General features: G+C 44.1%; 49 protein-coding genes and 1 tRNA gene (1 of these 50 running past the window's edge). 25 read left to right on the top strand and 25 right to left on the bottom strand.

Annotated elements, in window-relative coordinates; translation table 11 throughout:
• Positions 1 to 53 precede the first annotated feature (53 nt).
• Both F6K51_RS13820 and rpsU read left to right on the top strand, forming a co-directional pair.
• Positions 54 to 353 carry an RNA-binding protein gene (locus F6K51_RS13820; protein WP_071105565.1) on the top strand — a complete coding sequence of 100 codons (300 nt, stop codon included), beginning with the start codon at positions 54 to 56 and terminating at the stop codon, positions 351 to 353.
• 688 nt (positions 354 to 1,041) lie between these two features.
• Positions 1,042 to 1,242 (top strand): 30S ribosomal protein S21, encoded by a 201-nt coding sequence (rpsU, locus tag F6K51_RS13825; RefSeq protein ID WP_070394310.1) that lies wholly within the window; start codon positions 1,042 to 1,044, stop codon positions 1,240 to 1,242.
• Between the two features lie 1,118 nt (positions 1,243 to 2,360).
• On the opposite strand, the gene F6K51_RS13830 is transcribed toward rpsU, so the two are convergent.
• On the bottom strand, positions 2,361 to 2,741 hold the full coding sequence (locus tag F6K51_RS13830) for an EamA family transporter (protein WP_293021079.1): 381 nt from the start codon (positions 2,739 to 2,741) through the stop codon (positions 2,361 to 2,363).
• Positions 2,742 to 2,877: 136 nt separating this feature from the next.
• On the opposite strand from F6K51_RS13830, the gene F6K51_RS13835 reads away from it, so the two are divergent.
• Complete coding sequence (locus F6K51_RS13835; RefSeq protein WP_293021081.1) at positions 2,878 to 3,579, top strand: Mo-dependent nitrogenase C-terminal domain-containing protein; 702 nt, start codon at positions 2,878 to 2,880, stop codon at positions 3,577 to 3,579.
• A gap of 146 nt (positions 3,580 to 3,725) precedes the next feature.
• Entirely contained in the window at positions 3,726 to 4,760 is a 1,035-nt protein-coding gene (gene obgE, locus F6K51_RS13840; protein WP_293021082.1) for a GTPase ObgE, read from the top strand.
• A gap of 47 nt (positions 4,761 to 4,807) precedes the next feature.
• Here obgE and F6K51_RS13845 read toward each other — a convergent pair whose 3' ends face one another.
• The 3 genes from F6K51_RS13845 to F6K51_RS13855 all read right to left on the bottom strand — a co-directional run bounded on the left by F6K51_RS13845 (position 4,808) and on the right by F6K51_RS13855 (position 8,897).
• Entirely contained in the window at positions 4,808 to 6,277 is a 1,470-nt protein-coding gene (locus tag F6K51_RS13845) for a serine hydrolase (protein WP_293021083.1), read from the bottom strand.
• 232 nt (positions 6,278 to 6,509) lie between these two features.
• A complete protein-coding gene (locus F6K51_RS13850) occupies positions 6,510 to 7,304 on the bottom strand; it encodes an RNA methyltransferase (protein WP_293021167.1) in 795 nt (264 codons plus the stop codon).
• 315 nt (positions 7,305 to 7,619) lie between these two features.
• Entirely contained in the window at positions 7,620 to 8,897 is a 1,278-nt protein-coding gene (locus F6K51_RS13855) for a DUF6745 domain-containing protein (protein WP_293021084.1), read from the bottom strand.
• 457 nt (positions 8,898 to 9,354) lie between these two features.
• Here F6K51_RS13855 and F6K51_RS13860 point away from each other — a divergent pair, with 457 nt between their 5' ends.
• Positions 9,355 to 11,001 (top strand): ABC transporter substrate-binding protein, encoded by a 1,647-nt coding sequence (locus F6K51_RS13860; protein WP_293021086.1) that lies wholly within the window; start codon positions 9,355 to 9,357, stop codon positions 10,999 to 11,001.
• Here the strand turns inward: F6K51_RS13860 and F6K51_RS13865 are convergent.
• From F6K51_RS13865 to F6K51_RS13900, 8 genes are all read right to left on the bottom strand, one after another.
• On the bottom strand, positions 10,998 to 11,216 hold the full coding sequence (locus tag F6K51_RS13865) for a hypothetical protein (protein ID WP_293021088.1): 219 nt from the start codon (positions 11,214 to 11,216) through the stop codon (positions 10,998 to 11,000). The genes F6K51_RS13860 and F6K51_RS13865 overlap by 4 nt on opposite strands.
• A gap of 171 nt (positions 11,217 to 11,387) precedes the next feature.
• The gene (locus F6K51_RS13870; protein ID WP_293021090.1) at positions 11,388 to 12,563 is read right to left on the bottom strand and encodes a murein transglycosylase A; all 1,176 of its coding nucleotides are present in this window, start codon (positions 12,561 to 12,563) and stop codon (positions 11,388 to 11,390) included.
• Between the two features lie 54 nt (positions 12,564 to 12,617).
• The gene (locus F6K51_RS13875) at positions 12,618 to 12,869 is read right to left on the bottom strand and encodes a hypothetical protein (RefSeq protein WP_075902058.1); all 252 of its coding nucleotides are present in this window, start codon (positions 12,867 to 12,869) and stop codon (positions 12,618 to 12,620) included.
• Positions 12,870 to 13,027: 158 nt separating this feature from the next.
• On the bottom strand, positions 13,028 to 13,798 hold the full coding sequence (locus tag F6K51_RS13880) for a hypothetical protein (protein WP_293021092.1): 771 nt from the start codon (positions 13,796 to 13,798) through the stop codon (positions 13,028 to 13,030).
• Between the two features lie 60 nt (positions 13,799 to 13,858).
• Positions 13,859 to 14,236 carry a Mo-dependent nitrogenase C-terminal domain-containing protein gene (locus F6K51_RS13885; RefSeq protein WP_070394323.1) on the bottom strand — a complete coding sequence of 126 codons (378 nt, stop codon included), beginning with the start codon at positions 14,234 to 14,236 and terminating at the stop codon, positions 13,859 to 13,861.
• Between the two features lie 899 nt (positions 14,237 to 15,135).
• Positions 15,136 to 16,896 (bottom strand): ribonuclease J, encoded by a 1,761-nt coding sequence (locus F6K51_RS13890; RefSeq protein ID WP_293021094.1) that lies wholly within the window; start codon positions 16,894 to 16,896, stop codon positions 15,136 to 15,138.
• A 348-nt stretch (positions 16,897 to 17,244) separates the two neighbouring features.
• Positions 17,245 to 18,129 (bottom strand): 4-hydroxy-tetrahydrodipicolinate synthase, encoded by an 885-nt coding sequence (gene dapA, locus F6K51_RS13895; protein WP_293021095.1) that lies wholly within the window; start codon positions 18,127 to 18,129, stop codon positions 17,245 to 17,247.
• Between the two features lie 112 nt (positions 18,130 to 18,241).
• Positions 18,242 to 19,279 carry an aspartate-semialdehyde dehydrogenase gene (locus F6K51_RS13900; protein ID WP_293021097.1) on the bottom strand — a complete coding sequence of 346 codons (1,038 nt, stop codon included), beginning with the start codon at positions 19,277 to 19,279 and terminating at the stop codon, positions 18,242 to 18,244.
• A 1,162-nt stretch (positions 19,280 to 20,441) separates the two neighbouring features.
• Here F6K51_RS13900 and tig point away from each other — a divergent pair.
• From tig to F6K51_RS13945, 9 genes are all read left to right on the top strand, one after another.
• A complete protein-coding gene (gene tig / locus F6K51_RS13905) occupies positions 20,442 to 21,875 on the top strand; it encodes a trigger factor (protein WP_293021099.1) in 1,434 nt (477 codons plus the stop codon).
• A gap of 315 nt (positions 21,876 to 22,190) precedes the next feature.
• Positions 22,191 to 22,883: an ATP-dependent Clp endopeptidase proteolytic subunit ClpP gene (gene clpP / locus F6K51_RS13910; RefSeq protein WP_293021169.1), complete on the top strand. Its 693-nt coding sequence runs from the start codon at positions 22,191 to 22,193 to the stop codon at positions 22,881 to 22,883.
• Between the two features lie 13 nt (positions 22,884 to 22,896).
• On the top strand, positions 22,897 to 24,243 hold the full coding sequence (clpX, locus tag F6K51_RS13915; protein ID WP_293021101.1) for an ATP-dependent protease ATP-binding subunit ClpX: 1,347 nt from the start codon (positions 22,897 to 22,899) through the stop codon (positions 24,241 to 24,243).
• A 109-nt stretch (positions 24,244 to 24,352) separates the two neighbouring features.
• On the top strand, positions 24,353 to 25,192 hold the full coding sequence (locus F6K51_RS13920; protein WP_293021103.1) for an alpha/beta hydrolase: 840 nt from the start codon (positions 24,353 to 24,355) through the stop codon (positions 25,190 to 25,192).
• 456 nt (positions 25,193 to 25,648) lie between these two features.
• Positions 25,649 to 26,827 (top strand): tetratricopeptide repeat protein, encoded by a 1,179-nt coding sequence (locus F6K51_RS13925; protein ID WP_293021104.1) that lies wholly within the window; start codon positions 25,649 to 25,651, stop codon positions 26,825 to 26,827.
• 252 nt (positions 26,828 to 27,079) lie between these two features.
• Positions 27,080 to 27,436, top strand: a complete 357-nt coding sequence (locus F6K51_RS13930; protein WP_070394331.1) for an iron-sulfur cluster assembly accessory protein — start codon at positions 27,080 to 27,082, stop codon at positions 27,434 to 27,436.
• A gap of 212 nt (positions 27,437 to 27,648) precedes the next feature.
• Complete coding sequence (locus tag F6K51_RS13935) at positions 27,649 to 28,518, top strand: M48 family metallopeptidase (RefSeq protein ID WP_293021106.1); 870 nt, start codon at positions 27,649 to 27,651, stop codon at positions 28,516 to 28,518.
• Positions 28,497 to 28,580 (top strand) — tRNA-Leu (locus F6K51_RS13940). The genes F6K51_RS13935 and F6K51_RS13940 overlap by 22 nt, the downstream gene beginning before the upstream one ends.
• A 527-nt stretch (positions 28,581 to 29,107) precedes the next feature.
• Positions 29,108 to 29,755, top strand: a complete 648-nt coding sequence (locus tag F6K51_RS13945; RefSeq protein ID WP_293021108.1) for a class I SAM-dependent methyltransferase — start codon at positions 29,108 to 29,110, stop codon at positions 29,753 to 29,755.
• Positions 29,756 to 29,840: 85 nt separating this feature from the next.
• Here F6K51_RS13945 and F6K51_RS13950 read toward each other — a convergent pair whose 3' ends face one another.
• Positions 29,841 to 30,935 carry a RuBisCO accumulation factor 1 gene (locus tag F6K51_RS13950; RefSeq protein ID WP_293021110.1) on the bottom strand — a complete coding sequence of 365 codons (1,095 nt, stop codon included), beginning with the start codon at positions 30,933 to 30,935 and terminating at the stop codon, positions 29,841 to 29,843.
• 488 nt (positions 30,936 to 31,423) lie between these two features.
• Between F6K51_RS13950 and F6K51_RS13955 the strand changes: the two genes are divergently transcribed.
• On the top strand, positions 31,424 to 32,662 hold the full coding sequence (locus F6K51_RS13955) for a DUF445 family protein (RefSeq protein WP_293021112.1): 1,239 nt from the start codon (positions 31,424 to 31,426) through the stop codon (positions 32,660 to 32,662).
• A 76-nt stretch (positions 32,663 to 32,738) separates the two neighbouring features.
• Here F6K51_RS13955 and F6K51_RS13960 read toward each other — a convergent pair whose 3' ends face one another.
• Positions 32,739 to 33,746, bottom strand: coding sequence for a glycosyltransferase (locus tag F6K51_RS13960; protein ID WP_293021114.1), 1,008 nt, complete (start codon positions 33,744 to 33,746; stop codon positions 32,739 to 32,741).
• A complete protein-coding gene (locus F6K51_RS13965) occupies positions 33,743 to 33,907 on the bottom strand; it encodes a hypothetical protein (RefSeq protein WP_158069714.1) in 165 nt (54 codons plus the stop codon). Before F6K51_RS13965 ends, F6K51_RS13960 begins: the two co-directional genes overlap by 4 nt.
• A gap of 1,015 nt (positions 33,908 to 34,922) precedes the next feature.
• On the opposite strand from F6K51_RS13965, the gene F6K51_RS13970 reads away from it, so the two are divergent.
• Positions 34,923 to 36,731 (top strand): serine/threonine-protein kinase, encoded by a 1,809-nt coding sequence (locus F6K51_RS13970; protein ID WP_075902086.1) that lies wholly within the window; start codon positions 34,923 to 34,925, stop codon positions 36,729 to 36,731.
• Positions 36,732 to 37,122: 391 nt separating this feature from the next.
• A complete protein-coding gene (gene chlP / locus F6K51_RS13975; protein WP_075906354.1) occupies positions 37,123 to 38,346 on the top strand; it encodes a geranylgeranyl reductase in 1,224 nt (407 codons plus the stop codon).
• Positions 38,347 to 38,481: 135 nt separating this feature from the next.
• Here chlP and F6K51_RS13980 read toward each other — a convergent pair whose 3' ends face one another.
• Both F6K51_RS13980 and F6K51_RS13985 read right to left on the bottom strand, forming a co-directional pair.
• Complete coding sequence (locus tag F6K51_RS13980; protein ID WP_070394338.1) at positions 38,482 to 39,219, bottom strand: response regulator transcription factor; 738 nt, start codon at positions 39,217 to 39,219, stop codon at positions 38,482 to 38,484.
• A gap of 328 nt (positions 39,220 to 39,547) precedes the next feature.
• The gene (locus tag F6K51_RS13985; RefSeq protein WP_293021119.1) at positions 39,548 to 40,369 is read right to left on the bottom strand and encodes a fatty acid desaturase; all 822 of its coding nucleotides are present in this window, start codon (positions 40,367 to 40,369) and stop codon (positions 39,548 to 39,550) included.
• Positions 40,370 to 40,445: 76 nt separating this feature from the next.
• Here F6K51_RS13985 and F6K51_RS13990 point away from each other — a divergent pair, with 76 nt between their 5' ends.
• Positions 40,446 to 41,681 (top strand): methionine gamma-lyase family protein, encoded by a 1,236-nt coding sequence (locus F6K51_RS13990; RefSeq protein WP_075902090.1) that lies wholly within the window; start codon positions 40,446 to 40,448, stop codon positions 41,679 to 41,681.
• Positions 41,682 to 41,757: 76 nt separating this feature from the next.
• Here F6K51_RS13990 and F6K51_RS13995 read toward each other — a convergent pair whose 3' ends face one another.
• A complete protein-coding gene (locus F6K51_RS13995) occupies positions 41,758 to 43,050 on the bottom strand; it encodes a tetratricopeptide repeat protein (protein ID WP_293021121.1) in 1,293 nt (430 codons plus the stop codon).
• A 124-nt stretch (positions 43,051 to 43,174) separates the two neighbouring features.
• Entirely contained in the window at positions 43,175 to 44,854 is a 1,680-nt protein-coding gene (locus F6K51_RS14000; RefSeq protein WP_293021122.1) for a S8 family serine peptidase, read from the bottom strand.
• Between the two features lie 318 nt (positions 44,855 to 45,172).
• Between F6K51_RS14000 and F6K51_RS14005 the strand changes: the two genes are divergently transcribed.
• The 3 genes from F6K51_RS14005 (at position 45,173) to F6K51_RS14015 (ending at position 46,911) form a co-directional block, all read left to right on the top strand.
• Complete coding sequence (locus tag F6K51_RS14005) at positions 45,173 to 45,304, top strand: hypothetical protein (protein WP_293021123.1); 132 nt, start codon at positions 45,173 to 45,175, stop codon at positions 45,302 to 45,304.
• Positions 45,305 to 45,323: 19 nt separating this feature from the next.
• A complete protein-coding gene (locus tag F6K51_RS14010; RefSeq protein ID WP_293021125.1) occupies positions 45,324 to 45,929 on the top strand; it encodes a DUF4340 domain-containing protein in 606 nt (201 codons plus the stop codon).
• Between the two features lie 184 nt (positions 45,930 to 46,113).
• Entirely contained in the window at positions 46,114 to 46,911 is a 798-nt protein-coding gene (locus F6K51_RS14015) for a stomatin-like protein (protein ID WP_293021127.1), read from the top strand.
• A gap of 187 nt (positions 46,912 to 47,098) precedes the next feature.
• Here the strand turns inward: F6K51_RS14015 and folP are convergent, their stop codons facing one another.
• The 4 genes from folP to F6K51_RS14035 form a co-directional block, all read right to left on the bottom strand.
• Complete coding sequence (gene folP, locus F6K51_RS14020; protein WP_293021129.1) at positions 47,099 to 47,959, bottom strand: dihydropteroate synthase; 861 nt, start codon at positions 47,957 to 47,959, stop codon at positions 47,099 to 47,101.
• Positions 47,960 to 48,086: 127 nt separating this feature from the next.
• Positions 48,087 to 48,812, bottom strand: a complete 726-nt coding sequence (tpiA, locus tag F6K51_RS14025; RefSeq protein WP_075902094.1) for a triose-phosphate isomerase — start codon at positions 48,810 to 48,812, stop codon at positions 48,087 to 48,089.
• A 285-nt stretch (positions 48,813 to 49,097) separates the two neighbouring features.
• A complete protein-coding gene (locus F6K51_RS14030) occupies positions 49,098 to 51,248 on the bottom strand; it encodes a polyribonucleotide nucleotidyltransferase (RefSeq protein WP_293021131.1) in 2,151 nt (716 codons plus the stop codon).
• The gene (locus tag F6K51_RS14035) at positions 51,217 to 51,459 is read right to left on the bottom strand and encodes a hypothetical protein (RefSeq protein WP_293021133.1); all 243 of its coding nucleotides are present in this window, start codon (positions 51,457 to 51,459) and stop codon (positions 51,217 to 51,219) included. The genes F6K51_RS14030 and F6K51_RS14035 overlap by 32 nt, the downstream gene beginning before the upstream one ends.
• A gap of 247 nt (positions 51,460 to 51,706) precedes the next feature.
• Here F6K51_RS14035 and F6K51_RS14040 point away from each other — a divergent pair, with 247 nt between their 5' ends.
• The 4 genes from F6K51_RS14040 to F6K51_RS14055 all read left to right on the top strand — a co-directional run bounded on the left by F6K51_RS14040 (position 51,707) and on the right by F6K51_RS14055 (position 56,852).
• Positions 51,707 to 52,303: an ISAs1 family transposase gene (locus tag F6K51_RS14040; RefSeq protein ID WP_293021134.1), complete on the top strand. Its 597-nt coding sequence runs from the start codon at positions 51,707 to 51,709 to the stop codon at positions 52,301 to 52,303.
• A 145-nt stretch (positions 52,304 to 52,448) separates the two neighbouring features.
• Positions 52,449 to 52,916 (top strand): ISAs1 family transposase, encoded by a 468-nt coding sequence (locus F6K51_RS14045; RefSeq protein ID WP_293021172.1) that lies wholly within the window; start codon positions 52,449 to 52,451, stop codon positions 52,914 to 52,916.
• Positions 52,917 to 53,366: 450 nt separating this feature from the next.
• Entirely contained in the window at positions 53,367 to 53,501 is a 135-nt protein-coding gene (locus F6K51_RS14050) for a hypothetical protein (RefSeq protein WP_293021136.1), read from the top strand.
• An 81-nt stretch (positions 53,502 to 53,582) separates the two neighbouring features.
• Positions 53,583 to 56,852, top strand: coding sequence for a DEAD/DEAH box helicase (locus F6K51_RS14055; protein WP_293021138.1), 3,270 nt, complete (start codon positions 53,583 to 53,585; stop codon positions 56,850 to 56,852).
• A gap of 341 nt (positions 56,853 to 57,193) precedes the next feature.
• On the opposite strand, the gene F6K51_RS14060 is transcribed toward F6K51_RS14055, so the two are convergent.
• Both F6K51_RS14060 and F6K51_RS14065 read right to left on the bottom strand, forming a co-directional pair.
• Positions 57,194 to 57,514, bottom strand: a complete 321-nt coding sequence (locus F6K51_RS14060) for a HigA family addiction module antitoxin (RefSeq protein WP_293021140.1) — start codon at positions 57,512 to 57,514, stop codon at positions 57,194 to 57,196.
• A 49-nt stretch (positions 57,515 to 57,563) separates the two neighbouring features.
• Positions 57,564 to 57,671: the end of a tetratricopeptide repeat protein gene (locus F6K51_RS14065; protein WP_293021141.1), read on the bottom strand. The gene runs 1,617 nt beyond the window's last position; only the last 108 of its 1,725 coding nucleotides appear in the window; its start codon lies beyond the right edge, outside the window — the gene reads right to left on this strand; its stop codon occupies positions 57,564 to 57,566.

A 57,671-nucleotide genomic window follows, 5' to 3' on the forward strand; every position in this document is an offset into this window, starting at 1 on the left:
AGCATGCCTCCGAAATTTCTATCTCTACATAAATCAAATTTTGGAGATATTGTATGTCTGTCTACGTTGGTAACCTTGCACGTGAGGTGACAGAAGAGGATCTGAAATCTGTGTTTGAAGAATATGGTCAAATCAAGCGAATTCACATGCCCACCGATCGCGAAACAGGTCGCTTCAGGGGCTTTGCTTTTGTGGAAATGAACACAGAGGAGGAAGAAGCGAAGGCCATTGAAGACCTTGATGGAGCTGAATGGATGGGGCGCGATCTCAAAGTCAATAAAGCCAAGCCTCGCGAAAAAAGAAACTCATTTGGGGGCGGTCGCAGAGGTGATAACTTCTCTCGTCGCTACTAAGCTCGCTAAGATCCAAATCAAAACCCAATTCTGAGATCTGAACGCAGGGCAGGGGTTTTCCCCCTGTCAAAATCTACGCTGCGCATCAGAATTTAGGGAGTAATCCTGGTAGGGTAAAGGAAACCCAAACTCTAGTTGGAAGATACTAGTGTGCGTAGGATTGCTGTCTATAAGTGGATTGAAGGCATCTCAAACTCTTTGATTCAGACAAGTATGAACGTTTAAGACCTAGAGTAGGAAAACCCAAATAGGCAGTGTTCAGATCGAGAATCACACTAGTTGTAGTGTGTGAGTTAACCAACAATATCATTAATTCCACGGCTCATAGCTAAAGTTAGTTTTAAGGGAGATATTGTAGCAAACTCTCCAGGCTGAAGCGTGGAGGTAAACCATCACAGTCCACTTGACAAGGAGTAAGGAAAAAATAAGGATTTGAGAGCCTGCTTTTGGCAGGCTTGATTCCGATTTCCTTGCCATAGACGAGTGCAGGCTATCCAGGTGCAAGATTATGATTTTCAACGGACTTGAGATATCAGCCATTCGTTTTAAAAACTGGCCAGATGCCAACACCTTCCGTCAGTTGTAGGAGTTTTGTCAGTCAATCAGAGGTTTGCCCTGTCCTGTACTTATGGGATGAATGATGACTTGTTATTCGACCACGGAAGCGATCAAAACAGGAGGACATTGAATGACCCAAGTGGTGGTTGGTGAAAATGAGCACTTAGAGTCAGCCCTACGTCGATTTAAGCGAAAAGTCTCCCAAGCTGGCATCTTTGCCGATATGAAAAAGAATCGTCATTTTGAGACATTTGCACAAAAACGCAAACGTAAAGAAATTGCGAGACATCGGGAACGTCGAAGACTCCGAAACCGTCGAAGACGGTTCTAGCAGGGTAGGGCTTTAGTCCCCTGCTTAACTTTTCTATAGCAATCGGTGTTGGAGTTGTCAGAGTGCGATTACTCCTGTACCATTACCGATTACCGGTTGCCTATTCCCGTTACCCATTACCCAAAACAACCTTGGATTATGAACACTAGTGCGGCTCTTTCTTACTCATACCCCTCTAGAAACTAGAGGGGTATGAGTAAGGGGATTCGTGAGGAAAATCCTCAAAAATCCTAACTGTTTTGCGGATGTGGGTGAAAACCCCACCCTTGAGGAGACAGTGCGATTCGTTGGCTATAAACCTTACCCACTAGGGTTCGGGGAACTAGCCGCAAGGCTTATATGAACCTTGACAACTTGATAACCATGTTGGTGTAAATCCAACCCTCCCGGAATCGGAGTGACAGCCCTACCCCCATTTATAGAAACTAACAAGTCTATAGATGAACGCAGGGGTCGAATAGTGAAGCCGAACCAATCCAGGTGAAGTTAGTAACAGGCAAGGGACTCATGGATACGAGAGAAAGGTATGTTGAATCATCGTGACAAGGGTGTGGCGAAATGGATTGATACGCCACAGACAAAAGTCAAAGAAAATTCTGGATAGCTGGTTTGTCTCCCAACTATCGATTCCCAACAACACTTCCGGTGAATAGTACCATCTTAAAAGTCCAAATAATGGTTATCAGGAACGAAGTAACCCCCATAGGTACTCTCAGTAAGGTCGATTACTGAGTAGGTAGTTAGCCGCAAGTCTTACGGGGGCAAGATTGAGCTCAGTTGCCAACGCCCAAGGTAACACTTAGGATATGCTGACGGACTCACGTTATAGGAAAAGAAATAGTTGTGAGACTTTAACTAGCATAGTAGTACAAATGAACGGGTAACTTCGGCCTAGATGCTTATTTCGAACCTTTTTTTCTTGCGCTTACCCTGGAACTTCGGCTCTGGAAAGAACCGGGAATAGGGAATTACAGCAGTTTTACAGATCTGATTTTACAGATCTGAGTGGGTAAGTCCTGAGTAGGTAAAAGGCTTGTATGGTGGCATGGTATGCCCCTATTACCCCCCTAAAAAAGCTGGGTAAACAAGAGGCTTACATCCATAGTCTTTACAAATGACTAATTACTAACTGATTTTTTCCAAATTACCAACATTACACCGCAGATAATCAAACCCAACCCCACGGCACGGCTAACGGGGATGGTTTCCTTAAAGAAAAAATAGCCCATCAGTACGGAGAAGACGTAAGTCAAGGATACTGAAGGACCAGCAACGCTGAGATTTACCCGCGTCAGCAACAAAATGTATGCCAGTGCCCCTAAACCATAACAACTTAGCCCTGCTATAATTTCTGGGGTCTTGGGTATACTGAATATCTGATCTAGCCAATTGCTAGCGTTAACTTTATCCAGCTTTTCGGCTCCAGTTTTGAGCAAGAACTGTCCAGTAGCACTGGTTAGGACTGACATTAAGAAAAGACTAAATTCTGCTAGAGTCACGAATATCTCAGAATTATAAGTGGTCGATGCTTCTTAATCCGATTGCTATTTTGATGTTATAGGCTTCAACCTTATGGAGCGATTAGTTATTGTGATTGCTCCTAAAATAGTGTTAGGAGATTGATTTTAAGTATTTATGGCTACTTCCAGCACTGCTACCTACACCGAAGAACAGATTTCAGCTTGGCTGCGGGGTTTATTTGCCGTTGCCTGGGCTGATGGTCACTTTGACCCAGAAGAACAAGAGGTTATGGCTCAAATCACCCAAGAGACATTGGCTCCTGGCACTGATTTGCAGTCTTTTGATAAACCCATTACTCCTGAAGAACTAGCAGCAGCTTTAGGTAAGGATAACACAACGGCAGAGAATTTTCTACGAACTGCCGTAATGGTAGCCTTGGCAGATGGGGTGTACTCTGCGACTGAAGCTGATGTTCTACACCAGTTCTGTGAAGCGCTAGGTCATAAGGTTGAGGCTCTTGAATCACTGCAGGTAACTCTTTATGACGGTAAGGCAACTGAGCAAAGCGATTCTGCTGATGCCTTAGCTCAAGAACCAGGAAGTTCTGACCATCCCCATTCGGATATTCTACAGCCAATGCGGGATTGGTTAGATGGTATGGATGTTAATGACCCACGGGTCGCTCGATTTATGTGTAAACTGATTCCTTCTCAGTGTCCGTTTGAACGGGACGTGAAGCTATTTAATCACAAAATCGTCCACATCCCACCGATGTGTAAGCTTAATCCTCTCTATGATCAGTTAGTCGGCTTGCGCTTCCGGGCTTTATCTTATTTAGCCGATGATTGTGGTGAAGATGTTTCAGCATATTTATAAGTGGTGATTGGTGATTGGTGATTAGTCATTAGTCATTAGTCATTGGTCATTAGTAGTTAGATTAATTAAGGGGAATCGGTTCAACTGACTGATGTCAAGAAAACACTAAGGACTAAGACCTAAGCACTAAGGACTAAAAACTAATTATGCAATTTATCGACCAAGCAGAAATTGAAGTTGTCGCTGGTAACGGGGGCGATGGAATTGTGGCGTTTCGGCGGGAAAAGTATGTTCCTGCTGGAGGACCGGCGGGGGGTAATGGTGGTCGGGGGGGTAGCGTGATTTTCAATGCTATCGAGCACCTGCAAACATTGCTAGATTTCAAATACGCCCATTGCTTTCGAGCTGAGAATGGGAGTCGGGGAGGCCCTAATAATCGGACGGGAAAAAATGGTAGCGATCGCATTATTGAAGTTCCCTGTGGCACGGTTGTCTACAATGCTGACACGGGAGAACTGCTGGGGGATTTGGTGAAACCTCGGCAAATGCTGTGTGTTGCCAAAGGTGGTAAAGGAGGTTTGGGAAATCGGCATTTCCTGAGTAATCACAATCGCGCACCAGAGCATGCTTTACCTGGACTACCAGGAGAGCAACTGAGGTTACGCTTGGAGTTGAAGTTACTGGCGGAGGTGGGCATTATTGGTCTACCTAATGCTGGTAAGTCTACTCTGATTTCAGCACTCTCAGCGGCACGACCCAAGATAGCCAATTACCCCTTTACCACTTTGATTCCGAATTTAGGTGTGGTTCGTAAACCAACTGGGGATGGTACTGTATTTGCTGACATTCCTGGGTTGATTGCTGGAGCTCATCAAGGTATTGGTCTGGGTCACGACTTCCTACGTCATATCGAACGCACTCGGTTGTTACTGCATTTGATTGATATTACTGCTGCTGACCCGATTGCTGATTATCAAACCATTCAACAGGAGTTACAAGCCTATGGGAGAGAATTGCCAGAACGTCCCCAAATTCTTGCCCTTAATAAGGTAGATGCGGTTGATCAAGACATGATCGATGAGGTGTCTACTTACCTAAATCAGCTTACTCAGGTACCAGTTTTTTCAATTTCAGCTGTTGCTAAAATCGGCTTGGATGCTTTGTTATCGAAAATCTGGCAATCTCTAGATCAGTTGTCAGTAGCAGATTGCTCAAAGGCAGCAGTCAACCTTCAACAGTAAACTCTCAAGGTTTAACCGGTAATTAATAAATAACTAATTATAAATGGCTAATTATTCAAGTAGTCATAGGCTTGTCGAGAAATGGTGCGAATCAGTTTTTCGGCACTGGCATCATTAAAGGGGCGTTTGACCATTACGCTGATAATGTAACGCTTGCCGTTGGGCATTTTTACTAAACCTACATCGGCCAGAAGTCGGCCAAGGGTGCCAGTTTTATGGGCAATGGTGGCACCATTACCTAGTCCTTGGGGTAATAGTGTGTTGGTCTTAGTTTGGATCATGATATCGATCAGGTCAGTACGAGATTGGGGAGAAATCCACTTACCTTGCTCAAGGTGAAAAATCAAACTAGCCAGTTCTCTTGGGCTAGTGGTGTTTGTTCCTGGCAAATCTGGTAGGGGGTTGCGCAGTACAGTTTTTTTCAAACCCCAAGAGCGGAATCGTTGATTGAGAACTTCGATGCCACCAAGACGTTCAATCAGCATATTCGTAGCAGTGTTATCACTAATGGTGATCATTTTGGTGGCTACTTCCAGAGCTTTGTACTGTTTGCCTGGTTTTTGATATTGCATGTTTCCAGAACCACCAGCAATCATCTCTGGTTTCATGGTTATATATTCATCTAAGAAAACTTTGCCTGCATCTACATCCTGAAAGAAAGCAATTAGAATTGGTAACTTAATGGTGCTAGCAGCAGGAAAAATGAGACGGCTATTTGATTCTAGGAAAGCACCGGTATCGAGATCATGGATGAAGATTCCGGGTTGCAATTGGGGGTGTTGCTTTACTAGAGTTTGAATTTGTTTTTGTAAGGGAGATTTGTTGAGCAGCAGGGGTGTCAATTGAGAACTAATTGTCTGACTCAAAGTCTGCTGGACTTCAATTGGAGCATTGTCTGTGGTTTTGGTAGATGGTTGGCTAGCAGTACCCAAGCTCGATAATACGGTACCTGCGATCGCTCCGAGACCAATTCCTACAATCAGCAAACGGATAATCAAAATCCATAGCCTGGTAGAGGAGTTTTCGGAACGGCGCTCTCGGCGAGTTCTCCGAATTTGTACAGATTGGTGATTGGGGGTTGGGAGGGGTAGTCTAGCTTTTAGTTGGCTTGTTTTGGAGGATTTAGGGGATAAATCAGCAACTAATTCTGGCTGAGGACGTTGCCGAATTGGATTACGAGAATTGGTTATGGTGGGCAAGGATGAGGACGCTCGTGTAGCAAAGGGATTGAGTCTTCTACGAAGGTTTGGTAACTGGGGTGTTCGGTATGCTACCCTCAGCTGGGATTGACTGGAGCGAATTGTAGAAGAGTTTGGTGAACGGGATAGACGAGCACGGGTACGCGGGGTAGGTGGCGGAGTTGACCGAGATTTATGTGATTTTGCGGATGAGCTTTGGCGGCGCGCTTTCTGTTTTGGTTGGGATTTGGAGGGTTTAATCTCCTTAGTTTGTGGCTGTTTACTAAGGTGGCGACGCGGGCGGCGGCGGGAGGAGGTTGGTTTCTGTTGTTTTTCCACTGCTGAATCTTAGGCTGAGGTTAACCAGATACATAAAACCCGAAACAATCTGCTAGTTCTCGGAATTTTCTGAGTATGGTCTAATGATAAGGGAGAGCACTTTAATGGATGTAGCAGTATCAAGCTTCCCTTTCAGTTTTTCGTGAGTGTTCCGATTACAGAGTTTTGATCTAGTACCAACAGTTGAAGCGCCCATCTATCACACCTCCAATAGAACCTATGCAAGCCTATTTTAGGACTGGTTTGGTTTTGATGGATCATCTACCCCAGACTTTGGTAAAAATTGTAGCGCCCATTCTACCTGGCGGAGCATTCCTCTGAGCATGTTGATCTCTTCTGTGGTAGGGGTTGCTCGGTTTAATAGACGTCGCAGCTTTTCCATCCGTGCTGCTTTGGTATGGGGATAAAGATAACCAATGTTCAATAATAAGGCTTCTAGATGCTTAGAGTAGCGTTCTATCTGGTCCAAAAGAGCAGAATCTTGGTAGGGGGGAGCGGGGGATAAGGGTTGACTTGGGACTGGTGATGGCTGGTGTGTACTTTGATAAAGTTGATATTGATAAAGTTCATAACAGCACACTGTTACCGCTTGGGCTAGGTTTAAGACTGGATAGGTGGAACTAGTGGGAATCCGGACAAACCGCTGAGCATGATTGAGTTCATCATTGCTCAATCCCCTAGATTCAGGGCCAAAAATCAGGGCAGAGGTTACGCCAGCTGACAATAACCAGGGTAAGGCGGTTCTGGGATGTTCGAGAGTAGTGGGAATGGCGCGGCTACGAGCAGTGGTTGCGATCGCTCTTTGACACCCGACTAAGGCATCTGGTATGGTTGCTACCACTTGGGCTTTTTCTAAGATATCTACCCCATGCACTGCCATCTGCTGTGCTTCTTGGCTGAGATGGTCACACTGAGGATTCACTAGCACCAGCTGGCATAACCCCATATTTTTGATCACTCGCGCTACAGAACCCACATTCAATGGACCAGCGGGTTCTACTAAAACAATCCTGACTCCCATATACATTTTCAAGGTTGAAGGTTGTTCTTGCCCAGGCGTCCCGTCCCTTGTCGGGTAGGTTGAAGGTTAACCTTCAACCACAAAACAGTTGCACCCCACAAAACAGTTGCACCATTTGTGCAAGTTCAGGACTTACGCAAAACTGGGCAACAAAGGCGCTGATGGTGTAGGGTGCGTTATTAAGGCACCCTACAGCTAGAGTCACTGCGTAAGTCCTGGTCCCTCTTGTCCCTGCTGATGGGGAAGCGACTGCATCAAGACATGGTGCTATCTTTGAGGGCAACTTTGCTATTAACCACTTGATATTAACGTGAGTTGGACTCAAGTCTGGACTAAAAATTCCTCTGGATCAGTATCCCAATTTACCCAGCGAATTGCCTCACGGGCTGATTCTACATGAGGCGGCACTCGCATAATGTGAACAAAGTTGGTGCTAGGACAAGTCATCTTGAGTAGAAAAATTGGCTCGATATCGATATCGTTATTAATTTTTAATAGGGTGTATTCTTGCCAGGAATCCAATCCCTGTGCTTCTAGGTCTTGGCAAATTCGGGCGTAACCAATTCCTTCAATGAGGACTCGCCTAAGTTCAGCGTTGGGTTCTTCTAAAAGCCACCCTGCTTGCCACTGGTTGGGGTTGACTGTCCCGTATTTTTCTGGTAGCGTCACGCCGTGATAGGAGTATAAGCTGAAACCATCGGCAAACTCCATGGCTGGCTGTCCTTCTCTATGAAGGCGGTGTTGAGTGTCAAATGAGAGCTTGGTTGGGCGATCGCAAACGAAGCAGATTTTTTCAAATGGGAACATCCAACTACAGTGTTTGACTAGGGATTGGAATATTTCCCATGTGGTTTGATGGTGAGGGCAATTTAAGACGGAAATATAAAAGTCAAACCGACTACTGTAAATACTCCAGTATAAGGGTGACATGAATAGTCTCAATTCAGTCCCAAGTTGTTCAAGTACTTGCAAGCCAATTCGAATTCGCTGTTGACTAACTGTTGAGGTATCTAGTTCATATAACAATTGGTTTTGCAATTGCCTGTGTAGTTGGGTTCCCATGGAAGTGTCCAAGGGTTGCCACAGTTTCTCTTCAAGTTGACGGCTAATCCGTTTAATGTTAAGCTTTCGCCCGAGTTGGTAGAGTAGCTCTTGTTGGAGTTCTTTGCCGAGTTGGGTGTTGAGATGTTGCCGTAGTTGACTAATCAATTGACTCTCCACTCTTGGCTGGAGTTGACTCTTTAGTTGGCTGTCAATGTGTTGCTGGAGTTGATTGAGGAGAATTTTAAAAAAACCGTAAGGGCTATCACAAAAAACAATATCTGGTACTGGTTTGCCAATGGCTGTATAGGCAGCGTTTATGGCTAATGTTGCTTCGTGACGATCAACGGCTCCAGTCAATAAAGATAAATTGTACCATTTTTCTTGATAATTTGAAATTAAAGTCTCTTGCTCTGGGGTAAGATGTTTGATGTTGGGTTGCCACATATCGCCATACCTGTGTTTGATATTCCGATTAAATCCCGATTTGAGAATAGTGCTGAGTGCTGAGTGCTGAGTGCTGAGTGCTGAGTTTAGTAAGTGGGGGAGTGTTTTCATCCAACGGTAGTTAGCTAGGAGTTATGGGATCTAATTAGTTATTCAGGTTAAGCTGGGTGTTTTTATGCTAAAGTATGTTTTTTGTCACAATTCTTAACAAATTAGTAAGCTGTCAGGTAATGCGCTACGCGCACGCTACTTGAGGTGCTAATGCGCTACGCGCACGCTACTTGAGGTGCTATTAACTTGTGTTTGACTACTTAGGATTGAGGATTAAATAATATGGCTATTCGGTACCTGTTATGCTAAACTGCTAAATTACATTAAATAAACCTACTACTTTATATAGCTTTGATATTTTGATAGTTGATTTTTTAGGCTAAATTAGCATACTAATTACGGAAGAACCCCCCTCTCGATCAATCATCGCTGTATTCTAAAACGCTATATTTTTGGCAAGGGGTTATAAGATAGCTACGATAATAAATTACTTGTAGCTCATCAAAATTACCTAAGCATGAACTGGTTTCCCCTATCCCGCAAACACTGTTCAACTAGCAAATTCCTAGCTTTATTTCTCTGTAGCTGCTTCCTAATTATTAGTTGTGGTGGTTCTCCTAGCAATCAACAGACAGGTTCCTCTAGCAGCAGTAACAGTAATAGACTCACTATCGGTACTACCCTAAAACCGAGAACCCTCGATCCAGCCGATGCCTACGAACTAGCAGCTAGTAACATCCATTACAGCTTAGGCGATCGCCTTTATACCTACAAGCTGGGTACCTCAGAATTAGTGCCACAACTGGCAACTGCTATGCCTACTATCAGCAAGGATGGCTTAACTTACACCATTCCCCTACGCCAAGGTGTAGTTTTTCATGATAACACCCCATTTAACGCTGAAGCCATGGCATTTTCCTTGCGTCGGTTTATCGAAAATGGTGGCAAGCCCTCTTCTCTACTCGAAGGTTTGGTAGATTCGATTGAACCCTCTGGAGAATACGAACTGACGATTAAACTCAAAAATCCCTTCGCCGCCTTTCCAGCACTATTAGCTTTCTCTGGAACTTGTGCTGTTTCCCCCAATGCCTATGAAATTGGTAGTGGTAAATTTGAACCGACCAAATTTGTAGGCACTGGTCCTTATAAACTAGTCAAGTTTAGTCCTAATGGGATTCGCCTAGATGTGTTTGAAGACTATTGGGGTAAAAAACCTGCCAATCAGGGATTAAACGTTCAAATCCTCACCAATTCCGCTAATTTATTCAATTCCATCAAAACTGGTGCTGTAGACATTGGTTATCAAAGTTTAGATCCCGATCAAATCCTCAGTTTGCAAAAAGGAGCAGCATCTGGGGGTTGGCAAGTCATAGAATCTCCCAGCAATAATATTAACTACATGGTGCTCAATACCCAGATGGCACCGTTGGATAAACCAGAAGTCAGACAAGCGATCGCTGCGATTGTTAATCGTAAACTGATCAACGAACGGGTGCTAAGAAACCAAGCTGCACCAGCCTTTAGTATCATTCCCACTAGCTTTGATGTTTCCAAGCCAACCTTTAAAGACGCCTACGGTGACGGTAATATTGCCAAAGCCAAAGAACTGCTAGCCAAAGCGGGATTTACTAAAGACAATCCGTTGACATTAGAAATTTGGTATTCCTCAGGTTCAGCAACCCGACAACAACTTGCCAGTCTTCTGAAAGAATATGCTGCCCAGGAACTTGGGGGAATTGTGGAAATCCAGCCCCAAACTGTGGAGTCAGCGAATTTCTTTGGCAATCTAGGTAAGGGAGTTTATCAGAGTGCCTTAGTCGATTGGTATCCTGACTTTTCTGACCCCGATAACTTTATTCAGCCCTTAGTCAGTTGTACTAAAGGTTCCCTTGGGAAAGGGTGTGAAGCTGGAGCCAGTCGCTCTCAGGGGTCGTTTTATTATAGCGATCGCATGAATGAACTGATTCAGCAACAGCGTCAGGAATCAGATCCAGCCGCCCGAAAGCAGATTTTTGCTGAGATCCAAGAACTGTTAGCAAAGGATGTACCCTTAATACCGTTATGGCAACCAAAGGAATATGCTTTTGCCCAGTCAGGCTTAAAGAATGTCCAGTTAGACCCGATTCAACAATTGCCACTGTGGGAGATTGATAAGGGAAATTAGGTTAACGGGCTGCCCCCGTGCTTTAAGCCGGGGGAAAGTTCAACCCCCCAAAGTTCTACTTCTGTTGGATTGACAAAATCCTCATTAACTGGTAGGTTTTGGTGAAAAGCAATATTAATAGGAATAAAGCCAAGTACAAAAGAACTGAAAAACATCACAGCAACCACATCAAGCTCACTGAAAGAATTTTGGTTTGACCCTTGAGAACGACTCATATTGACCTACCTCGTTTTTTTAGCCTTTCTTCTCAGTTTCAACGGGTAATGTAGGGGATCAGGTGTGTTTTAGAGGAAATTTTTATGTATAATTTTATGTATAGTTTGATAGTTAAAGTTTTTTTTTATAGTTCAAGTTTATAGTTAAAGCTTGAGCACTATTTTGTGGTCTTAATTTTTCAGCAACAAATAGTACAACTCTCCTGTATCATTAATCAGCCCTGCCCGATTACCTGCCAATTTACCAGTACCCATAAATATATCCACTCGACCCGGCCCTTTAATCGCACTACCAGTATCCTGATCCAACACATAGCGACTGACCAGCCTAGATTCCAACTGACCCACAGCATTGGGATAAGGAATACTAGTTTGGATAAGGGCCAAGGCTCCTGGAGGCATGATAGATTTATCCGTAGCAATCGAGCGCTCAGCCATTACTGGCAAACCAAGACTACCGGTAGCAGGTGCCCCCCTGGTTTCCCGAAAGAACACAAAACTTTTATTGCGGGGTAAATATTGACTCAGTTCCGTCGGTGAAGTGCGGAAATAATCGATCACCGCAGGCAGGGTCAGTCCTTCTAGCTCGATCTTGCCATCGTTAACCAGTTGTCCCCCGATACTAGTGTAGGGATGACTCGTCTTACCGGCATAGCCCACGCTCATCAAGGTGCCATCCGGCATTCTAACTCGCGCTGAACCCTGAACGTGAATCAAAAACGCCTCTAAGCGATCGCGTAACCAAACTAGTTCTTTCCCTCGTAGTGGGCTATTTTTCCCTAAACCATCCCATCCTTCCAATGCCGCACGGGTTGGGTGAGGTTTTTGCCAACGTTGGAAATCAGAAGGTAGTCGGTAAAGGGGATAGCGATACTCAGCACTAGGTGTGCGACTCCCAGCATACACTGGCTCAAAATAACCCGTGAACCCAACAGTTCCCTGATTGTCCTTCCCCACACTCTTGTAAAAGACAAACTCTTGTTGGATAGCAGTTTGCAACGCTTGAGGAGTAGGGGACTTGATCAGCAGTTGCCGAAAACGGACTAGAGAACGACGGACGCGATCGCGAGTTACTCCTGGTACGGAATAGTTTTGGTAAGCTTTAGCCGCACTAGGGGTTTTCAGATAACGCAAGCTATTGTCTATCGCCCTCAACATCACTCGCCAGTCCCCTGACTGAGCACCAGGACGCTTCCACAGCTGTTCATCTAAACCCAATGGATCCTGATTGAACTGAACAGTTTCTAGTTGAACCGCTTGCAGCGGAACACTAGCAACTGCAGCACCACTAATTGGTAGGAGGGCTATTCCTATGGTTAGGGAAATCCGAGTCAGAGTTTTGCTCATACTTGCCAAGAATTCAATCACCAGCTATTGCCCAGTCAAAGCAGTCAAGCTGTATTAAAAACGTTCGACGCTACCAGAGAAAATAGGTTCCACCCGCATAGCAGTGATACGAGCAGGACGTACAACCATGTACTCCCCTTGAACATTTTTAATGGGTACGCTAATGAAGTCTTCAGAGTTAGATTTTGGGATAAGTTCGCCACTATACCACTTTTGAAACTCTTTAATTGTGGCAAACCGTACTTCTTCCCGGTGACCACTTGACAAAAGAATGTGAACAGCGTACTCGTCTGGGGTTCTTGGCATAGAAAATTCTCCTTAATCCATGCCAACTATTATCAGCGACCTTGAAGGGGAAGGCAAAAAGTCATTGATCCAAGTTCACAGGGATTCCCAATACACCAAATCCCCTTACACGTCCTTTGTCCTTTATCCACCAGTTTTGCTTGAGACTTACAGACTACTTAAGTTGATAAATTAAACCGTTGCAGCAAATTTTCCATCACCGTTGGCAACATTTGGCGCAGTTCCTGTGGACTTTGGTAGATCAGCTGCTGGTAGCTAGGCAGATCAAAAGGGAACTGCCCTGGTAAATCTGGTCGTTCCATCTTCACCAGCAAAATCTGTTCTGTCGGCTTAGCCGTTAAAGCATAGCCGATTTCCACACAAACATAGGGACTAGGGATCACTAACGGTTTGTTTTCCGTTGCTAGACCAGCCACCGGGGTTCCATCAGCAATGAATACCAGACTTTTGCGGATTTTGCGCATCTGGGTACTCCCCAGGCGCATTGGTTGACCAATTGGGCGTCGGGATTCTTCTAGGGTTAGGGGTAAACGCGATCGCTGATTAAAAGTGTCTAGGGTATCTGACAGGGTGCTACGCAAAGCCTCACTAGAGGCACTGTATTCAGTCTGGTAACTCACAAAGATTATTGGCGACAATTGTGCCATTACCTCTCGCTTCGTGAAGTAAATCTCGTGAGAAATCAAGTCAATATTGGAAATGGCATAGCCCCCACTACCTTCTATGTAGAAATCCACCCTTTCCCCTGCTAGGTAGCGCTTAAACCATTCAGAGTTTTTCACATCCTGGCTATCATCCAAAAAATCTGCTCTTAAGCCTGACTTAAGCAAACTATTTTTGCTCAAACGCAGGTCATGGTGGCGTTTCTCCAATTCTTTGATGGGTTCGTATTTCTGGAGATACCAGGCTTTTAGGGCAATAATGGCCATGATGTTTTCTAATAGGCACGGTTTCCCGACGCCTGCAGCTAAAATTCTCGTTTCGGAATTTTAGCAGTAACAGGTGATATCTTCACCACATTCATCGGCCAGATAAGACAGTGCTCGGAAGCGCAGGGCTACCACTTCATCATAGACAGGATTGAGTTTACACAATGGTGGAATCCGAAGTAGAGTGCGATTGAACAGTTTAATCTGCCGTTCAAAAGGACACTGGGCTGGAATTAGTCGGCACAGACGGTGGGCTAATTTGGGGTTATCAACCTCAATTTGGTTCAGCCACTGCCGTAATGACTCCAGCAGATCAAAAGTCTTCCTGGTCTTGCCGAGTAAAGCAGGAATTGTAATTTTGGAGGAATCTGTTCCTGGGTTAATCCAAACCCGACTTGTAATGATTAGCTTACTTATTGTATAATCAGATACACTCATGTCTTTTACCTGTGATACTACTAGTAGGCGGTAATCCAGTCGCCTGTAATATAACTACACAAGATATCTTTCTCATACCGGATTGACAGAGGATCATTTTTATGTATATCTTGCCAGAGCAAGATAACACCCCCCCTCTGTCTGAGGAGAGCCGATCTTGATGGTTATTACAGGCATACCGCCTTTTTTTTGTCCTTACCCTATCACTATTGGAATAGGGTCTTTTCGCCGCTGGATATCAGCAGCTGATCTTAAAATCGAATTAAATATATATAGTCAATCGACACAAACATGACTAGGTTAGGAAAAATCCTATAGATAGCAGTTAGTGTAAACCAGGTAAGCTAATACCCATTTACGCTACTCAATTGGAGCCATTGGTGCGCGATAGTTCCGAAGGACATAAACTGAGCTTTTGGTTTAGTACTCCAGCGTCAGCTCCTTCGCTACAGGGGCATCAAAGCTGATAGCTGGCAAAATGCGGAGCTTTGAAAGCAGCACGCTTAAAGCATAGTTGACTGTTAAGGGTTAAGCATCAACTGCCAAAAAGCTGTTACCAATTCCAATAGATCAGTTAAATGTGTACTAGCGTATTTGTTAAATTAGCTGATCTGTGTAATTAACTGCATCTACTGATATGCTGCCAAGATCCGTAATGACCAAGCTTGGTCAGTCTTACGGAAGTTTGGCAATTTGGCAATAGGGATTGAGTAATCACACTGATTAGAATAACTCATCACACTGATTAGAATAACTCATCAGTGCCTCTAATGTCATAAAAAAAAAGACTGACTTCAACATTTAGTTGTTTCCTGAGTGTTGAAGTCAGTCTTGTTGGGAATTAAGGACGAAAAGAAGGCAACAGGGACGCCAAGGGCGAACAACCTTCACCCTTCTGCTTATGATGCCACCTTAGCAGTAGAGCGCCGACGCCGTGTACCTGTGACCTTAACTGGTGGTTCCTCTGGAGTTTGCAGCAAGAAAACCATCAGGGGACGACTCCTGAGTTCCCGGCGAGCTAAACGCTGGAGGTCCGCTTCAATTTGCTTTTGCAAGCCTTCCCAATCAATTTCAGTCGGTTTCTCTGTCAAGGATTTATCAAAATCTGACCAGCGATCGCTTAATGTCCGTTCAATTCTTTTGATCACCAACTGTTGCAGGAGGGATGTTTCTAACGGTGAGACCACACCCCGCAGATGAATTTCTGGCTTGGCAAGGAGTTTGCCATCCCAACTGATTGCTGCAGCTACAGTCACTACTCCATCTCCAGCCAACTGCTGACGTTCTTTCATAACATTGTCATGAACAATACCAGTGCGGTCTACCAGTTCAATACCTGAGGGGACGTTACCTGTAATACTAATGCTGTCCTCAGATAACTCCACCACATCCCCATTGTCGGTAATCACAGTATTTTCCACAGGGATGCCCATACTATGAGCCATCTTGGCATGCTGAACTAGCATCCGATGTTCACCATGAACCGGCATAAAGAATTTTGGTCGTGTTAGAGCCAACATCAGTTTATGGTCTTCCTGAGCACCATGACCAGAAACATGAATGCCATGCTTACGACCATACACAACATTGGCTCCCAGCTTCATTAACCGATCAATGGTATTGACCACCGCAATTGTATTACCAGGAATGGGGTTGGCAGAGAAGACAACTGTGTCCCCTGCTTGGATTTGAATTTCTCGGTGTTCCCCTTTAGAAATGCGAGTCATTGCGGCTAGCGGTTCACCTTGAGAACCCGTTGTCAGAATCAGGATTTTTTCTGGCGCTATATTTTTAACTGCTTTTAACGGCTCAAACAAGTCATCTGGGCATTTAATGTAACCCAAGGTGCGAGCTTGGGCAATCACATTCAGCATGGAACGACCCACAATTGCCACCTTCCGGTTTTGTTTTTGGGCGATATCCAGGACTATACTTATCCGGTGAACTGAGGAGGCAAAGGTAGTCACTAGGACTCGTCCTGGTGCTTGGGCAATGGCCCGTTCTAGATTGGGATAAACCGAACGTTCAGATGGAGTATGTCCGGGAACTTCGGCGTTAGTCGAGTCACTCATCAAGCACAAGACCCCTTTTTCCCCATGTTCCGCTAGTCTTTGGAAATCGAAGAATTCTCCATCCACAGGGGTATGGTCAACTTTGAAATCACCTGTATGGATAATCACACCCAGTGGCGTATGAATGGCAATGGTAAAGCTATCAGCAATCGAGTGAGTGTTGCGAATAAATTCTACAAGGAATGAAGAACCGATACGTACCGTTTCACGGGGCATTACACGTTTCAATTCCGTGTGGTCAGCTACACCAGCTTCTTCTAGCTTGCCTTGAAGTAATGCCATGGCTAAGCGGGGTCCATAAATCACGGGAATATCAAACTGCTTTAAATGATAGGGAATGCCACCAATATGGTCTTCATGACCGTGAGTGACAATCATGCCCTTGATTTTGTGACGATTTTCCCGTAAATATGTCATATCGGGGAGGACGATATTAATTCCATGCATCTCATCATTAGGGAAGCCAATCCCAGCATCTAAGAGCAGGATTTCGTCATTGAATTCAAAAACACAAGTGTTCTTGCCAATTTCATGGAGTCCGCCTAGGGGAATAATTTTTAAAGCTGGTTTAGATGTTTGCTTAGTCATTTGAATCCTCTGAGTTTTTTTGCTAGTAAAAAAATGAAAAAAGTGTTACCAATTACCTTTGATTTGATCTATAGATCAAATCCATCACACAGATAAAGCAATGAATGAATGATGTATAGCTTTTTTAGATCAACTAATTATTAGCAAATAAACGGTAAAATAATAGAAACTAAAATAATAGTAAAAAATTAGGGATAAAGAAAGCCAAAATTCAATAAACAATTAATAGCTCACTAATCTCCCTCCCAATCCCTAACATAGTCTTCGCTAAGGATTCAGTCATCTTTCCTACCTTACAAAGCGAAGATAGATCTGATGAAAGGGAATTGGGACAAAATGAGTAATTATTTAAATTAAATCCAGCTCAATCAGAACCTCCTTTAAACGGGATTTTAATTCAGAGGGTAGCTCGCACAGCGGTGAGCGAAGACTACCCACCTGCCAACCTTGAAGTTCTAGTGCTGTTTTGATCGGGATAGGATTGGTAGTACAAAAGAGTACTTTAAATAAGGGAAAAAGCTTGAGGTGAATTTGAGTAGCCTCACTAGTTTTCCCCTCCTCAAAAGCTTGAATCATCTGTTGGATTTGGGAACCAACCAGATGACTGGCTACACTAACTACACCTGATCCTCCTAGTGCCAGGGTGGCTAGGGTAAAGGAGTCATCGCCAGAATAGATGGCAAAATCCGGTGGGGTTAAACGCCTAATTTGACTAGTCTGTTCGAAGTCGCTAGTAGCCTCTTTGACAGCTACGATATTAGGAATTTGGGCTAAACGAGCAATAGTTTCCGGTTGCAGATTTTGTCCTGTGCGACCCGGTACATTGTAGAGCATCAGGGGAAAGTCAGGACTCGATTTTGCGATCGCTTGGAAATGTTTGTATAGTCCTGACTGTGGCGGTTTATTGTAATACGGTACAACTTGTAATGATCCATCTAACCCTAGTTTAGCAGCTTTTTCAGTAGCAGCGATCGCTTCTTTTGTAGAATTTGAACCCGTTCCAGCAATTACCTTGGCTTTACCTGCAACTGCTTTTTGGACTACTTGGAATAGCTGGTACTCTTCATCCCAAGTAAGGGTAGGAGACTCCCCAGTGGTGCCACATACCACCAAAGTATCTGTCCCATTGTCAACCAAATGAGCTGCTAAGTGCTCTGCCACAGCATAATTGACGCTGCTATCTTCCCTAAACGGCGTAATCATCGCCGTTAGCACACGTCCAAAATTGACCACCCTTTTCTAACTCCTCATTAATTATTGGTCATTGGTCATTAGCCATTATTCATTAGTCATTGCTCTTTGGTCTAGCTTCTGTGCCAGAAGATTTTTTGCTGCCTACAAAGGACTAAGGACTAGGGACTAAGGACTTTAGCAAATTTTTGGCTACCAATAACTCAGCAATTTGCACTGCATTCAAGGCAGCACCCTTACGAATCTGGTCTCCACTCAACCAAATTTCGATACCACAAGGGTGAGAAAGGTCTTGTCGAATCCTACCCACTAGTACTTCGTCATTACCGGACGCATCAATAGGCATAGGGAAGTAGTTCGCCTGCCAATCTTCTACTAGTTTTACTCCAGGGGCAGTGGCTAATACTTCTCTTGCCTTAGCCACTGGCATGGGTTGGTCAAATTCTAGGTTAACTGCTTCTGAGTGAGCACGCAGTACGGGAACCCGTACACAGGTAGCACTAATTTTTAACTGTGGAGCCTTAAATATTTTCCGGGTTTCATTGACCATCTTCATTTCTTCCTGACAGTACCCCTGCTCATTTAAGGGGGAGTTGTGGGGGAACAAGTTAAATGCCAGGGGATAAGGAAAGCTTTCTGTTGGTGGTGTTTCTCCTTTCAAAATTGCCTGAGTCTGTAATTTTAATTCTTCCATTGCTTTCATTCCAGCACCACTAGCGGATTGATAAGTAGCTACCACTATCCGTTTTACTGGCTGTACCTGATGTAATGGCCATACTGCCATACCCATTAAAATCGTAGTGCAATTGGGATTCGCAATAATTCCTTGATGATTTGCTGCTGCCTCTGGATTGATTTCCGGAATCACTAGAGGTACTTGTGGATCCATCCGAAAGGCACTGGAGTTATCAATGACCACTGCACCACTTTCTACAGCAATAGCCGCCCAAGCTTTCGACGTTGCCCCCCCAGCTGATGCTAAGACCAAATCTACCTGATCAAAAGAGTGCTCTCCCACCGCTTCCACTCGTAACTTTTCTCCCTGAAAGGGGATGACACGACCAGCAGAGCGGGGTGAGGCTAACAGCTTAAGGTCAGCCAGTGGGAAATTTCGGCTTTGCAAGAGTAACCGTAGTTCTTCACCTACAGCACCAGTTGCGCCTAAGATGGCAACGCGAACTTGACTAGACAAATGACTTTCCTCCACTCATTCAATTCAACATACTTAATCTTTTGATAATTTAATCAGTAGACTTCGCGACAGTTGTCAGGAGATAGGATACAGGAGACATAAAACAGTAACAATAATTGACGAAAACAGTATCAAAAAAATACTTTTGCCAGAGGTCTAGTGCATTCTTTAAGAGTATCTAAATTTTTTTTACCTTACTAGGTATTTAACCTCTGATAACGGTTAGGTATAGCAGGTAAGCGCTATAAAAATTGATCCAAAATGTGATAATAAGGAAGAATTACGACCATATTAGAGCTGATTCGTCAAGTAAATCTTAATAAGTCTGAAAGCCTTGCTATGATTGTCTTTTGGTTATTAAATAGTTCAAATGTTCTATTTGAGCCCAAGCCTTATCCTACAATGATTACAGCGAGTTTACGAATCAGCTCTTAAGCCTTGATTTTCAGGACTATTGCACTTTTTGATCAATATTGTTGTAAATAATGCCTCCTTATTGATTCTTTCCCTTACCCTGTTCGCTATAGCCCATTGGCGTCTTAATAAAATGCCTGGAATGCCCAAATATTAATAAACTTATCAATTAGCGCGAGTTTAATCCCTCACACTGCCCTATTAAGCTCAGGCCAGAGTCATCGACTGGCGTGTTAGGTACACTTAAAAAGCTCTGATCGACTAAGAGCTTGCTTAAAGGCTGTAGTAACCACCTATAGATAGTATTCTCTACTGCCGTAAAAGAACTGGTAGATGTGCTTAACGCTTAACTGGTTGTTAGAATCAGCATACCATAATTGCTTTGGATTCTCCCGTCTAGTTCCATCCGAGGTAGAAATTGTCCATCTGTATCGATACTCGATAACCATTAATTTTCACCTCTACTCCTTTGGATATCGGCGTTTTGACTCAAACCCCTTGAGAAATTCGTCCCTTGCGACTTTGTTGCCAAACCCTTTGATGAGAACCACCGCCGACTAGGGCAACTAGTGCATGTGGATAAATACCTTGGCTGACACAATGTAAATCTTTTTGGTGAATTTTGTTGGTCGAAGCAGGCAACACCTAAAGTAATATAGGAGTCCCCAGGTCGAATCTTTGATTCAGCCAGGTTGACTATCCATTGTCCCGACTCATTAAACAATTAACTCTTCACACCCAAGCGTCAATGAAAGTAACTCAGGAAAAACTTCCCGCTAGCCAGGTTGGTCTGGAAATTGAAATTCCAGCTGAAACGACCAAACAAGCCTATGAAAAGGTTTTACAGAACCTTTCCCGTACAGTCAAAATTCCTGGGTTTCGCCAAGGGAAGGTACCCCGTCAGGTTTTGCTACAACGTCTTGGTGCCCAACAGGTAAAAGCTGCTGCCATCGAAGATTTGCTCGACAGTAGTCTAAAGCAGGCGATTGAGCAAGCCCAAATTGAGGCACTAGGGAACTATAATTTAACCTCTACCTTAGAAGATTTGCTCAGCCAGTTCAAACCTGGAGAACCCCTAACCTTCAGCGCATCGGTGGATGTGCCACCAGTGGTCAATTTAGGGGAATACAATGGCTTAAGTGTGAAAGCTGAGGAAACTAAGGTTGAACCGGATGCCGTCGGGAATTTTCTCGAACAACGGCGTGTTGAGCAGGCTACCTTAGTACCAGTGGAATCACGCCCAGCTCAGATGGGAGATGTGGTCGTGGTGGATTACGTCGGTCGATTTACTGGTGATAGCGAAGAGGATGAAGGCTCAGTAATCCCTAACGGTGAGGCTAAGGATTTTGAAATTGAACTTGGGGAAGGCAAGTTCCTAGAGGACATTCTTCAAGGCATCGTTGGTATGAATCCTGATCAGATTAAAGAAGTACCAGTGACTTTTCCTGAAGATTACCCCCTAGAAGATTTAGCTGGCAAGTCATCGGTCTTTAGCATCACCCTAAAAGAAATCAAGGAAAAAGAGCTGCCAGAGTTAGATGACGACTTCGCTCAAGAAGTTAGTGATAAAGAAACCTTGGCAGAGTTACGGGAATATTTACAGCAGGAGTTTCAGGAAAAAGCTGATCAAGAAACCCAAGCCAGCAAGGAGGAGGCTTTAATCAACGCTCTGCTGGAAAAGGTTGAAGTTGACTTGCCTGAAACGCTAATTGACCAGGAACTCCAAACAATTTTGACCCAAACAGCCATCCAGATGCAACAGTTGGGCATGGATGTCAAAAGGCTGTTTACCGAAGAGAATCTACCACAGCTGCGAGAAAGATCACGTCCTGATGCCATCCAAAGCCTCCGACAATCCCTAGCCCTTAAGGAAATAGCTACACGTGAATCCCTAACCGTTGAAGAGTCGGAAATAGAAGCGAAAAGTCAAGAATTGATGAAGGAGTTGGCTGGTCAAGAGGTAGATCCGGATCGGCTGCGGGAATTCGTCGAGTCCGATTTGCTCAAACTCAAAGCCATTAAATGGTTAGAAGATCACGCTACTATAGAGCTGGTTCCCAAAGGAACCATCACCGAAGAAGAAACTGAAGCAGAAGACACGGCCGTTACAGTAACCGAGCTAGAAACAACGGATGCGGCTTCCCAGACTATTGAAGTACCAGCTGAACCTGTTTCTGAGTAAATCGTAGCGTTGGCCTTGTTGGTGATCTGCCCAGGGTAGAAGGTAGCGAGTTGCTAAGGTGTTGTGCATTTAACTTTGTATAATTCTGAGACTGAAACCCAAGGCTCAGCTTAGATCCCTTAGAAGAAACACGCCTTAGCTCAACAGCTTAGGCTTATCTATAAGCCTCAACTCTATAACCGTCAACTGTTGCACCAACAAGCAAACAGTTAAGGCATAATAGTTTGTATAGAGACTTTGACTTTATGCCTATTCGTGCCCTTGTTAGATAGCACCTTTATTAGTAAATCCAGAGGTCTTGACGAATTGTATCCTATGCTGCAATCTGTGTCCCCTCATTCCTCAATCACCAGCTTAAGTTCTCTAGACCAATACCAAATCACCTCCAGTAGTACTGTTGTACCAATGGTGGTAGAGCAGTCTGGAATGGGAGAACGAGCATTTGACATTTATTCGCGGCTGCTGCGAGAACGCATTGTGTTTTTGGGAACCCAGGTCGATGATGTGGTAGCTGACTCAATTGTTGCCCAGCTGTTATACCTAGAAGCTGAAGACCAGGAAAAGGATATCCAATTGTATATCAACTCCCCAGGTGGCTCGGTAACTGCAGGGATGGCAATATATGATACGATGCAGCAAGTGCGCCCTGATGTGGTTACCATATGCTATGGCTTAGCTGCTAGTATGGGCGCATTTCTCCTAGCAGGGGGAGCTGCTGGTAAACGGATGGCATTGCCCAATTCTCGGATTATGATTCACCAGCCCCTTGGCGGTGCTCAGGGACAAGCGGTGGATATAGAAATTCAAGCTAAGGAAATTCTATACCACAAGCAAACCCTTAACGAATTACTGGCTAATCACACCCGTAAACCAGTGGCTCAAATTGCCGAAGATACCGAACGCGACTTTTTCATGTCAGCGGCGCAAGCTAAAGACTATGGTTTAATTGACCAGGTGATCTCCCGGCAGAATCTTCCTAACCAGGAAGCAGCTGTCGCTTCTATGTAGAAAGAGGCTTCTTATGTCTAAATACGACTCCCATCTAAAATGTTCCTTCTGCGGTAAGTCTCAAGAGCAAGTACGCAAATTAATTGCTGGCCCCGGAGTCTATATTTGTGATGAGTGTGTTGATTTATGTAATGAAATTTTAGATGAGGAGTTACTCGATTCCGGTGCGCCTGCTCCCCAGCCTGCTCCTCGACCAGAACCTGCTAAGAAACGTCGTCCCCGTGCCAACCGCATTTCCATGAATCAGATTCCCAAACCCAGGGAAATTAAACGGTATCTAGATGACCATGTGATTGGTCAGGAGGAAGCCAAAAAAGTTCTGTCAGTGGCTGTGTACAACCACTACAAGCGCCTAAGCTTGCTCCAATCTAAAGCTCAGGGTCAGGGTCAGGGAATAATGGATGATGGCATAGAGCTACAAAAGTCCAACATTCTTCTAATTGGTCCTACGGGTTGTGGTAAAACATTACTCGCCCAAACCTTAGCCAAAATATTAGATGTGCCTTTTGCTGTGGCAGATGCCACAACCCTGACAGAAGCTGGTTATGTTGGGGAAGATGTAGAAAACATCTTACTGCGACTATTGCAAGTGGCAGATCTGGATGTAGAGGAAGCCCAGCGGGGGATTATCTATATCGATGAAATCGATAAGGTAGCCCGCAAGAGTGAAAATCCCTCTATTACCAGGGATGTTTCTGGGGAAGGAGTCCAGCAAGCATTACTGAAAATGCTAGAAGGAACCATTGCTAATGTGCCCCCTCAAGGTGGACGCAAACATCCTTATCAAGACTGTATTCAGATTGACACCAGCAATATTCTGTTTATTTGCGGTGGCGCGTTTGTTGGTCTGGAGAAGGTGGTCGAGCAACGCCTAGGCAAGCGTTCCATGGGATTTATTCAGCCTGGAGAGCATAACTCGAAGGAAAAGCGAACAGCAGATATTCTGCGACACTTGCAGCCAGATGACTTGGTTAAATTCGGCATGATTCCCGAGTTCATTGGTCGTATACCAATGGTAGCGGTCATTGAACCCCTGGATGAGGAAGCCCTGATGGCAATTTTGACAGAACCCAAGAATGCACTGGTAAAACAGTATATAAAGCTGCTGAAGATGGACAATGTCAACTTGGAGTTTATGCCAGATGCAATTCGAGCGCTGGCCCAGGAAGCTTACCGTCGTAAAACCGGTGCTAGGGCGTTAAGGGGCATTGTGGAAGAATTGATGCTGGAAGTGATGTACGAGTTGCCTTCTCGTAAGGATGTCACTCGCTGTACAATCACTAGGGAAATGGTAGAGAAGCGCTCAACTGCTGAACTATTGGTTCATCCTTCTTCATTGCCAAAGCCAGAATCAGCATAGTAGTAATTTATCATTGGCCAAAACCAAATTTATCGGTTGTTAATTGTTAATTGTTAATTGTTAATTGTTGATTGTTGATTTTCAATTAACAAAGGACAAAGATCACAAAATGCCTTACATTCAAATTCGGGGTGTAGAACACTACTATGAATGGGTAAAGAAGTCAACACCTTGTGGAAATAAACCTGTGATGGTCTTTATCCATGGCTGGTGTGGCTCGTCTCGCTACTGGGAAAGTACCGCTAAAGCTCTATCCAATACTTTTGACTGCCTCCTATATGACCTAAGGGGGTTTGGTCGGTCAAAATTGCCCCAACAGGGGACAAACTTGACCTATGAGATGGAGGACTATGCTGAAGATTTAGTGGTGTTGTTAGATACCCTGGGACTTGATCGTATCTATATCAATGCCCACTCCCTAGGGGCATCTGCTGCTACAATGTTTCTCAATCGTTATCCTGGGCGGGTTGAACAGGCAATTTTGAATAATAGCGGTATTTTTGATTATGACGAGAAATCCTTCACCGCTTTTCACAAAGTTGGTGAGTTAGTAGTTAAGTTCCGCCCCGGTTGGTTGTTAAATATTCCCTTAGCCGGTACCGTGTTCATGATGCGATTTTTGCACCATCCCCTACCTAGGGCAGTGAGCCGGGTTTTTTTGGCAGATTACCTAATGGCTGATTATGAAGCAGCTTTGGGAACAATGCTGACTGCGGTTAGTAAGTATGCGGCTGAGGTAATGCCTAATAAGTTCGCTCAGTTAAAGGTGCCAACCCTGCTAGTTTCTGGTGAATACGACAAAATTATTCCTTCAGCACTAGGGCGTAGAGCATCACAATTAAGTCAAAACGTCAAGTATGTTGAAATTCCTGATACAGCTCACTTTCCGATGTTGGAGGCTCCAGGGGTTTATCTAGAGCAGGTACTGGAGTTTATTTGTGTGAGCTGAGGCTTAAAGAAATTAGTACTCTTCGGGTGAAATAAGTGGTTAGTGCTCAGAATACTCAACACCACAGGAATAGGTTAAAAAATCAGGAAACCCCCAACCTGTAAAAGCTGGGGGCGGTGATCAGGGTGCATCTACTACTTCCTTATTCGATTAGGTGTGACCCTTCTCCGGAAAGATTTTGATAGTGAGTTCGCTTCAAGATAGTATCATCGGCAATGGGCTATCATCGGCAATGGGCTGACGGGGAGATGGGGAAATAAGCTAGTATGTATGACGGCAACTAGGTCTTTCCAGATTAGTGTGCCCAGGCTACTGATGTTAATTTTTATTAATAGCTCAGTAATTTCCTTAACTTACTGAAAAATATATTTAGGAATTTACAGCAAGTTGTGAGTAATATTATCTCTGGTAACCGAGTTAGAACAGAGACATAACTGCTGAAAATGAGCAAGGGAGATGGGCTACTCAAGTTTATTTGGCTCCATCATCCCTCCCCCATCTACATCAGGGAGCAATATTAATATGGCAGATCTGGTTCAGAATCTAGTTGAAACGGAAGTCAAGCAACACCAAAACAAGACTGCAGGAGATGACCCTTTCCAGCCTCAAGCTTGTAAGTATCGCCAAAGTAAGTTAAAAAATATACTAAAAACACTGCAAAACACCTTAGCAATTTGTCAAACTAACGAAGATTTGACTGGTCAAGTGGATACTCTCAAACGCATTGGGTTAGTTCATTGCCGTTTGGGAGAGTATGCCTGGGGCATCAAGTGTCTCCAGCAAAGTTTACAAATGGCCAATGATGTTGGTTCGCCCAAGAGTGTAGGGGTCATTCTTCATCATCTCGGAATGGCTTATTGCAAGACTAACCAGGATGATAAGGCATTTAAGGTTTATCTAAAAGCATTGAGGATTTTCCAAAAAACTCAAGATCACTCAGAAATTGCTAAAATACTTAATCACCTAGGGGAAATTCACAATAGCTGGCATCAACCAGTGCTGGCTCTGAGATGCTTTCGCCAAGCCATGAAGATTTTTCAAAACTTAGGCAATTCAGTTGAGGGCGAAGGCAGAGCACTGGAAAATATAGGGGAAGCTTATACCCAGCTTGGAAGATACCGTCAAGCTCTTGCTGTCTTGGAGCAAGCCCTAACCATTCACGAAAAAAAAACATCCTCTCGTTACTCTAGTCGCAAGTTAACTACTCTTGAGAGGATTGGCACAGTTTACTTCCGACTAGGTGAGGAACTACGGGCATTGGATTTCTATCATCAAGCTTTGGAGATTGGTCAGCAACTGAGTAAATCACTTCATGGTAACACCAGAAGCTTGGATTATATCGGAGCGGTTCACTACCACTTGGGAAATTACCCCCATGCCTTAGCGTATCACTTACAAGCCTTAAGACTTTGGCAAGAAATCGCCCATCCTGGGGAGGGGGAGAGCTTGTTCCATGAAAAGGCTGAATTTTCTCAACTCAGGACAGTTTATAACTGTCTGGGTATATCTGAGCAAGGGGTGCAGTGCAGCCAACAAGTACACAAGATGATCATTAACTGTGGTTACCGAGTTAGTGAAGAAGAGATTAGCCAGTATCTTAGTCACGGTGGAACGATAAACCATAACGTAGAATGATTAATGCCTGGTAGCCTAAAGACTCGTTACAATAAAGATTCAAACCCCCAATAATTTCCATTTAACGACAATTAGATAATTATCGATAAACAGCAAAACTGTGAACTGGCAGAGCCGATTTACCTATAAGCTGTAAAGCATCTAGTTTATGAGACACTCTAAGCTAAATCTTGGGTTACAGCCTGATAATTATCTTTCTTGACGATGCACAACAACTTAACACCAAGCAAAATTAGGAGTCAAACGTAAGCAATGGCACAAGCAACTGAGTCACAGCAAAAAGGTATTCAACTGACAGATAAAGCCCTAAAGCATGTTTTAGCCCTGCAACAAAGCCAAGGAAAAGACCTTTACCTGCGAGTTGGTGTTCGCCAGGGAGGCTGTTCAGGACTGTCTTACATGATGGATTTTGAAGAACCTAGTAACATTCGGGAGAATGATGAAATCTTTGACTACGATGGCTTCAAAATAATCTGTGATCCAAAAAGTCTGCTTTATCTCTACGGTCTGGTACTGGATTACAGCGATGCTATGATTGGTGGTGGCTTCCAATTCACCAACCCCAATGCCAATCAAAGCTGTGGCTGTGGTAAGTCGTTTAGCGTTTAGGGGATTGTTAGTTGAAAGTCTGTCAGTTCAAGACCACCACCAAACACTAGAGGAATTACGCAGTGGCGCTATATAATTAGCTATATAGAGGTAGAGCTATATCTAGTTAGGGCGCAAGGCTTGTAACCCTACAATAGATTAGGCTTGAGCCAGAGATTTTGGGTAAGTCCTAGACTAATAAGTAATGACTAATGACTAACGACTAACAGCTAATGACTAAAACATCACTATTTGGTCTGAAGGCAGATCATTTCCGTCATCCCCTAGATTTGGAAGCAACCACAGCCCTGAAACAGTTGCCAGGGATAGACTTGGTGGTGCGAAATTTACTAGGTCCTGTGGCGGAACAGTTTTTTTACCTGAACAATATCGCTGCTAGTGTCTTGGTGGGAGAAAATCAACTGCCCCATCTTCATAAACTACTCGAAGATGCCTGCACAACTTTAGATTTAGAGCCGCCTCAGCTTTATGTGCAGCAAAATCCTGCTCCCAATGCCTATACCTTCGCTATGCGGGGTAAGCAGCCTTTCATTGTCTTGCACACCTCTTTAATTGATCTGCTGACACCAGAGGAAATTCAGGCGGTTATTGCCCATGAACTGGGTCATCTCAAATGTGAACATGGGGTGTACCTAACACCGCTCAATATCATGGTATTAGCGGCTAGTTTAATTCCGAATTGGGGCATGCTCATTGCTCAAAGCATACAGGAGAAGATGTTAGAGTGGCTACGATGTGCGGAATTTAGTTGCGATCGCGCTGCTTTACTGGCTACTCAAAATCCGAGAGTGGTCATGTCTGTATTGATGAAACTGGCTGGTGGTTCCCCAACTCTGGCACCACAACTGAACCTAGATGCGTTTATCGCTCAAGCTAGGGCTTACGACAGCGTGGGTGATACTGAGGTGGGTCAAGTACTCCAACAATTGCAGATCTCTCAACTGAGCCATCCCTTACCTGTACTACGGGCGCGAGAAATTGACCGGTGGGCAAGTTCTCAATCTTATCAGTCCTTGTTAAATCAGCAGCTAATTAGTTATAATAATGGAGATGCCCAAACGGGCGGGTGGCGAAATTGGTAGACGCACCACACTCAAAATGTGGCGGCCTTATGGTCATGAGAGTTCGAGTCTCTCCCCGCCCACTGTAACTAAGGGGCTAGCAACTGTTGACGATTTTCTACAAATATCTTGCAGTATCTACAAAAATATGTTAGACTTTGATTAGGAATCTAGTGTCAAAGAAAACATTCTGGTTCCTTGAATTGAAGCCGAAAACCAAAGCTTTAATGATAGTGGTTGCGTTTTCTATTAAACACAGATTTATGCGCCTTGAGCGGAACAAAACCGATCTTGGCCTTGGGAGATACCCCCTGGCTGCTTAAGCAGCTTGCATTAGTGGGCTAAAATCTGCAAAGTAGATTTTGGTAGCTAAAAAGTATCGGAAAGTCGGAAAGCACTCCAAAACCAAAATCAAGACAACAAAAATCAATACCAAAATCAACAAGGGGGAAGAGATATCAATGCTCTTCCCTATTTTTTTTTTAGAACCCTGTCTAACCGGCTCAAAATATTCTTTGTCCTAAACCAAACTATGAAATACTTACCATAAGCTTAATAAATCTTTATAATATTCTTAACAAGCTTAACAAGATAGATATTAGCTCATACAATGATTGACCAGCGCCTTCAACGCAGTAAATTGGATGAGAGCGATGATGCTCTATTCTATTCATTTCCAAGGTTTGTGACTCATGTCGATGAGGGCTTTATCGATCAGCTGGTAAACCTATACCGGGAACGACTACAACCCAACACGCGAATCCTGGATCTCATGAGCAGTTGGGTTTCTCACTTCCCAGAAGATATGGAGTTTGCTCATGTAGAGGGGCATGGGATGAATCTGGAAGAATTGGTCAAAAATCCTAGACTTAATCACTACTTTATCCAAGACCTGAATCAAAACCAGCAATTGCCATTGCCTGACCAAGACTTTGATGCTGTCCTGATTGCTGTTTCAGTTCAGTATCTTCAGTACCCCGAAAAAGTTTTTGCTGAGATTCATCGTGTCTTAAAACCAGGGGGAATAGCAATTATTAGCTTTTCTAACCGAATGTTTTTTCAAAAGGCGATTCAGTCCTGGCGAGATGGGACCGAGAAAAGTCGAGTGGAGTTAGTGAAAAGCTATTACGAGTCTATTCCTGGATTTAGTTCGCCTGAGGTTGTTGCTCGACCATCGCCGCTTCCTACTTTTCTGCTACAGCTTGGGATCACTATAGGCGATCCATTCTATGCAGTACTGGCTAATCGAACTACCTGAGCCTTTTGATAAAAAGGGTTTTGTTGATGGTAATTTTTAACAGTCAACAAAACAGAAATTAACTAACTTAATAACTAATGACTAATTACTCATCAATTTGCCAGACATCTTGACTCAAGGCTTCATCCAGAATTTTTTTCGGTCGTAATACTAGGATGAGGCGTCCCAAAAAACTAATATCAGGAGAATCTGGAAACCACTTAATCTCCAACTGTCCTGATTCTTCAACCAAAAAGTAGCTGTCCCCATCCCACTGCTGCTGTGAGCGGTCAATAATAAGCAAAATCTCTTCAGGTTTGTTATTCTGTTGAATAGGGAGCTGATTACTGTTACACAAAATCACTACTGGATCTTGTGCCTTCAAAACTACCTGCCAGCCGGGTATTGCGACGAAGGTCTGCTCTCGAAGCCCTTTAACTATACTGAAAGCACCGGTATAGTCAGTTTTAGGAACCTGGTTGAGATCAGCTATTGTCAGGGGTAAGGATCCTACTACGGGAAGCAAGCGGGGTAAATCTTCTTCAGCTTCGAGGCGGTATATGGGTAATCTGGGAGCTGGACGCTGAGTGCTACCAAAGATTCCTGTGAGTAATTCTTCGATTTGTTGCCGGGCTTGTTGAGTATGAGCAAACATCAAGCCTCGAGCAATCAAACGAGAACGTTCTTGCAAATCATTGTGTTGTTTGGCAAGTTTCCAATACTGATAGGCAACAGCATCACCAGGATGATTGGTGAATCCCTCCGGTGGACGGCTTCTGCGGGAAAAGGTCTTGATTGCTTTGGCAACTTCATGGGCTCCTTCGGAGTTCAAGTTTCTAGCAACGAGAAATTCAGCAGCAGCAGCTCGTTCTTCTTGGGTGAGAATCCGCAACTCGTACAGGGAATCGCTACCGCTAGTCTCAAAACGCGATCGCACTTCATCGGACACCCCCACTGTAATCAAACTTGTGTAAACCTGAGATGCCACCATCACTTGATTCTGTTGAATTGGCTCAAACCCAGTTTCTTCAAAAATTACCTGAGAACTGTAGCCAGCTTTTTGTAGCTGCTGACAGGCTTTACCCCACTCCACCCAGTTGCGTTCTTTGCGCCGCAGTAAGTTTAATAAATCTTCAGCATTTATCTGTTCTGAATTGGTTTGAGGGTGACTTTCAGGAGAGCCTGGTGGTACTTCAGTCATGGTTTAAACAAAAAGAAAACGAACCGTGCCATCAACGGCAATGTGTATTATATCCCGTTAGGGTTTAGTGTGGGAGGATGTCACTTTTGGAAAAAGCCTACAATAGATATTGGGCATGAAATCAATTCTTGAAGTATAAAAGATGAAGATAGTAAGTGTAAAGGCAGCAAGGATAAAGGTGAGGGATGGTGCATCTTTAAATTAATCCTCAAACCTACTAATTGTTAAGGAACCGCAGCCATATATAGCGGTTTTTATAGTAATGAGGTAGACAGGATTTTTTCCATATTCGCTGTTCCCTATTCCCTATTCCATATTCGCTGTTCCCTATTCCCTATTCCCTATTCCCTATTCCCTACTCCCCCAAGGGCGGGGTACCTCACCTATTTAAGAAATGCTATAACTATTGTACACTTCTGACTTTATCCATCATACTTTAAACTTGCAGATTACCTGCTTTTTAAGTTCTACACAACTCGATTTTTGTTTTGGATCTGTTTAACTTGTTCTTGTTGTTTGTTCCTCCTATAGCTGGGGGAATTATTGGCTATTTCACCAATGATTTAGCCATCAAAATGTTGTTCCGTCCCTACAGACCAATTTACATCGGTAAGCGTCAGCTACCTTTTACACCAGGTTTAATTCCCCGCAACCAGGAACGGCTGGCTAAGCGAGTGGCTGACACTATTATGGGGTCTCTGCTGACGCCAACAGAGTTACAGCGTCTGGCAAAGCGTCTGCTGCATACTGAACGTGTGGAAGCAGCGATCTTGTGGCTATTAAACTTAGCGCTAGATCAAGTCCGGTCGGATAAGCAACAGAAAACAGCTCATATTCTTGCTGGGATTCTCCGAGACTTGATCGGGGAATCGTTGCCACGTATGCTCAAAGTCTTAGCTCGTCGTAAGGATTTCCTAGAAGCCCAACTTAACCATGTTTTTGACCAGATTTTATTGGAGTTTAAACTGGATCAAGAACAAGCTCGGAAGCTTTCTGAGTGGATCTTAAAAGTAGTACTCCCTCCAGATATTTTGCGACAGGCAGTTATTGATTTCCTAACTGACCGCAACATTCAAATCATTGATGAAGACTTTCGGGAAAAGTCTAGTGGGACATACTGGGTGGTGGCAAATTTATTTGGTCTGCGCAATGCTTTGATCCGCCTGCGAAGCTTTTGCCTTGACGAGAAAGAAGCGACTAATGCTCGCATCGAAGAGTTAATTGTGGCTCTAGGAACTCGCGATCGCTTGCGGGAATGGTTGCAAAATGTCTCATTGCAAAATCTGCCTTTGTCAACAGTGAGACAGTTACGGAAAACTCTGCGGGATTCGGTGCGTGCTTATATTCAAGAGGGGGGTGCTGGATTTATACAAGGATTAAATCAATCTATTGACTGGGAAAAGGTGTCTGTGTTAATTGTTAATCGGCTCCGAGAGTCAGCAATTATGACTACATCCTTGGCAATGATTAGCAAGGAACTCGCCTTGGTTATAGAGCGCTACCTGGAGGAGGATTTGGAAAAAATTATGACTGAAGTGATTCCGATTTTATCTATTGATGAGGTGATTGTTGAACGGGTAAACGCTACTTCTCCAAAAGATATGGAAATCACGATTCAGACTTTAGTGAAAAGTGAATTACAAGCTATTGTGAATTTAGGGGGTATTTTAGGAGTGATGGTGGGGCTATTTCAAACAGTCTTGCTGCTGTTGACAGGAGGAATTTAATCAGGAATTTAATCAGGATGCTCTCTAGGATTTATCCTGAGCCTGATTCTAGGCAACGGGAGGTTTATCCCATATGCTAAGACCGACGGCTAATGATGGATAAAAGTTTACGAGAACGGGGACCTCGGTATCTTTCGTATAGTAAAAAGTTTGGTATCATCGTTCTGAGCCAATAAAGTAAATTTAATAACCAACGATGATTAACTTTAATTTTGCCATTGAGCAGATACACTGGTAATTCCACTAATTTAGCTAATCTGGTAAAACTTTCCTGGTCTTTTTCCTCAAAACTTTTTTCTATCAAATACTTAATACTTTTCTGGCATAAGCTAAATAATTTTTGGTGATTTGTCAAGACAATTTCAAAATACTTAATGTAAGACTCCCGCATCAGTGAGCTATTATCGGTGAGATTGAAGCGGTGTTTTCTATAATAGGCTCCGATGATTGGAGTATGGATAAATCTGACGTTCCGTTGCAGAAGTTCTAATACCCATTCTCGATCCTCACAGGCTTTCAAGCGAGTATCAAAATTCCTCTGGTCTAAGAGTTTTTTCTTGAACAGCATCGATTGCTGTAACAATGGAAAAGGAGAGTCTGCCAGAAAATCTGGACAGATTAGTAGTCGTTGGATTAGCTGTTCTTTGGTGAGAGCACCAACAGGATTAGGCTTGGTTTCAATAATGTTTTCGTTTTGATCAACATACACCCGTTCATAGTCTGAGTAAAATACTATATTATCACCATTATCACCAGTTCCCTCTAAACAGCTCAATTGGAATCTGATCTTATCTTCATGAATCCAATCATCAGCATCTAAGAATTGAATCCATTCTCCAGTGGCTTTATCAGCGCCAAAATTACGAGCAGATGATATACCTCCATTGTCTTTATAAAAGTACTGTATCTGTGGGTGGGAGTGGACTAACTGATCAGCAACTTTGCGGGTATTATCGGTAGAGCCATCATCTACAATAATGCATTCAATCTGGTAAAATGTTTGCGCTAGTACACTCTTTACTGATTGTTCGAGGTACTGGGCTTTATTAAAGGTGGTGATAACTACTGAGACAGATGTATTCATGAAATAAATTCTTTATACCATAGATGGAAATCTAGTAATGACCAAAGTTTGCTGGCATTATCCGGTTGGTAGTCTTGGATTAAGTTATAAACGTTTGCTTCTATAAACGTCTGGTCGGGAAATACTGGTTTCAGGTAATGATTTGATCGACTGACATACATCCTCCCAGAGGTAATCTCTGAGCTAAGAGCTAAAAGGCGATCGCCAGCCGTACTTTTTACGCTTTGTCTTGATGCAGTCGCTCATTGGGGAAACCCTCAAGACCGCGCTGCATCGCTTGCACGACTTTTAGAAGAAGATCTCAGAAAGTAGACCTCAGCAACCGCTTGTCTTGCGACCAAGCTACTTTCCTGGCAAAAGGCTATAGCCATAGCATACTCGACGAACTGGTAATTTTAAAAGGGGGTAGAGGGTTTTAAGGCTGGTTTAATACTGGTCTTATGGGGTATTATGCACTCTGATGGGATTTTGTTCAGCTATGGTCAATTTCAAATCCATGTAGAGCAGCGCATCTTGGTTGGTGATGGGTGCATCTGATGTTTGTCAAAACATCATCGATAAAGAATCCCAGGAAGTATGAACAGATAATTAGCAGTATTTTTTGGTTAGTGAGATTAAGATTTGGGGCACTAATACACCCAATATAATGGCGTTATAATAATTGATTGCGTTTTTTGTAGAACTAAAAAATGAGTATAACCCTCTTAAAAAAAAAGGCTGATTTATTAACATCAATTAGCTCAAGTACCTATTTTTAGCTAGAAACTGACTGGTAATTGAAATTGGCGATCGCGTTTTTAGAGCTAGTTGCACAGAGGTATTGAGTATTTTCCGCAGAGCTCTATTGAAATTTCCCATGGAGCCACTTGTGCAAAAGCCGGTCTACCCTCTGACCATCTCCCCATCTGACCATCCCCCCATCAGCCCCCATTCACAATTTAAATGGGTGACAGCTTACTCCCTCATTTGAGTCACTTATCCTTACTTTAGCTTATTAACGGACAAGTCTATTAATGTCCGATAGTCAAGGAAAAAGTTAACGTTGAGGAAGTTGAGGGCGAATTCAACAATCGGTAATGTTAACTTTCTTTGTGATCTAACTAGCTCTAGGATCCAAATCAATGGTATATTAGCTAAATTTGGAATCATAATTAGGTAGTCATCACTAACCCCTCGATGAGCCCCTTATCTGGAGAGACAAAACCCGCAAAAGCCCTAGTAGGCGGACGCTACAAAATTATCAACCAACTGGGAGCTGGTGGGTTTGGTCGAACTTTCCTGGCACAAGATATACATTTGCCAAATCAACCCCAATGTGTGGTTAAACATCTTTTGCCCCAAACCGAACAGACGGCAACGCTGCAAATGGCAAGACGCCTTTTCGATAGAGAAGCTCGATTTCTCTACCAGCTAGGTAATCATGACCAGATCCCCCGCCTACTGGCGCATTTTGAGGAAGATCAGCAGTTTTATCTGGTTCAGGAATTGATTGAAGGACAACCTTTGAATCGAGAACTTGTCAAGGGTCATCCGTGTTCACAAGAGCGAGTGATTGCTTTATTAATAGATATTCTACAGGTATTGGCCTTTGTCCATCAACAACAGATTATCCACCGGGATATTAAGCCCTCTAACCTGATCCGCCGCCAAGGGGACGACAAAATCGTGCTGATTGACTTTGGTGCTGTTAAGCAAGTCAGTAGCCAAAACATTAATCCTGAAACTGGGGAAACTCATTTAACGGTTTCTATAGGCACCCAGGGCTATATGCCCCATGAGCAATTGGCAGGAAGGCCCCGCTTTAGCAGTGATATCTATGCTGTCGGGATGGTTGGTATCCAGGCATTAACTGGGGTTCATCCCAAAAACTTGAAGGAAAATCCCACAACTAGTGAAATTGATTGGCAACACTACGCAAAGCAGGTTAGCCCAGAGTTGGCCCATATTCTTGACATTATGGTGCGCTATGATTTCCGTGACCGCTATCAGACAGCAGCTGAGGCTCTAGAGGTACTGGCTAGTTTACCAAGACAGCAACTGTTGTCATTAGCTGAGGAAGAAATCCCTACTCAGGAAATTACCGGTGAAAGCCAGTCTGGGATGGAACTCCCAATTCCCGACATTAGGAAGCTAGCAAACACTACAGTCCCCTCGTCAATGATCACCAGGAGTCAAAGTAGAACTACGCCTCAACTTGACATCACCGAACATTCGAGAGGTTCAGCAACTAACCGGACAACACTATCTATTCCGCAACGATTGGTGAAGTTGGGCTTAATTACTGTATCGATAACTATCTTGGGGGTGGGCTTGGTGCTGTTGAAAACTTTTCTATCTGCCCAAGCAACTGGTGAAAATACTGACTATAAGGCTGACTATATCACTGAATATAAGACTGACTATAGTACTGAGGCTAAGGTCACAGCGGAGCAACTTTTAGACGAAGCTGACCAATTGCGGAAATCTCGACAGTACCAGGAAGCTCTAAAACTATACGACCAAGCGATCGCTAAAAAAGCAGATTTTGCGGAAGCCTATTGGGGCAGATGCTACAGTCTGAATAAACTCCAACAGCCGGAGATGGCAGTTGTTGCTTGTAATGATGCCTTATATTTCAAACCTAACTACCCAGAAGCTGTGTGGAGCCTTGGTCAAGCCCTTGACCAACAGCAACGGTCTGTAGAAGCCCTCAGACTCTATAACCAAGCCCTTACCCTTAAGCCAGATTTAACGGAAGCTTGGCTTTCACAGGGAATAACCCTCCAAAAGTTGGGTCGTTCTGTTGAGGCGATTACGGCTTTGGAGAAAGCGATCGCACTTCAACGAGATTTGGCAGAGGCTTGGATGATTAAGGGGGAAGCTCAGATAACACTAGGACGCTTTAATCAGGCAATCACTTCTTTAAATAAGGCACTCCAGATTGAACCTAACCACCGGAATGCCCTGAAGCTACGTCAGCAGGCACGGAAGAAACTGAAACGCTAAATTCAGTAGTTCCAAAACTCGACTCTCGGACCATCTGCATCTGTAGTCCTACTTTTACGAATTGGTATTACTTTACCGAGTTGCCTACACTATCGATATTTTCTCTTAAGATTTGTTTTTCCAACAAGTTTAATAAAGGTCTAATAATTAAGAATTAACCATTAACAATAACAATTCCTAACAATTGCACAATAATTAACAATTAATAATTAACCTTAACAATTAACCAGTAACGATGAAAATGACCAATCACAGCAGGACTTGTTAAGTAATGTTACGGACTTTTGTTAAGGTGTATTGCAACTTGACCCCAAATATTAGGGAAGGTTCAGATGACAGGAAAGTCCGTGATAGGATTCATTCCGTAGCTTAAAAAACCATGGGAGAAAACATGCCAGCACTAAGGGTTGCAGTAGTTGGTTCGGGACCAGCAGGCTCTTCTGCTGCCGAGACGTTAGCTAAAGCAGGAATCGAAACCTATTTGTTTGAGCGTAAGCTGGACAATGCTAAGCCCTGTGGTGGTGCGATTCCACTATGTATGGTGAGTGAGTTTGACCTGCCACCAGAAATTATTGACCGGCAAGTGAGAAACATGAAGATGATCTCACCGTCTGATATTGAAGTTGATATCCATATAGAAAAGCAAAACGAATATATTGGAATGTGCCGTCGCGAGGTGCTTGATGGGTTCATGCGCAATCGTGCGGCTGAGTTGGGGGCTAACTTAATTAATGGCACCGTTTATAAACTCGATATTCCCACCAGTAACTCTCAACCCTATACCATCTATTATTCTGACCATTCTGATGGCAGTGTCAAGGGAACCCACAAAACCTTGAAAGTAGATGTGGTAATTGGAGCTGATGGGGCAAATTCCCGGGTTGCCAAAGCAATTGATGCTGGGGATTACAATTATGCGATCGCGTTCCAAGAGCGAATCAGTCTGCCAGATAACATGATGAATTACTACCAAGACCTGGCAGAAATGTATGTGGGTAATGATGTCTCTCCTGATTTCTACGCCTGGGTCTTCCCTAAATACGACCACGTTGCTGTTGGTACCGGCACTATGAGGGTCAACCAAGCCCTGATCAAAAAGCTACAAGCAGGGATTCGTGCCCGTGCGGCTAAGAAACTTGTGGGTGGGAAAATTATCAAAGTGGAAGCCCATCCGATTCCTGAGCATCCTAGACCTAGACGTGTAGTTGGTCGGGTAGCTTTGGTAGGTGATGCTGCTGGAACAGTCACTAAATCCTCTGGGGAAGGCATTTACTTTGCGGCTAAATCAGCTCGCATGTGTGCTGAAACCATTGTGGAAACCTCTAACAGCGGTAGCCGTATCCCCACAGAGAATGACCTCAAGCTTTACCTGAAGCGCTGGGATAAGAAATACGGCATGACCTACAAAGTCCTAGATATTCTACAACGAGTTTTCTATAACTCCGATGCTAGCCGGGAAGCCTTTGTAGAGATGTGCGCTGACAAGGATGTGCAGCGGCTGACCTTCGATAGCTATCTCTACAAAACCGTTGTACCTGCTAATCCTCTTATCCAAATGAAGATTACAGCGAAGACAATTGGTAGCTTGTTGCGGGGCAATGCCTTGGCTCCCTAGAAGTTGATTAATTTTTGATGAGATGTAGCCAACTGACTAACGGCGATAAAGCTTACCCCCGCCTTAAGGGCGGGGGCTTTCCCCTCTAGCTTCAGAAAATAGATTTGTAGTAGCTCTGACATCACCAAGTTCATCCTAGGCAGTCGCCGAATTCACTTCTAGGGTCTTTTCTGTATTAGGTAACTCTAAGCAATAACCTGCTCCATAAACCGTTTTGATGTACTTAGGATGGCGGGGATCAGGTTCTAGCTTGGTTCTCAGGTGACGAATATGCACTCGAATTGTTTCGATATCATCGTCAGGGTCATACCCCCAAACCTCTTTAAGGATTTCGCTGGGAGAAACAGTTTGACCATGCCGCTGCAGTAAACAGTGCAGTAGTTCAAACTCCAGATGGGTCAGTTTCACGGTTTTATCAAACCAAATCGCCTCAAACCTTTCTGGAACCAGGGTCAAAGGACCATAGTTCAGGATTTCTGTATGCTTAGCAGCTTGGGGAATTCGGTCTGTGCGCCGTAGTAATGCTCGCACTCGCGCCAGCATTTCTTCGAGTTCAAAGGGTTTGGTGAGATAATCATCGGCACCAGCATTAAAGCCTTCTACCTTATCTTGGGTTTGACCTAGGGCAGTCAACATCAATACTGGAATATCGGAAGTGCGTTCATCCCGACGTAATCGTTGGCAGACGGTGAAACCATCTACCTTGGGTAGCATCAAGTCTAGCATAATCAGGTCTGGCTGCAGTTGCAGAGCTAGAGCCTGACCCTTGATGCCATCCATTGCTTGACTAACATCGTAGCCAGCCATCTCCAAATTGATGGTGACTAATTCTGAAATTGCGGGGTCGTCATCGATGACCAGTATCCGGGGCATCACTAAGGAGTTGTTGCTAAGGTGTATCCGTTAACGTTCGATAAGAACTATTTTAGAATAGTAACAATACTTATACGATTATAAAGGCAGACTTTACGTTTGTTGTAAACAAAAGCTAATAAATTTTAAGATTTACTAATTTTCCGAGAAACTACCTGGATCTGAGTGCTAGAGTCATGAGTCCTGACTAGAAAGGATAAATTCCTGGTGCTTGCACTGTTGAAACTTGGCTATACTCTGCTAGTCAGGAGGGTTGAGCACTCAGCCCTCATAACTGTTTAGCTTGGGAACTAGTAGGGTAGCACTCAAGGTACCACCCTAGGGAAACTTAGGTCTGTTCAGGACTAATCAGTTTCACGTTTTTGGCTAAACCCAGCTGTTGTAGGAACTGAATCGTCATCCAAGTCAGGTCAATTTCCCACCATTTCATCCCATGCCTTGCAGAATACTGATAGGCATGGTGATTGTTGTGCCAGCCTTCGCCATAGGTTAGTAGGGCTACCCACCAGCAGTTTTTTGAGCAATCATTAGACTCATAGGTGCGATAACCAAATTTGTGAGTAGCACTGTTGACAAACCAGGTACAGTGAAACACCAGTACTAGCCGCACAAAAATCCCCCACACTACAAATGGCCAACCACCGATGGCATAGAGCAACAGTCCTAGAACCACTTGAACAAGCACAAAATACTTGTCCAAAAACTGATAAACCCGATCTCCAGAAATATCTTTAGTGAATTTAGAAATTTGCTCATCAGCAGGAATTTTATGCAACATCCAAGCCATGTGACTCCACCAAAAGCCTTGATGGGAGTCATGAGGATCCGGTTGGGTGTCAGAGTGCAAATGATGGATGCGATGTAGTCCTACCCAATGGATCACTCCTCCTTGACAGGAAATGGTACCACAGAAAACTAGGAAGTATTCTAACCACTTGGGTGTCTGAAAACTGCGGTGGGTCACTAAGCGATGCCATCCCAGAGTTACCCCCAAGCCCCCTGTCACCCAGTGGAAAAAGATCATTAAGCCTACTGCTGTCCAGTTAAAGTTGCTCGGAAGTAAGGCAAACAGCGCTGTTAGGTGAATAAAGGCCATATAGGTAATAACGACCCAATCTAAACGATGATTATCTGAAGTAGCAATTGTCATGCAGTAAGTCTAATAGGATACAAATTGTAATAACCCGCTCTCTTTGATCTAAAATTTCGAGGCGCGAATTTTGGGAATGAACAGCTCTCAAAGGCTGCAAGCAGCAGAAAAAGCACTATTTCCGATCTTTTATGGTATTGACACCGCCGTCAAGCAAAATCTCAAAAAGGTACTGAATTCTTTTCGAGCACATCGTGTAGGAGTGCATCACTTTGCTAGTGTTTCAGGCTATGGACATGATGATTTAGGACGGAAAACTCTCGATCAGGTATTTGCTGATGTCATGGGAGCTGAATCTGCGGCTGTTCGCGTACAATTTGTATCCGGAACCCATGCGATCGCATCTTGCCTGTTTGGGGTATTGCGTCCTTCGGATGAAATGCTAGCGATTGCCGGTGCCCCTTACGATACCTTGGAAGAGGTGATTGGTTTACGAGGTGATGGTCAAGGTTCCCTACTAGAATTTGGGATTCGTTACCGCCAGTTGTCCCTAACTAGTGAGGGAAGTTTAGATTGGTCAGCCTTGGCAACAGCGGTAGGAGAGAATACCCGCCTGGTTTTCATTCAGCGTTCCTGTGGGTATTCTTGGCGAAAGAGTCTTTCTATATCAGAAATCGAAAAAATTGTCAAGCTTGTCAAACAACAAAATCCTGATACTATCTGTTTTGTCGATAACTGTTACGGGGAATTTGTAGAAGAGCGAGAACCAACAGCAGTAGGAGCAGATTTGATGGCGGGTTCCTTGATTAAAAATCCTGGGGGAACGATTGCTACTGCTGGAGGCTATGTCGCTGGAAAAGCTGACTTAGTTGAAGCGGCGACCTGTCGTCTGACTGCTCCAGGGATTGGTAGTTCAGGTGGGGCGACTTTCGATCAGAATCGATTGCTGTTTCAAGGATTATTCCTAGCTCCCCAAATGGTTGGTGAAGCCCTCAAAGGGAGTCATTTAATCGCTCATACTCTTTCAGAACTGGGTTATCCTGTCAATCCCCCACCGATGGTACCCCGTCGGGATGTGATTCAAGCAGTTGAGTTGGGTTCACCGGAAAAATTAATCGCTTTCTGTCGAGGGATACAACGGCATTCCCCGATAGGTTCCTACCTCGACCCTGTGCCAGCAGCAATGCCGGGTTATGAGAGTCAGTTAGTGATGGCTGGGGGGACTTTTATTGATGGCAGTACGTCGGAATTTTCTGCAGATGGTCCTTTAAAGGAGCCTTATATTGTGTTTTGTCAGGGCGGAACCCATTGGACTCATATTGCGATCGCATTAGAAGCTGCCATTGAAGCAATCGGAATAGCTGATAGCTGATAGCTGTTGGCGTAGCCTGCACGTAGCGCATATGATTCTTGTCGCTAGTCTTATCCATAGTTAAATTACTATAGCACTATCGTTCTAAATCCTTGATCACTTTCTCCCAATACCACTTTTCTGGCATTCCTGGGTATTTTCCTTTAGCCAAGTCAAGTAGGCGTGTTGCGATATCCGATTGTCCTCCTACCAGTCTCAGTAATCTTTGTTGCAACTCCCTACTAGGTTTAGTATTTGATGGTACTTGTGATTCTCGATTCCTCGACCCCTCGGTCAGTTGTAATGGCTGTAGCTGTTTGAGTTTATCGAGCAGTTTCCGATAATTAGTCCAGTCTTGTTGATCGAAATACAGGTTTGCCGCTTGTTGATAATCTTCAAATGCTCCCCGTAGATCCTCAAACTTTTCACGAGCGGTTGCCCGATAACGATATGATTGAGCATCATTGGGTTTAAGAGTAATAACTCGGGAATAATCTTCGATGGCTTGCCGATAGTCTCCCATCTGGATATAGGCATTACCCCGATGAATCAAGACATCCCGATTTTCCGGATTGCTTTGTAGTAACTTGGTCAAGTCATCAATAGCTCCCCGGTAATCTCCCAGTTCAATGCGGACTAATCCTCGATGGTAACGGACCTGAGCATCTTGGGGATTTAGTTCCATAGCTTGACCAAGGTCTTGAATGGCTCTCCTGTAATCACGGAGTTTGCAGTGAACAATACCTCGATAGCAATAAGCTTGAGCATTTTTTGGGTCAACCTCAAGCAGCCAGTTGAAATCCTCCAAGGCTTCTCGGTATTTGCCTGTGTTAACTTTATTTATTGCTTGATGACAGAAATCTTTAGTCTGCGCTCCACCCAAAGCTAGTATTTGCTGTTGTTGAATTTGATTGATACTATCAAGACAACGACGACAATTTAATTTATCCTTTTGATCTAGGTAGAGCTGAGCTGCTTGTTTAAATGATGCGATCGCAGCCTGATTATCTCCTAACTTACGGTAGGCACTACCTTGAAGCTTACAAGCAGCAGGCTGGTTAGGATTAATTTTAAGTATTTGATTGGCATCTTCTATTGCTCCAGTGGCATCTCCCAGTGCCAATCGAGCCAAACCCCGCCCGAAATAAACTTCAATACTTTCAGAATTGATTTGTAAAGCCTTAGTATAATCAGCGATCGCCCCTTGTTTATCCCCTAAGTCAAAGCGAGCCATAGCTCGTTTATAGTAGGCTTCGGCGAAGTTCGGATTAATCTCTAAGGCTTTGTCAAATTCCTCAATTGCTTCGTTCAAGTCTCCTTGACGAATTTTATCTATTCCTCGGTAGTAAAACTCTGCTTCCATTGCTTCTGACTCTGAATCAACTACCATTCCTACTTTAGTTGGTTTATTATTGTTTTTTTTGTAATGTTGATGAGTAAAATTTGAGAAAATTCATGAGTTTCCCGGATGTGAGTAAAGTTTCCAACTTTCCCTATCTTCTCCATCTTGCTTCTCATTGGGGATCTGGAACTGTCCACCAAGCCAAAGCATAAGCTTGAGACGGCTGATTAACCTGTTGTTGATACTGAACCCGAATTTTGTAGCGACCCTGAGCAGGGACTTGGCAGAAAATATGTTCCACAGCATCCGCTTCACTGATAGAAGCACAGACACTTTTGGTAATGTCCTCTTCTCCCACTGGCATTAAATAGAGGTCAAGATTATTCAAACCGCGATCGCTAAAACTCTCCCCAACATCATAAGCATCATTATTATTGTCATCCTCTAACTCTACCAAACGGTCCCAAGCGAGAGTTAAAGAGAGAAAACTTCCTTCTGCTAGGGGTTTTGTTAACACATAGTCCCGATAAGATGATTTTTCCACAGTACGGTAATCCCAACCTACTGGTGGCACTCCAATGCCACTGGGACTCCATTGGCCTAGTTTAAATTGCTGGTAAGCTCGAAACCCATTGAGATGTCCTGTCCCCATCTGCATATCCAGAGGAATTTTAGGGTCTTGGTAAGCATCAGACTCTAACCAGTGGTGATTATCCTTTGCCCGAATCGTGCGGCTCATGCCTAGTAGCATCCCATCACCGAGATCTTGGATTTTGTCAGCAGAATTAAGCAACACTGCCTTCATTACTTCATGGCGTCGGGAATCTGTACTCCAATTCATCCACAAGCGATGCAGCCCGGTATTGGGGTTTTCCGCCCTGAGGGACTGCATCAAGAATAGTTTTTCTTGTCTTGAGCGCAGCTTGCGCAAAGCGGAATCACCAAATTCCTGTAGCAATGCTACAGCACCAGTGATATGGGGAGCAGCAAAACTGGTACCACTGACCTTAGTCACTTTACCTTTGAGGTCATACAACGATATCTTGTTGCCAGGAGCTACCAAATTAATGGAGCGGCGGGAACCAACATTAATTTCTTGCCGAATCATACGACGACCAATACCAACTGGTAAAGCACTCAAGTTAGCAAAGTCTACTTTATTAAAAACTCCCTGACGCTTGGCTGTGTATGCTGCATTGATACCATTAAAATTATCTGTGGGGATCGGAATGCCCCCTTTCCCTTGGTTGCCAGCAATCACATACAAGACATCATGCACCCTAGCTGACCAATCGATACATAGAGTTAACAGCGCATTGCCATCCAGCACCGCTTCCTCCCTGGGGTCCCGCTGTAGGGATTCACCAAAACTAAAATTAATTGCCCGCACATCTGAGCCATTTTGCTGAGCAATATGCTGAGCCGACAGGCACTCTTCTGGTTGTCCACTCCTAGACAGGGAGCCAACTGCTGAAGCGTAGAGTTTTGCCCCAGGTGCTACTCCCCGCAACCCTTTGTCTCGACTAACCATCACAGCTGCTACCATAGCCGCATGTTCATCAACATGGGTATTTGGTTGTGCTGGGGTGTTGCGATAAAATACTCCCGCAGGAGTTACTGTCCGATTCTTGACAGCGGCCTTATCCTTACCAAATAATCCAGGTCTACCAATTTCCACTTGCCCAATGGCAATTTTGCGACCGGTTAAATTATAGGGAGGTTGGTGTAACCGATAGACATTAATACCAGCTTCTGAGATTGATGTATCTAATCCCAAGGCTGGGGCGATTACCCCTGAGATGCTTAAACCACCCAATAGCCATACCAGTGTTTTTTGGATCGGAATTTTCATAATTGTTTACACAGAGTGCTTTTATTGATCTCTTCCCTCTTTTCCCCTCCTGGGAGGGGTTAGGGGCTCACAGGGGTATTTTTTACATTTGGGTCGGGAGTCGGGAGTCGGGAATCGGGAATCGGGAGTCGGGAAAAGCGGGAAATGGGGAGAATTATCCCGGAAATCATGGTGTATTTTGATACATATGGGGATAAATTTACAGAAATTGATGGTGTATTTTGATACATATGGATAGAAGTTGATACCTAATAAAAGTACCTACTCGCCTCTTTATAAAAAACCTACCCTTGTAAGGGGGTTAGGGGTGGGTTCCTGTTGCCTGTTGCCTGTTGCCTGTTGCCTGTTGCCTACTCCCTACTCCCTACTCCCTACTCCCTACTCCCTACTCCCAAGGGCGGCGTACCTCACCCAATTGATAATCGCTATAAAGTATTAAGCTGTGTTTAGCTCCATGCAGTTTAATCCCATGAAACTACAACGGACAACTCTGATTTTAGTCATTTCTGCCATCCTCCTGGGGGGAGGTGTATATATTTATGAAATTCAGGGTTCTGAAAAGCGAGAAGCTGCTAAAATTCCTAAAAAACCTATATTTAATTTCACTGAAGACGAGATTCAATCGTTTACTGTTAATAGTGATGACAAGAGCTTAGTATTTGAGCGAGCCAGTGAGCCAGAATCGGGTTGGCGGATGAAAAAGCCCAAAGAGGCGACAGCCAGTGATGCGGTTGTTTCCTTTTTGTTGAACTTGCTGGCTCAGGGCAAAAGCGATCGCATTCTGACGGTTAGCCCTGACCAACTTCCAGAGTATGGATTGAACAAGCCCTCAGCAACTATAACAGTGAAACTGAAAAATCAGGACAGTCCGAGGCTGATCTTAGGCAACTTGGACTTTACTCGCAGTTTCCTATATGCTCAAGTCCTACCACTGGATTCCAAATCTGAGCAGTTAGATGTACTGTTAGTGCCAGTGGACTTTCAGTATGCGGTCTCACGCCCCCTCTCAGAATGGCTGGTTAATCAGGAAAAGGCTGAAGAAGACAAGCCATCTGCTGCTGAAAAAACTGAGTAGTAACAAATCCGCAGAAGTCACCTTCCCTGTAGTTTTGATAACAGTTTTGACAGTCAACCCAGGGGTCGCTAGAGTGAAAGTTATCTATACACACATTTTTTGCTGTTCTATTGATAGAGTTATTTCTAGCAAATGCTAGCCGCAACATCAAATTGATTATTCTCCTAAAAGGATTTTAAACACTATGGATATTCTTCTTAGCATACTCGCCCCAGTTATTTTAGTAGCCTTTGGCTATGGCGTTGGTACGACCAAAGTTGTCCAAGAAGGAAATGAAGCTCTAGTAGAACGCTTTGGTAAGTATCGTAAAACACTAGAGCCTGGCCTTAACTTCAATATAATTCCGTTTATAGACAAAATTGCCGTAGAAGAGAGTAGCCGTGAGCAGATTTTAGACATTGAACCCCAGCAGGCAATCACCAAAGATAACGTGCAGGTAGAAGTTGATGCCATCGTGTACTGGCAAGTTTTGGATATGTACAAAGCGTTTTATGCTGTAGACAATGTTCATGAGGCGATTGAAAATTTAGTCATGACCACTCTGCGTTCTACCATTGGTCAGATGGAATTAGACGAGACTTATGCCTCCCGAGACAGAATAAATCAGAACTTATTGCAACAACTCGATGATGCCTCTGCTGATTGGGGAGTCAAGGTGATGCGGGTTGAGGTGCAAGAGATTAAACCACCCCAGACTATTATCGATGCCCTAGAGAAGGAGCGAGCTGCTAAGAGTGAGAAACAAGCCAAAATTTTACAGGCTCAAGGTACAGTGGAGTCGATCCAAATGATCTCCAAAGCTCTTGAAGAGGAATCTAATACTCAGAAAGTCCTACAGTTCCTGATCGCTCAACGCTATGTAGAAGCGAATGAAAAATTAGGTGAAAGCAGCAATTCTAAAGTCGTCTTTATGGATCCAAAAGCACTGAGCGAAGCCATGACCGATTTGCTTCAAACTGAATCTGTGGGCCAGAGTAATTAGAGCAATAATAATGTAAGCATATGCGCTACGCGCACGCTACTTGAGGTGCCGTCAGCTGTCAGCTGTCAGCAAATGTAACAGAGATTAAACCAATGCTTACCTCTTTTATTCAAAAGCTAATAGCTTAATGCTGATAGCTGAATACTGATAGCTTAATGCTGATAGCTTAATGCTGATAACTGAATGCTTAAACACGCCAAATCGCATCAGCAACACGGCAGACATCATGGAGCTGGCGAACATCATGTACCCGCAGGATGTCTGCTGAACCGGCAATGGCACTGCAACAAGCCGCAGCAGTTCCCCAAATTCGACCCTTGGGGTCTGGTTGATTGATAATGCGTCCAATAAAGCTTTTCCGAGATACTCCGACTAACATCGGTACACCAAGGGCATCAAACCTAGGCAGTTGCCGCAGAATCTCTACACTTTGCTCAGCGGTTTTGGCAAAACCAATGCCTGGGTCAATAATAATATGCGATCGCTTAATTCCTGCTGCGATCGCGGCATTGACCTGATTCTCAAGAAAGCTATAGATTTCCCCAATTAAGTCTTGATAATCAGTTAGTTTTTGCATGGAAACGGGGGTGCCTCGGATATGCATTAAGACAATGGGTACCCCCAACTGGGCTACGACTGGAAACATGTCTGGGTCAAATGTGCCACCGGAAATATCATTGACCATATCCGCACCAGCTTCTACCGCAGCCTTAGCCACAGATGCTCTAGTGGTATCGACAGAAATGGGTATCTTCAGCACTAAACCCATTGCCTCTACCACAGGCAGAACTCGTTTCAGTTCCTCGGCTAGGGAAATTTGCTCAGCACCAGGTCGAGTCGATTGACCACCAATATCGATAATATCAGCACCAGCATTTACCAGATCGTAAGCTTGCCTTAAGGCAGCTTCTAGGGTATAGTGTTCACCGCCATCACTAAAACTATCGGGGGTAACGTTCAAGATACCCATGATATAGGTTCGTTTACCCCAGTCGAAAGAATAGTTCTGGATGGTTAATTTTCCTTTATCCATCACTATATAGATCATGGCTAATTGCGAATTAAAAATTGCCCATTGCAATTAACCAATTAACTAACTAATAATAAGCTAACTAACAATTAACAATTAACAATTAACAATTAACAATTAACAATTAGCCAATGACTAATCACAACTACTGATAATTGACAATCCTGGCAAAGCTCGCAGGTTCCAAGCTTCCTCCGCCCACCAGTACTCCATCAATTTCTGATTGAGCCATAATTTCATCAATATTCTTGGGTTTGACGGAGCCACCATATTGAATTGGGACATTAGCTTCCTTTAGCTTAGAGCGAATCAATCCAATGATTCGATTCGCTTCTGATGCATCACAAGTGTCGCCAGTACCAATTGCCCAAATCGGTTCGTAAGCAATCACTAAATTTTGCTGGTCAACGTTGACTAGGTCTTTTTCCAACTGCTTGGTAATAATGTCTTCTGTTTCACCAGCATCCCGTTGTGCTTTCGTTTCCCCAACACACAGAATCGGAATCAAACCATGACGCTGAGCAGCGTGAAGGCGTTTATTAACGGTTTCATCAGTTTCGCCGAAGTATTGACGCCGTTCACTATGACCAACAATGACATAGCGCACACCAATTTCCTTGAGCATCCCACCAGCAATTTCACCAGTGTAGGCTCCAGCATTTTCCCAGTGGATATTCTGAGCCCCGATCTGTACAGGAGTATTTTGTACATGCTCAGACATCACACCCAAGTCGGTGAAGGGAGCACACAGAACAACCTCCCGTTCTATGGGAGTTTGCTCCAGCTCAGGCAAAAATCCCTTTAAAAACTCAGCGGTTTCCGCTTGAGTTTTGTACATTTTCCAGTTACCAGCTATAACAATTTTCCGCACAGCTTAACTAAATCATCTCTAAACCATAATGCATTATTTAGTTTAAAGCTTTTACTTACGCCAATATCAGAAATGTTAGACTTTTGCTGGTCATTGACCTGATCAGACGATACTCCTAGGGTAAATTCAGGGAAGCATCATCAGAGTAAGGTCAATTTATTCCCCCAACTCCCCAGACGCTTCTTACATCTGTTCTGTGACATCTCCCGACATTGATACAAGCAGCAAAAGCTGTCGGTGTTAACTTTTGCCTCTTGCCTCTTGCCAATGCCATTGCCCGTAGCGCTATAACGCTGCTGCTTCCCTTGCTGCGGCAGCTTCGTCGGGATGAATGTTCAAACGGGTTAAATTAAGACGACCCTTGTTGTCAATTTCCCGTATTTTGACAACTACCTCATCTCCTACCGCTAACTCATCTTCCACTTTGCCAACTCGGTAGTCAGCTAGTTGGGAAATGTGAATCATGCCTTCTTTGCCAGGAAGTATTTCCACAAAGGCACCAATGGGAATAATCCGGGTGACACGACCAACATAGACATCCCCTTCATTCAGCTTGCGGGTTAAGCCTTGGATGATATTGATAGCTTTGGTGGCTCTGTCCCCATCCATAGCAGATACGGTAACTGTACCGTCATCTTCAATATCGATTTTTGCCCCAGTTTGCTCGGTAATTCCTTTAATTGTCTTACCCCCTGGACCAATCACGGTACCAATGAACTCTGGATCAATCCTCATGGTTAAGAGGCGAGGAGCAAAGGGTGACATGTCTGTGGAGGGTGTGTCAATCACCGCCAGCATCTTTTCTAGGATATGCAGTCTGGCAGGTTTGGCTTGCTCAATGGCCTGGGCTACGGTATCCATGGACAGACCAGTTATTTTCATGTCCATTTGCAAAGCCGTGATGCCAGTATCGGTACCAGCGACTTTGAAGTCCATGTCACCCAAAAAGTCTTCAATACCTTGAATATCGGTGAGAATGCGGACTTCCTCTCCTTCTTTGATCAAACCCATGGCTGCACCACTAACGGGTTTGGTAATGGGTACACCTGAATCCATCAAGGCCAGAGTTGAACCACAAACTGAGCCCATGGAGGTGGAACCATTGGAAGAGAGCACTTCCGATACCACTCGGATCACATAGGGAAAGTCGTGTTGAGGGGGCAACACGGGGACTAATGCTCGTTCTGCTAAGGCTCCGTGACCAATTTCACGCCGTCCGGGCGATCGCAATGGCTTGACTTCCCCTACAGAAAAGGGTGGGAAATTGTAGTGGTGCAGATAGCGCTTCTCATCTTCTGGGTTAAGGTCATCTAGAGTTTGGGCATCTCCAGGTGTTCCCAAGGTAACTGTGGATAGGACTTGGGTTAGTCCTCGGTTGAACAAAGCGCTACCATGAACTCGCTGAGGTAATAGACTGATTTGACAAGAGACAGGACGCACTTGGTCTAGCTTGCGACCATCTACGCGCACTCCCTCTTCCACAATCTGAGTACGCATCAGTTTTTTGGTGAGGCTTTTGAACAGCTTATCGACTAATGCGCTATTTTCCGTAACCGCTACACGGATTGGGTCATCTTCTGTGAGTTGGGCAATTTCTGCTTTGACAGCACTGTCCTTAACCTCATCTAAGGCAACATCCCGACCGTTTTTGTCCAGGTCAAATTGGGAGAGGACAGCTTTAATTTTGTCAGTGGCGCGATCGCTTATAAATTCTTCTAGATTCGAGTCTACGGCTGGGGGTTCGGCAATCACTATGTCAATTCCCAACTCCTCAAGCAGGTCTTGCTGGGCTTTGATCAAGTCTTGTACTGCTTCGTAGCCGAAGTCAATGGCCTCGATTATATCTTGTTCCGGTAATTGATTGGCACCGGCTTCTACCATAATTACCCCTTGTGGGGAACCAGCCACGACTAAATCCAAGTCACCGCTTTCGATTTCTTTGTAGGTGGGATTAATCATAAAATCATCCCCGAGTAACCCTACCCGTACCGCTGCCATTGGTCCATAGAAGGGAATGCTGCCCTGCAAGACAGCAATTGATGCACCAGTAACTGCCAAAACATCTGGCGGTACTTGTTCATCCATAGACAGGGTAGTTGCTACAATCTGTATATCATCTCGTAGCCAACTGGGAAATAACGGACGCAAGGGACGGTCAATTAGACGGCTAGTTAGGATTACTTTTTCTGGAGGACGGCCTTCCCGCCTGAGGAAACCACCTGGAATCCGACCTGCTGCGTAGAGTCTTTCTTCGTAGTCAACTACTAAGGGCAGAAAATCGACCCCTTCTCGACCAGGGGCACGAGTTGCTGTCACTAAAACTGCTGTATCCCCCGACTGTATCATTACTGAACCACCAGATTGAGGGGCAAGTAGACCTACTTTGAGTCTAATATCCCGTCCATCAAAGGATATTGACTTGTCTATCTCTACCATTTCGGTACTTTTTCCTTCTTTGTTTGATCACTGTTCTCGTTCTGTCGCAATCGTAGCATTTATCACTCGGGGGGGTGGTAAGTAGGGAGTAGGGAGTAGGGAGTAGGGAGTAGGGAGTGGGGAGTAGGGAGTGGGGAGTAGGGAGTAGGGAGTAGGGAGTAGGGAGTAGGGAGTAGGGAACAGGGAACAGGGAACAGGGAACAGGGAGCAATGAAAAAATTTATATGATGCACCTGATTAGACTAGGAAACGCTATACTTTTTGATGGTGTTTGGCTAATGGATCAACTCCTTTACGCCTAGGGCGTGTCTTCAAACTCGGAGATCCCCCTAAATCCCCCTTAAAAAAGGGGGACTTTGAGAATGGCTCCCCCCTTCCGCGCGGCAGGGCTGTTTCATTATAGAGCAAAAAGCTGTATAGTGAAGCAATAGCCCTAAAAATGGGCTAATTTCCCTTATATGCCATGGCTCATGGAGAAAAGCTTAATCGACTATCTCAAAGAAATACCTGATCATCGCAGTCCTCATGGTCTTCGTCATCCTCTGTGGCTGGTGCTTCTAATCATAATTATGGGGATGATGAGTGGTTATTGGGGTTATCGACAATTGGGTAGATTTGTAGAACGCCACCGCAGAGAATTGATTAATATACTTCAAATTCCCAATGCTCGTGTTCCTTCTTATTCAGCGATCAGAAGAGTCATGGTTAATTTAGATTACGAAAAACTCCAAATAGTGTTTAATGAATGGAGTAAACAGTATAGTGTGATTCCCTCTAATGAATGGATATCCCTTGATGGTAAGAGCCTCAAAAATACTGTTAGTAACTACGATCAGGCCCAACAAAACTTTATCAACTGTGTTTCGGCTTTTTCCCATCAAAGAAGATTAGTATTAGGGGTAAAAATGATGGAAAATAAGCAGGAGAGCGAAATTCCCGTCGTTCGAGACTTAATTGAATTATTAGATTTAACTGGTGTAGTCTTTACTTTTGATGCTCTTCATTGTCAAAAAAAAATCTGGCAGAGATCATCGATTCAGGGAATGACTATCTAGTTAAAGTAAAAAAAAATCAACCCGGAGACGAAACCTTAAAATAAGGCAGCCTTAATCATAAAGTTTTAACCCTTTTACCCATAGCCGACCAACCATAAAGGCTGCCTTATTTTTGCGGTAACTTCTGACCAAATTATATCAACAAATAGAAACGGAATCAAAGCAGCAAACACCACGACAAAAAGTGATCCATCATGAAAAAACTAGAAACCGTAATACTGTACGTCAAATAGAAGTGTTTGAGCCACCAGAAAACCTTGATCCATTATGGATGGGTGTCGGTTGTGTCATTAAAGTCTCTCGGAGTGGAACTCGTGGTAATGAACCATTCAAAAGCATTAGTTATTATATGAGTTCAAAATCTCCTCAATCTCGTCGTTTGGTCGATGGAATTAGAGAACATTGGCTGATTGAAAATTCTCTTCATTGGGTCAAAGACGTCATTTACGAGGAAGATATTAGTCCCCAAATATCAGGATTTGCTCCAAAAAACTTATCTTTGCTCAAAACCTGGGTTTTAACCCTTCTTCGAGCACATGGCTTTGATTCGATTAAGGCAGCAATCAGCGAAATGAGCCATAATCTGAAATATATTCTCAGTTTTTGTACTTAAGAGTAATTATCTCCGATTATATTCTATTTTCTAGAGAATGAAACAGCCCTGCCTTCCGCGCGGGGGGCTGGGGGGGATCTAAATCTTGCGGAAAACTTTGAAAACACGCCCTAGGGTTGCTTGGTTTTTCACAGCGGCCAATTTTATTCTGGAGTCACCTCAGCGGTTTTTAAGACTTTCAATCCTACTGAATACTATCACTAATAGACATATATTTTACTTAAATTTTAACAATTTTTTTCAGTACTATCTCAAAGTATTTAACCGTTTTATGTTATCATAAATATTGCTTAATTATACTAGTCTATATCTAATTTTTTAATAATCGAATATATCTTAATATAACGGTAAATTATCTGGGGCTAATATCGCCGGATCAGCTAAACTAATTTAATTTTGCTTACCTCAATTCCAATCACATCAATTCCCTATAGGAATCCTAAATTAATTGTGATAATTTCTGTTCCCTACTCCCTACTCCCTGTTCCCTACTCCCTACTCCCTACTCCCTACTCCCTACTCCCTACTCCCTACTCCCTACTCCCTGCTCCCTTTGTTATAAAATCTATTAATCAGATACTATAGCTGTTAATCCGAAGGGAGAAATTCAGCCAATTTGATCGACAAAACCTGGACTAGATAACAGAAAAAGACACAATACTTATTATGGCAACGTTACATGGCAGTTGGATACCTAGGGAAACTAGTGGTCATCTATTTATTTGGGGAGAAACCTGGCGCACGAAGGCGCAGATATCAACAACTGCCAATGAGATGTCATCTCACCCCTTTGGGATGACTGAGGAAGAATTGACGTCTTTTTTAGATTCTCATCGTCTGTCCATCGGTCAATTTTTAGATGTGTCTGAGAAGGCTCGTTCAGGTAGTCGTAAGCGTGCAGCTCAACCGAATCACCATCCCTGGGAGTCTCAAATTGTTCTCTTACCTACTCAACCATCATCCAAGGGTGAGCCAGCTTATCCAGTGCTGTCTAGCAAAGTGTTTTTAGATACTGCAGACGATAGTGCAGAGGCTGGCCAGTGGGAATTGCAACCATGGCAAGTGCAAGGGGTAAGTCTGGAACCGATGGCAGCGGTAAGATTCCTGCAAGCTTTACCCCTGGGCTCTTTTGAAGGCTCAGACGCTTACCTGGGAGGGGAGTTACGTTTTTGGTCTCAGGTGATGCGGTGGAGCTTGGATCTGCTGAATCGGGGTAAGTTTTTACCAGGACTGTACCGATTGCCTGATGGTAAGGTAAGGGCTTGCTGGCAACCTCTGCTTGATAGTACTACGGATCAAGTCCGTCTAGAAACGTATATCAAGCTCATGCCCTTGGCTTGCTGTGCTTATTCACAAGAGGTTAGTTCTCCACAGTTAACCCTTAAAGCTAGAACCGATTTGGTTAAGGCTCAGGAATTGCTACTGGGATTCTTGAGTAGTGTGGTTAATACACAGGTGCGGAATTTTGTCAAGGGTGAGTCGGTGCCAGTAGTAGATTCACCGATGGTGGAATGGTTGCGATCGCTTTCTTCTAATTTGTCTTCTAATTCAGATAATTTAGAAACCCTAGGGCTAGAGTCAACAACCCTAGGTCGATTAGCCGCAGCCCTCTCGACTTGGAACACTCCGGTGCAACAGAATTTAGTGACACCGACGTCCAAGAGGTTGAGGCAAAATCTGTTTCGCACTTGTTTTATCCTGAAACCTCCTACCTCTGACCAAGAGAGTTGGAGCTTGGCCTATGGCTTACAAGCGGTTGATGACCCAGACCTGGTGGTGGATGCTGAGACGATCTGGAATTACTCCGGAGAGCGATTGGAGATTAAGCAACGAACCATTGAACAACCTCAGGAAACGTTCCTGAAAGGGTTAGGATTAGCGACTCGACTCTATCCTCCCATTGAACCTAGCCTACACCAATCCCGTCCTGAGTTTTGTGAGCTAACCATAGTAGATGTGTATGAGTTCATTAGGGCTAGTGCATGGCGGTTGCAAAACAATGGCTTGGGTATTGTGCTACCCCCAGGATTGAAACCAGGCACGGGAGCCAAACGCTTGGGGATTAGTCTTGTGGCAGAAGTGCCACCACAAAAGAAGAATCAACGGTTAGGACTCCAAAGCTTACTGAAGTTTAAGTGGCAACTGGCGATTGGAGATAAAACCATCTCGAAGCGGGAGTTTAATCGCTTGATGGCACTGAAATCACCGCTAGTGGAGGTGGATGGGGAATGGATGGCGTTACAACCGTCTGATGTCCGTGCAGCTCAAGAGATGTTTAAGGGTTCGACAGATAACATGACTCTGTCGGTAGAGGATGCTTTGCGGATCACTACTGGTGATAATAATACCTTGGCAAAACTACCGGTAGTAAAGTTTGAAGCATCGGGAGCGTTGCAAGAGTTAATTACTAACTTACAGGGGAATCAATCCCTGGAGCCGATTCCTCAACCCGCTAGTTTTCAGGGGCAATTGCGACCCTATCAAGCTAGAGGGATGGGCTGGCTGGCGTTTCTGGAACGTTGGGGTTTGGGTGCTTGTCTGGCGGATGATATGGGCCTTGGTAAGACGGCACAACTGATTGCGTTTCTGTTGCATCTTCAGGAAGAAGGTACCCTCAATGGGCCATGCTTAGTGGTATGTCCGACCTCTGTGCTAGGAAACTGGGAACGGGAAGTAAGGAAATTTGCGCCATCCCTGAAAACTATTGTCCATCACGGGGATAAACGCTCGAAAGGGAAAGCCTTTGCTAAGGCAGTTAAGACTAAGCAGGTGATCATTACTAGTTATTCCTTAGTACATCGGGATGCGACTACCCTGGATGGGGTGGAATGGCAGGGGGTGGTGCTGGATGAAGCTCAGAATATTAAGAATCCTAGCGCTAAGCAATCCCAAGCGGTGAAGCAACTTTCCACTAGCTTTCGGATTGCCTTAACCGGTACTCCCGTGGAAAATCGGTTGTCGGAATTGTGGTCAATTATCGATTTTCTCAATCCTGGGTATTTAGGCGATCGCCAATTCTTCCAACGTCGATTTGCTGTACCCATTGAGAAGTTTGGCGACCGGGATTCCTTGCAGACCATGCGATCGCTAGTGCAACCCTTTATCCTCCGTCGCCTCAAAACCGATAAGTCTATTATTCAAGATTTGCCCGAAAAGCAGGAAATGAATGTTTTTTGTGGTCTTTCCGCAGCCCAAGCTACGGTTTATCAACAGTTGGTGGATGATTCCTTAGCACAAATTGAAGAGGCTGAGGGGATTAAGCGCAAGGGCATGATTTTGACCTTGTTGTTGAGACTCAAGCAACTGTGTAATCATCCGGCACTGTTGGAGAGTAAAGGTAAAAAGACTAAGGGGAAAACGGGAGATAATTCGTTGATGTCTAGCCAGCAGTCGGGTAAGTTACGACGGTTGGAAGAAATGTTAGAAGAGGCGATTTCGGAAGGAGACCGTGGTTTAATTTTTACCCAATTTTCGGAATGGGGTAAATTGCTGAAACCCTATTTAGAGCAAAAATTTGGCAAGGAAGTTTTATTCCTCTATGGCGCAACTCGTAAGAAACAACGGGAGGAAATGATTGATCGCTTCCAGAATGACCCCGATGGTCCATCCATATTTATTCTGTCTCTGAAAGCGGGTGGCACTGGATTGAATTTAACGAGAGCTAATCATGTGTTTCATGTGGACCGCTGGTGGAATCCAGCCGTGGAAAATCAAGCTACTGACCGCGTCTTTCGGATTGGTCAAAAACGCAATGTTCAAGTCCATAAGTTTATCTGTACTGGCACTGTGGAAGAAAAGATTAATGACATTATTGAAAGTAAGAAACAGTTAGCGGAACAAACTGTAGATGCTGGAGAAGATTGGTTGACGGAAATGAATACGGAACAATTGCGGGATTTGGTGTTGCTTGACCGGAGTGCGGTTATTGATGATTAGGGAGTAGGGAGTAGGGAGTAGGGAGTAGGGAGTAGGGAACAGGGAACAGGGAACAGGGAACAGTGATAATATTTGACTATTTTAGTGCTTAAATTGATTGTTATCACTGCCGTTACAAAGTTTTTTTGTACTGGTCAAAGTATCAGTATAAGTCTTCAAAAGTCCCCCTTATTAAGGGGGATTTAGGGGGATCTCAATCCTTATTAAGGGGAACCAACAGGGAATCAGAATCAGGAATGAACAAAACTGACATACTCCCTTTCTACTCCCTACTCCCTACTCCCTACTCCCTGTTCCCTGTTCCCTGTTCCCTGTTCCCTGGGCGCAGCCCTATAATTTGCTTACCCTTCATGGTCATTTGGCGCAATAGAAGCGAGGGGCTTGATCGTTTTCAAAATCTGATCAGCTAGGGTTGCTTCGGCTAGTTCAAGCTCATAATGTTGTTGGAGGTTCAACCAAAATTGGGGAGTAGTACCGAAGTATCTAGCTAGCCTCAGGGCTGTATCGGTAGTAATGGTTTTTTTGCCGTTTACGATGGCATTGACCTGTGTTACGGGTACATGGATATCCTTAGCCAGTTGATTCTCGCTGATGCCGAATGGTTTGATAAATTCTTCTAGAAGAATGTCACCGGGAGTAATAGGGGGAAGTTTTGTAGTCATTAGTTTTTAGTAATTATTGATAATCCAAAATCTGAATACTTACAAAGAATCAACCGGTTTTTGCCCACCCTAAAAGCTTCCTCAGTTTTGATACTATTGTTGAGATTATATTATATGTAAGTTTTAAGATAAATTTCCTGTTTCCCCTGGGCAAAAT

Source organism: Moorena sp. SIO3I8, from assembly GCF_010692325.1.
Lineage (GTDB): Bacteria > Cyanobacteriota > Cyanobacteriia > Cyanobacteriales > Coleofasciculaceae > Moorena.

Excerpts from the sequence above, each read along its gene's own strand:
- F6K51_RS13820 (WP_071105565.1), top strand. The coding sequence starts at position 54 with ATGTCTGTCTACGTTGGTAACCTTGCACGTGAGGTGACAGAAGAGGAT.
- rpsU (WP_070394310.1), top strand. The coding sequence starts at position 1,042 with ATGACCCAAGTGGTGGTTGGTGAAAATGAGCACTTAGAGTCAGCCCTA.
- F6K51_RS13835 (WP_293021081.1), top strand. The coding sequence starts at position 2,878 with ATGGCTACTTCCAGCACTGCTACCTACACCGAAGAACAGATTTCAGCT.
- obgE (WP_293021082.1), top strand. The coding sequence starts at position 3,726 with ATGCAATTTATCGACCAAGCAGAAATTGAAGTTGTCGCTGGTAACGGG.
- F6K51_RS13850 (WP_293021167.1), bottom strand. The coding sequence starts at position 7,304 with ATGTATATGGGAGTCAGGATTGTTTTAGTAGAACCCGCTGGTCCATTG.
- F6K51_RS13855 (WP_293021084.1), bottom strand. The coding sequence starts at position 8,897 with ATGAAAACACTCCCCCACTTACTAAACTCAGCACTCAGCACTCAGCAC.
- F6K51_RS13860 (WP_293021086.1), top strand. The coding sequence starts at position 9,355 with ATGAACTGGTTTCCCCTATCCCGCAAACACTGTTCAACTAGCAAATTC.
- F6K51_RS13865 (WP_293021088.1), bottom strand. The coding sequence starts at position 11,216 with ATGAGTCGTTCTCAAGGGTCAAACCAAAATTCTTTCAGTGAGCTTGAT.
- F6K51_RS13870 (WP_293021090.1), bottom strand. The coding sequence starts at position 12,563 with ATGAGCAAAACTCTGACTCGGATTTCCCTAACCATAGGAATAGCCCTC.
- F6K51_RS13875 (WP_075902058.1), bottom strand. The coding sequence starts at position 12,869 with ATGCCAAGAACCCCAGACGAGTACGCTGTTCACATTCTTTTGTCAAGT.
- F6K51_RS13880 (WP_293021092.1), bottom strand. The coding sequence starts at position 13,798 with ATGGCCATTATTGCCCTAAAAGCCTGGTATCTCCAGAAATACGAACCC.
- F6K51_RS13885 (WP_070394323.1), bottom strand. The coding sequence starts at position 14,236 with ATGAGTGTATCTGATTATACAATAAGTAAGCTAATCATTACAAGTCGG.
- F6K51_RS13890 (WP_293021094.1), bottom strand. The coding sequence starts at position 16,896 with ATGACTAAGCAAACATCTAAACCAGCTTTAAAAATTATTCCCCTAGGC.
- tig (WP_293021099.1), top strand. The coding sequence starts at position 20,442 with ATGAAAGTAACTCAGGAAAAACTTCCCGCTAGCCAGGTTGGTCTGGAA.
- clpP (WP_293021169.1), top strand. The coding sequence starts at position 22,191 with ATGCTGCAATCTGTGTCCCCTCATTCCTCAATCACCAGCTTAAGTTCT.
- clpX (WP_293021101.1), top strand. The coding sequence starts at position 22,897 with ATGTCTAAATACGACTCCCATCTAAAATGTTCCTTCTGCGGTAAGTCT.
- F6K51_RS13920 (WP_293021103.1), top strand. The coding sequence starts at position 24,353 with ATGCCTTACATTCAAATTCGGGGTGTAGAACACTACTATGAATGGGTA.
- F6K51_RS13925 (WP_293021104.1), top strand. The coding sequence starts at position 25,649 with ATGGGCTACTCAAGTTTATTTGGCTCCATCATCCCTCCCCCATCTACA.
- F6K51_RS13930 (WP_070394331.1), top strand. The coding sequence starts at position 27,080 with ATGGCACAAGCAACTGAGTCACAGCAAAAAGGTATTCAACTGACAGAT.
- F6K51_RS13935 (WP_293021106.1), top strand. The coding sequence starts at position 27,649 with ATGACTAAAACATCACTATTTGGTCTGAAGGCAGATCATTTCCGTCAT.
- F6K51_RS13945 (WP_293021108.1), top strand. The coding sequence starts at position 29,108 with ATGATTGACCAGCGCCTTCAACGCAGTAAATTGGATGAGAGCGATGAT.
- F6K51_RS13950 (WP_293021110.1), bottom strand. The coding sequence starts at position 30,935 with ATGACTGAAGTACCACCAGGCTCTCCTGAAAGTCACCCTCAAACCAAT.
- F6K51_RS13960 (WP_293021114.1), bottom strand. The coding sequence starts at position 33,746 with ATGAATACATCTGTCTCAGTAGTTATCACCACCTTTAATAAAGCCCAG.
- F6K51_RS13965 (WP_158069714.1), bottom strand. The coding sequence starts at position 33,907 with ATGTATGTCAGTCGATCAAATCATTACCTGAAACCAGTATTTCCCGAC.
- F6K51_RS13970 (WP_075902086.1), top strand. The coding sequence starts at position 34,923 with ATGAGCCCCTTATCTGGAGAGACAAAACCCGCAAAAGCCCTAGTAGGC.
- chlP (WP_075906354.1), top strand. The coding sequence starts at position 37,123 with ATGCCAGCACTAAGGGTTGCAGTAGTTGGTTCGGGACCAGCAGGCTCT.
- F6K51_RS13980 (WP_070394338.1), bottom strand. The coding sequence starts at position 39,219 with ATGCCCCGGATACTGGTCATCGATGACGACCCCGCAATTTCAGAATTA.
- F6K51_RS13985 (WP_293021119.1), bottom strand. The coding sequence starts at position 40,369 with ATGACAATTGCTACTTCAGATAATCATCGTTTAGATTGGGTCGTTATT.
- F6K51_RS13990 (WP_075902090.1), top strand. The coding sequence starts at position 40,446 with ATGAACAGCTCTCAAAGGCTGCAAGCAGCAGAAAAAGCACTATTTCCG.
- F6K51_RS13995 (WP_293021121.1), bottom strand. The coding sequence starts at position 43,050 with ATGGTAGTTGATTCAGAGTCAGAAGCAATGGAAGCAGAGTTTTACTAC.
- F6K51_RS14000 (WP_293021122.1), bottom strand. The coding sequence starts at position 44,854 with ATGAAAATTCCGATCCAAAAAACACTGGTATGGCTATTGGGTGGTTTA.
- F6K51_RS14010 (WP_293021125.1), top strand. The coding sequence starts at position 45,324 with ATGAAACTACAACGGACAACTCTGATTTTAGTCATTTCTGCCATCCTC.
- F6K51_RS14015 (WP_293021127.1), top strand. The coding sequence starts at position 46,114 with ATGGATATTCTTCTTAGCATACTCGCCCCAGTTATTTTAGTAGCCTTT.
- folP (WP_293021129.1), bottom strand. The coding sequence starts at position 47,959 with ATGATCTATATAGTGATGGATAAAGGAAAATTAACCATCCAGAACTAT.
- F6K51_RS14030 (WP_293021131.1), bottom strand. The coding sequence starts at position 51,248 with ATGGTAGAGATAGACAAGTCAATATCCTTTGATGGACGGGATATTAGA.
- F6K51_RS14040 (WP_293021134.1), top strand. The coding sequence starts at position 51,707 with ATGCCATGGCTCATGGAGAAAAGCTTAATCGACTATCTCAAAGAAATA.
- F6K51_RS14055 (WP_293021138.1), top strand. The coding sequence starts at position 53,583 with ATGGCAACGTTACATGGCAGTTGGATACCTAGGGAAACTAGTGGTCAT.
- F6K51_RS14060 (WP_293021140.1), bottom strand. The coding sequence starts at position 57,514 with ATGACTACAAAACTTCCCCCTATTACTCCCGGTGACATTCTTCTAGAA.